Genomic DNA, 57671 nt, shown 5'->3' on the forward strand with positions numbered 1-57671 from the left:
GCGAGGCGATACCCAACGCAACAAGTTTAACACTGAACCCGCCTTGTCGTTTGTTCCCGAAGCACGGCTACCACCGAACGGCTGCTGGCCAACAACTGCCCCCGTAGGTTTGTCGTTGATGTAGAAGTTGCCAGACGAATGGCGCAAAGCCGTCGTGGCCTGCTCCACCGCGTAGCGGTCTTGGGAGAAAATAGAACCCGTCAGGGCGTACGGCGAAGTAGTATCCACGAGCGTAAGTGCTTGCTCAAACTCGTTTTGCGGATACACATGAATCGTTAGCACTGGGCCAAAAATTTCTTCGCACATGGTCGTAGAACGCGGGTCTTTGCTCAAAAGTACAGTCGGTTCTACGAAATAACCTTTCGATTTATCATACTTCCCTCCTGCCACTACCTCAACCTGTGGGTTTTGGCGAGCATTTTCGATATAACTAACGATTTTATCAAATGATTTTTCGTTAATTACAGCATTTACAAAGTTACTAAAATCTTCGACACCTCCCATTTTTATCGTGGCAAGGTCGGCCAACATATATTCTTTTACTTCAGGCCACAAATTATCTGGCACATAAGCTCTGGAAGCCGCCGAGCATTTTTGTCCTTGATACTCAAATGCACCACGCACCAAAGCCGTAGCCAACGCCTTCGCATCAGCGGAATGATGCGCCAACACAAAATCTTTACCGCCAGTTTCGCCCACAATGCGCGGATACGACTTATAGCGGTTGATATTTTGTCCTATTGTTTGCCAAATTTGTTGAAAAACGCCTGTGCTACCCGTGAAGTGAATGCCCGCAAAATCTGGGTGTTCGAAAATAACTTTGCCAGCCACCGAACCTTCAGGATACACCAAGTTAATTACGCCATCGGGCAAGCCCGCTTCGCGGAAAAGCTCCATTAGGAAATGCGCCGAGTAAATTTGTGCTTCTGATGGTTTCCAAACCACTACGTTGCCCATCATAGCCGCCGAAGTCGGCAAGTTGCCCGCAATGGCCGTAAAGTTGAAAGGCGTAAGCGCAAATACAAAACCTTCGAGCGGACGATATTCCACTCTGTTCCAAATACCCGCCGACGAAATCGGTTGTTGCGCGTAGATTTGCGTCATGTAAGCCACATTAAAACGCAAGAAATCAATCAGTTCGCAAGCCGAGTCGATTTCTGCCTGATACGCGCTTTTGGATTGCGCGAGCATGGTCGCGGCGTTGGCTTTCGCACGGTATTTGGTTGCCAAAAGATCGGCAGCTTTCAAGAAAATAGCGGCACGTTGTTCCCAAGCCATATTTTCCCATTGCGGTTTGGCCGCCAAAGCAGCCTCAATCGCCTGCGTTACGTGGCTGGCATCCGACTTGTAATAATACCCCAAAACGTGTTGGTGGTCGTGTGGTGGCGTAAGCGGCAATCTCGTATCGCTTTTCACTTGTTTGCCACCGATATACATCGGCACTTCTATTTGTTTGGAACGCGCTTCGGCCAAAGCCGCCTTCAAAGCCTTACGCTCTGGGCTGTTGGGCGCAAAAGAAAGTACGGGTTCGTTCTGTGGAACGGGTACGTTGAAAAATCCTTTAAGCATACAGAAAATGTAAAAGTTTTTAGTTTTGTCTTGGTTGGTGAACTAATAAGTTTTGATATAAAAAATTGATTTACAATAACTAATTCAATTCTATAAAAATACCGCTTTTGGGCAAAGTTACAGCAAAAAATGAATGAAACTAACACCGTTATACAAACAGCCTAATGTCAATAATACTAATAAAAAAAAACGGGTATTTACTTTTTATAGCAAACACCCGTTTTATGAATTAAAATAATCTCTCAAGAAAGAGAAATTATTGCTTAAATGTAAAGTTGAATGGTAATGTGTATTTTACAGATACCGCGCGGCCGCCTTGTTTACCAGGATTCCAATTTGGCATTGATTTTACTACACGAATTGCCTCTTCATCACAACCAAAACCCAAGCCACGTACTACTTGCACATCGCGGATAGTTCCGTCAGAACCAACTACAAATTGCACATATACTTTGCCTTGTACCTCAGCGCGTTGAGCAGCCGAAGGATATTTGGTGTTTTTAGACATAAAGCGCATCATTTCCTCCATACCACCAGGAAAAGCAGGCTGCTGTTCTACTACCGTAAAAACTTCTTCGGCAGCAGGAGCAGCAATCACACCATCACCATCACCATGTGTAGGCACATCAATTACCTCATTAGGGTCAGCATTAGGGTCGCCAACTTCTGTTGTTGTGCTGGTTTGTACGTTTTTCAACTCGTCTTGTTTTGGAGGGTCTTTTTCTGTTACCTCCTCATCATGCGAAACTTCAGGTGGCACAAAACGAACGGTAGAAACCGAAGGTTTTGGCGCACTTGGCATTTCAATTTTTGGTGGTGGTGGAATTTTTGGATCCAATGGTGGTGGTTGCTCAATTTTTTTAAGCTCAATTGGTACCACTTTTTCTTCTACAATTACTTCTTCAGGTTTGAGCGCATTGTAGATTTTGGGCCCACCTACCGCCAAGCCAAACAACAATACCGAAAGGCCTAAGGCTTTCAGGACGGTATCGTCGTATATCTTACGAAGCACATACGCTCCATAAGCCTTATTACGATATTCAAAAACAATATCGTCTAAGGTTACTTTAGGTGAATTATAATCTTCCATGTGTTGCGAACTGTTTTGTTATTGTCCCGCTTCTTTAGCTTTGATAAGGTCTAACTCTTCTGGAGTTACATCTACGATTGCATAGATTTTGATACCCGTAATCGGCATCTCGTCAAGCAAGTCCACTAAGTTTTTGTACTTAGCATCGTCTTTTGCTTTCATAATCACGATGATGTCCTTGCCCAGCGAAGCCATTACTTCTTTTTTCTTCGTAAGCAATACTTTACGGATACCTTCTGCCGAGAAATCAGTTACTTCAACTGGTGGCTTATCCGCAGGAACACCTTGGAAATAATAAATTTTATCTTTTTCACCGACAATAACCGTTAAGGTCTGCGACTCCTTTACCTTTTCTTTGTTTTTGGTAGGGTCGTCATTCTTGTCTGGCATATTCACTTCCATCGTCTTTGGCTTATTGAAAGAGGAGGTAAGCATGAAGAACGTAATCAACAAGAAAGCCAAATCCACGAAGGGAGTCATGTCAATCTTGGTGGAGACTTTTTTGGGTCCTTTCTTCTTACCATCACCCCCGCCGCTATCTATTTCTGCCATTGTTATATGGGTTTTAAGGGGAGTTGAACCATGCGAGCGGCCAATTTTTGACCAAGCTCTATTTTTTTAATTAGTTTAAAATTATTCCGTAATCTTCGGACGAGCCTCAGCCCCCGTAATGAGGTTGATACGGTTATAATTTTGGTCTTGCAGGGTAGCAATTACCGTTTTTGCCACACTGAAATTGGCATCGCGGTCGCCTTTGATGGCTACACGCAAACCTTTAGGGTGGCTATAACGTGCATAAGCAATCCAGTCACGTAGCTCATTGGCAGCCGAGTCGCAAGGAATACCTGGTTGTGTACCTGGTTTGTTGCGTTCTGAGCCGTCCATTGTCAACAACTGTTTTAGTTGCGCAACAGGTACACCCACCGAAGGCAAAAGCGAGAATTTTTGTTGCTCAGCTTCTGTGAATGCGATGCCATAGCGGTCGCCAATAGCTTGGAGCATTTTCACGCGCGTTGGTTGCGCATCTACCCCAAAGAATACCTCCCCTTTTTTGCCAATACTGATAGTCATGATGTCCGAATCAGGAATCGGAATATCAGAAATGGACGAAGGCGTATCCACTACCACTGGTTCTTCTGGCTTAAACTGCGAGGTAAGAATGAAGAACGTAAGGAGCAAAAAAGCCATATCCGACATGGCTGTCATGTCAAGGGATATACTTTTTCTTGGAATTTTTACTTTGGCCATTTGTTTTTTTTAGTAAAATTTTGAAAAGAGTTAAAAAAAACGGGGACAACTGTCTTTTATTTTTGAGGAGAAAAGCCCCACAAGCAGCGAGGCTTTTTCCTGATAAAATGATAGATAGAAGACAGCAATCTCCTTATAAATGGCTATTACTTGTTTTTAGCAGCAAAGTTTTGCATGATGCTGAAACCTACTTCGTCGATGCTGTAAGTCAAAACGTCAATTTTGCTTGTAAAGATGTTATAGAACACAATCGCAAATGCCGAAGTACCGATACCCAACGCCGTGTTGATAAGGGCTTCAGAGATACCAGTAGAAAGAGCTGCTGTATCAGGAGCACCAGAGTTTGCAAGGGCCGAGAAGGCTTTAATCATACCGAATACCGTACCCAAAAGACCTGTAAGGGTTGCAACCGATGCAAGTGTCGCTACGATAGTCAAGTTTTTCTCCAACATAGGAAGTTCCAAAGCTGTCGAATCTTCCAATTCTTTTTGAATAGCCAATACTTTTTGGTCTTTAGTCATAGAAGTTTCTTTTTCCATGTCTTGGTATTTGTTCAACACAGCATTTACTACGTTACCTACCGAACCTTTTTGGCGGTCACATTCTGCCAATGCTTCGCTTACCGAACCAGCAGCCAAATGTGATTTAATTTTGCGAACAAACGCATCAATCGAACCTGTACCTGCTGCTTTAGAGATAGTGATAGCACGCTCAATAGAGAAAGTGATTACCATCAAGAAAAACGACATCAACACTGGCACGATTGGACCACCTTTGTAAACTGTACCTAACCATTTGCCGAAACCTTCTTTAATTGGGTGATTGTTAGGATCGCCACCTTCAAAGTTGCTTGGGTTGCCCAATACGAAAAGGTAAATACAAATAGCTACCACAAAGATGATTACGATAACGATAGTCGCAAAAAACGATTTTAATGGATTGGGTTGTGCTGTCTTGCTCATTTCTGAAATGAATTTGGGTTTTAAAAATATAAGAAAAGATAGAATTGATTTGTTAAAACTTTTATTTGTTACAATAGTGGTTTAAATAAGCGGCAATAATATTAAATTATTCTGCAAGCCCAAACCGCCAAACATGATTTTACACTAATTTAACATAGCGAAATGGGCTTGTCGGTAGATTAACGCTACAATAATGAGATTATTTTAAGCTAAATCCTTTGGGTTTGCCGCTAAAGCGTGATTTTGTTTGGCTCAAAACGCAAATTAATTGTTTAAAAGTATCAGACTTTCAAAAAATTATTTTTTGCCTTGTGCCTTATAACGCTCATTCAAGCCTTCAACTACTGATTTGGTAATGTCCAACTGCGGTGTGGCATACAATAAACCTCCGCCTTTGCTATAACCAAATACATAATCTGCGCCTGTTTGTTTGCTATATTCTTCCAAATAATTGGTAATATTATCGTTAAGCAATTTGGTAAGGTCTTGCTCCTCTTTGGCCAGTTTTTGCAACTGTTCATCTTTATAAGCATACAAATTCTCTTCTTTTTGGCGCAAACGCATGGCTACTTCTTGCATTTGTTGTTCGGTCATGCCGCCTGCTTGGGCTTTACGTTGAGCACTTTCCATGTCGTACTGCAAAGTTTGTGTACGGCTGGCAATGTCTTTTTCTATGCGGCGACCTTTGGCTTCGAGTTCCGCTTTTTTCTTGGTATAAAAATCATAGTTTTCCAAAAGGCTATCGCTATTGACAAACATGACTTTACTTTTAGGAGCTTGCGCAACAGCTTTCGGGTCTATGACCACAGGCGCAGGCTGTGTTACTGGTTTTCCTTCAGGCACGGCAGCCACAGGAGCTGGCGTAGAAAAATGCAAGTAATACAACACGGCTACTGCTACGGCCAACACGGCATTAAGAATAAGAGATACGTACTTCACGGTCTAATCTATTTTTATTGGAAGGCCAAAATAAGGTAAAAAAAACGAATGTTGTATAATGTCGAAACCGGATTTGCCGAACTTGTTTGTCATTTCAATTATCACAGGATTGCCCTTCTGTCTGTTATTTTCGATACTATTATTTTTAATTAAAAATAAAAACGCTGAATATCAGCTAATTACATTTAAGACAAATTCAAAACCTACTATTTTACTAATTATATAGTGCCGCTCACTATTTTTTGTGTTTCGATACACAATAGAACCGCCACATATTTTTACTTCATAGAGACCAATACAATGTTATTTATTTTTTGCTTTAAAGAATATTATTTCACTATACACAACAACGCGTTGTTTATACTTCTTAACATATTGTGTTAGAAGGATTTTTATTATAAAATTCAGGAATCAAAGAGCCTGCCTTAAAGAATAAATAGCTACCCCAAAACAGGCTCTTTTTGTCATTCACATTATACTTTATTCTGCAATGACCGTTTTGGTTTGTTTCATGTATGCAGAAAAAAGTCCTAAAGCCTTATTGCCCGTAATATTGTTGGGTGGATTGGTTGGCACAGCCCCGCCAATGAGTCCGCCATCTCCAATCTGCGACAACGAATAAAAATAATTGTAAGTACTGACATCTATGCACAGCATACTCACCGTTACAGTGTCACCTTTTTTTATTTTGATGTATTCTGTATCCGTAAAAAACGGTTGTTGATTTACGCTCCCATTACCGATATTATCATTACTGACTTGGTACAACTTATCTTCTTTGCCGTTTACCTCAATCAAAAAACGATAATTATTGCCAAGCCCGACGGGGTCGAGGTATAGCGGCACAACAGACAAAGATTTTTCAGATTCGCCTGGTTCGGTATATTCCTCTAACTGTACAGAATCCAGATTGATTTTGTGCGGCATGGTACAAACTGCCTCGTATTGCTTGCCTTCGGCCAATACTTTCAGCGCATACGTGTTGCCTTGAACTCCCACAATACTATGCGTTTGATACAAGCCTGCGCTGGTTTCGGTGAGTGTGTCCACAATGCCCGTATTGTCAGAAATAATAACGGTTGCGCCTTGCACGGACGGATAAACATTCGGCTGGCCAAATTGTATGGTTCGGGAAAGTTTGACCGTATAAGGCCCTACTTCGTCCGAAATATTGCCTTCAATCACGATTTGAGGGCTTACGCTATTCAAATCTATATCAATTTCTTTGGTACAAGATGCCAACAGAACAAATGCCAAAGCTATTATGCTATATTTTTTCATGGTGATTTTTTTTTTGTGAGAAAATTAAAATTTGAAATTGTAGGTAACAGACGGCACCCAACGGAACAAAGCGGTTTGGGTTGCTACGGTTTTGGTTGGGTCGCTTTTGCTATTAGCGAAAGTGATGGCGTACGCATTTTGTCGCCCGTACACATTATACAATCCAAAATTCCATGAAGATTCAAAAACTTTGCTTTTGTGTGGCCTCGTATAAGTAGCCCCAAAATCTAAACGATGATTGGCGGGCATACGGTAGCCATTGCGCTCTTTATAATAAAAAACAGTGTTGCCGCCCATGTCGTATTTGCCGCTCGGAAAAGTGGCCGCACCGCCCGTACTGTACACAAAAAGCGCGGAAAGTGTCCAGCGGTCTGTCAGTGCATACATGGCTACCACCGACAAATCGTGCGTACGGTCTTGCTGGGCATTGTACCAATTGCCATCATTAATACCAATTATTTTTCGTTCTGTTTTTGAGAGTGTATAGCCAACCCAACCCGTGAATTTGCCTTGCGTTTTCTTAACCAAAAACTCAATACCATAGGCACGACCTTTTCCATAAAGCAACTCACTTTCTACATCTGGGGCAGAGCTAATATCAGCACCGTTTTTATAATCAACCTGATTTTTCAAACTTTTGTAATAAGTCTCTACGCTGATTTGATACAAATTATCTTTCAAATTGCGAAAATAACCCACACTCACTTGGTCTGAAATTTCGGGTTTCGTATTATACGAATTGCCAAGCCATTGGTCGGTAGCATTGCCACTGGCACTGTTACTCAACAAATGTAAATGTTGCGTATTGCGCGCGTAGCCGCCCTTAACACTGCTATTTTCGTTGAGCAAATAACTAAACTGAAAACGCGGTTCAAGATTGGCGTACGTTTTCCCAAATTTGCCCGAAGCCAACACGACACTATCGGTCATTACGCCCTGATTATATATTTTGTAAGTGTCGCCACCCAAAATAGAATAGGTACTGAATCGCAGGCCATAATCCAACGTAAGCGTTGGGGTAACTTCCATCGTATTATTCACAAAAAAGGCATTGTCCCAGCCATAACGCGTGTTTTTGTGGGGTTCGTTGTAGGTATTTCCCTTAAATCGCTTAGGCACAAAGCTGTGATAAATGCTCTGAAACCCGAAACGAATCGCATTTTTGGAGTCGGGGAAATATTGAAACTCTTCTTTGAGTGTATAATCCTTGATTTCGGATTTGATGCTCAAAGTGGTTTCGCCACTCGTAATACTTCCTTTATAACTGTAATTGCTATAAATCAGCGACGTGTTAGAAAAAACTTTGGGACTAATCAAATGATTCCAACGCAAAGTAGCCGTTTGGTTGCCCCAATCAATCCCAAACGCGCCCAAGCCTAATTTATCTCTACCCAAATAGCCCGAAAGAAAAACGCGGTGTTTGTCATTGATTTTATAATTGGCTTTTGCATTAAAATCATAGAAATACAATTGGTTGTCTTTAAACTCCTCCGTGAGTTTGAGAAACGCATCGGCATACGTGCGCCGACCCGACACCATGAACGAACCCTTATCTTTCACAATCGACCCTTCTACACTCAAACGGCTGCTAATCAGCCCCAAACCACCCGTAACAGCATATTTCTGGTTGTTACCTTCTTTCATTTTTACGTCCAGCACCGAGGAAAGGCGGCCACCATATTGCGCAGGACTATTCCCTTTGATGATGCTGACATCTTTAAGCGCATCGCTGTTGAACGTAGAAAAAAAGCCCAACATGTGCGCCGCATTATACACGGGAGCTTCGTCCAACAAAATTAAATTCTGGTCTGCCGAGCCGCCGCGCACAAAAAAACCGCTGCTCCCTTCCCCACCCGACTTGACACCAGGCAAAAGCTGAATCGTTTTGAGCACATCTTTTTCACCAAAAATAACAGGCAGTTTAGCCACTTCTTTTATATCTATTTTGGCCACGCCAATTTCGGCTCTCTTAATGTTATCGTCTTTTTTTTCCGCCGAAACCACGACTTCTTGCAACGTAAACAAATTATCCGTCAAGGCACGATTCGACTTTATGTTGGCCTCCAAATTCACCAAAAGCGTATCGGGTTTGTAGCCAATAAATGAGCAAATAATATGATATTGGCCTTTGGGCAAGGTAAGCGAATAAAAACCATATTCGTTGCAGGAAGTCCCAATACCCGAAAGTTCCAGCGGGTAAACCGTAACGCCAATCATGGTTTCTCCATTTTTTTTGTCTTTGATATTGCCGCTAATCGTGAATTTTTGTTGCGCCAACAATAGCATTGAATTTAATAAAACAAAGACGCTTGTTATTACTATTCTTTTATACATAATAATTGTGATTAAGGATACTAAGTTTGTTTATTTCGATGGGATTCCGAATACATTTTGTATCGCACAATAAAATTACAGTTAGAATATAAAAACAACGAATATTTGAGATAAAGGAATTATTTTTTGCGATAAACGTAAATTTTTATCTCGATTGGTATAAACAAAAAAGCGACAAGAGAAACTCCCATCGCTTTCCGCTAACACTACAAAACACACTTAAAATAATTAAAACGAAGATTTCTTCAAAAATTTTGATGAAAAAGAAACTATTTTAAGAATAACGATTAAAAAAATCATCTATATACGTCTTTCCTATAGGAAATTCTTTTTCGCCAATAAAAATAGTATTTCCTCTTACCGATTCTATTTTATTCAGAGGCAAAATGAAGCTACGATGTACGCGAATAAACTCATCAGAAGGGAGTTTTTCTATGATGTCTTTTAGTGGCATTCTTGCCACAATCGTTTTACGGTCTTTGATATAAATTTTCAGATAATCGGCCAGCCCTTCAATGTATAAAATATCTGCCAAAGGAATTTTAACTAAACTAAAATCTGCCCGAATAAATATATATTTTTCTACACTTTTATTTTTTTGGTTTGTGTATTCTAAATATTCCTGCGCTTTGGTTATGGCTTGCGAAAATCGCTTTTGGTTGATAGGTTTGAGCAAATAATCAATGGCGTTCAGTTCATAACTTGCCGCCGCATATTCACTGAAAGCGGTCGTAAAAATGACCATTATATTAGGTGGCAATGACCGTACCAAATTCATGCCTGTCATAGAAGGCATTTGTATATCACAGAAAATCAAGTCGATAGCTGTTTCTGATAAATATTTTAGTGCCTCGTTGGGCTGTGTAAATGTCTTGTGTAAATGAATGAGTTGGCTCGTATCGCAAAGCGACTGAATTACTTTGAGTGCCAGTGGCTCGTCATCTATGGCAACCGCGTTTATCATTGCAAATTGAGATGAAGTGAAACAGAAAATTCTTTTTCAGTATCGTTAATTACTAATAAATGTTTGGAAGGATAAATTAATTCCAGACGGTGTTTTGTATTTTTAATTCCCAAACCACTTCTTTCCGAAATATCCTTCTGAACAGAAACTTTTGTATTAACAACGCTCAATTTTAATTGTGTTTTATCCATCGTAAATTCTATAATAATATGGCTTTTTTGTTCAGAATTTACACCATGTTTAAAAGCATTTTCAATAAAAGGAATAAACAACATTGGCGCGATTTGTAAAGCTGGAATATGTTCAATATTATAATATTCTAGCTTTACACTTCTATCTAATCTTAATTTTTGTAATTCGATATAGTTGTTAATATAATTTATTTCGTCCTCTAACAAAACATATTCTTGTTGTGTGTCTTTCATCGTGTAACGCATCATTTCCGAAAGTTTGTCTATCATATCAGCCGTTTTTGGGGAAGTGTCTATGGCTATTGCATAAATATTATTTAAGGTATTAAACAAAAAATGTGGGTTTATTTGCGATTTTAAAGAAGCTATTTTAGCATAATATTTTTCTTCTTCTATCTGATTTAGTCGATTATAATAAGCTAATAAAACAGACGATGCTATCGCCAAAAGCCATAAAGAAATCGCGTTAATTATAATTACTGGGATTATTTTTTCAATAATTGGGTTTGTTTTGGCCAATATTTCAGGGCTAAAATCCGACACAAAAAAGATAAGCCCCGACAATACTAATACGATTGCAATTGCCAACACCAAAAATAAAAAGTACAGCCAATATCTATCAGCCAACAGTAATTTGGGGATTAGAATAAAGTAATTAAGATAAAATGTCGTGAGCAAAACGGCACTCAACACCAAACAAAGCAAGAGATATTTCACGTCAGAAGTAGCGTCTAACGAGTGAAAAACTTGGTCGGTTGTAACGTACGGAATCACCAACAACAACACCCAAACTAAAATATGTATGGCCAAAGTGAGGCGTTTAGTCTTCATAGCATTTTCGAGATACAGCACAAACAACGCAAATGCGCTCCTGACTTCAAAAAAATTGCGACAAAGTGCCGCATTTTGTATAAGTACGCCCAATTTTAGCGGCTATTGGCCAAAAAAAAGCCGAAACAACGCATAAAACGTGTTTCGGCTATCTCATTATTTTTTTAGCAGATTACCAGTTTGCGACCGTTTGGTTAAAGATTTTCAGAATAATTTGGTCGCTGATTTCCTCAATGAGCTGCGCTTCGGCGGTGGACTGCTGCACCGAGGCGGCAAAATCGCCGTAAGCACTGAATTGCGTTTTCTCAAAACTCTCGTCTGGCGTTTTGTTGTTGGTAAAAGTAACTTCCACAGTTACCGTCAAACGCGTTTGGGCGGCCTGCTCCGTACCGCCAGAACTCGTCGGCGCAACGGGCGTAAACTGATACCCAACTACACTACAATCTAATTGTAAATCAGGATTTTGCGTTACTACTGAAAGTTTGGTATTGCGTTGGTAATAGTCGCGCGTTTTTTCCGTAAAACGGCGGCTCAAATTGGCTGGCCCCATGCCCGTAAGGTCGGCGTAAAGCGGGACGGCTATCGTCTTGATGTCGGGGTTGATGCTCGCAGGAGAAAACGAATACACGCCGCAGCCCGAAAAACTCACACTAATTGCACTCAAAAAAATGATTATCAGCAGGTTATTTCTAAAAATTTTTAACTTATGAGTCATAAAATCTATTAAATAAATAGTAAAAGGCTTATTCTTCGATGCCGTATTCTTTGAGTTTGCGATAAAGCGTGCGTTCCGAAATTCCCAAATCTAAGGCCGCGTACTTACGTTTGTTACCGTTTTTCTTCAAAGCCTTCAATATCAATTCTTTTTCTTTTTGCTCCAAAGAAAGTGATTCGTCGTCGGCTTCATGCGTTACGTCTTCCACTTTGTCGTAAGTAATGTTTTCTTCTTCGCGCACAGAGGCAGGCTGCAACAAAAGCGGTTGGGCTTCGTCCGTACTCAACGGGCGATTCATTCCCGTAACGCCCAGATTGTCAAACAGATTCGGGTGGCTTTTTATCATTTCCGAACCATAATTTTCGTTCTGCAATACCTCAAAAACCAACTGCTTGAGTTCGGCCATGTCCTTTTTCATGTCGAACAGCACTTTGTATAGCAAATCTCGTTCCAAAAATGGGTCAGTGCCGCCCGTTGAGGCATTATTATTTCCCAAAAAAGCAGGCAATGTTTGTTGCGGCGAATTATTGGGCAAATAGCGGCGCAAAGTGTCGGCGTTTACATCGCGCTCCGTTTCCAACACCGAAATTTGCTCGGCAATGTTTTTGAGTTGGCGAATATTGCCGGGGAAACGATACGCCAGCAAAATGGCTTTGGCCTCCTCCGAAAGCCTGATAGCACGTACATGGTATTTTTCCGCGAAATCGTTCGCGAATTTCCGAAACAAAAGTTCAATGTCTGTGCCGCGTTCGCGCAAAGGCGGCACATAAATCGGTACAGTGTTGAGGCGATAATACAAATCCTCGCGGAATTTGCCACGGCTCACCGCTTCAATCAAATTCACGTTGGTAGCGGCCACCACACGCACATCAGTTTTTTGTACTTTCGATGAACCAACCTTTATAAATTCGCCATTTTCGAGCACACGCAGCAGTCTGGCCTGTGTGCCAAGTGGCATTTCTCCAATTTCATCCAAAAAAATCGTACCGCCATTGGTTACTTCAAAATAACCTTTTCGGGCATCGGTTGCACCCGTAAACGAGCCTTTTTCGTGTCCGAAAAGCTCGGAATCAATCGTACCTTCAGGAATCGCGCCACAGTTGATGGCGATAAATTGGCCGTGCTTGCGATTGCTGAGATTATGAATAATTTTAGAAAACGATTCTTTGCCGCTTCCGCTTTCGCCCGTAATCAAGACGGTCATGTCCGTGGGGGCTACTTGCGCGGCAACTTGTATGGCGTGGTTGAGCAAAGGCGAATTGCCAATAATTTCAAATCGCTGCTTTATATTTTGTACGTCGGTGAAATTCACGGAGTGTAGATTTTATTAAAACCCAAGTAAACTAAAATCCCCTCTTATTATCCTGAAAAATAAACTTTTAGCTTATTTTTTCGGCAATAAAAGACAAATATTAATGTTCCAAAAATACGATTTATTTTGATAAATTAGCTTGTTTTTGCTTTCGATACGCTTTCCAAGCCCGCATCATGGCCGTGTAGAGCAAATCGCCTTGCAACTGGTAGCCTTTGGCCGAAAGATGCAAACGGTCTTTTTGTGCCAAACCGTGCGCGTACCAGCGTTGCACCGACCGAAAGCCGCCCATTACCGCGTAAAAATCCCAAACTACCGCGCCCGTTTCTTCGGCTACGTGTACGGTTTGTTTTACGGCTTTTATCATGTTTCTGTTCGGGCGATAGCGGCGGTAATAACTATCTCCTGGGGTCGTGAGCAACACAACTGCTTCAGGTACAGCCATTTTAATACGTTGAATAAGTCTTCCAAGCGAAAGGCGAAATTGCGGTTCATCAAAGCGCGGCATATACGCATCGTTCGTGCCAAGCGAAATAATAACCATGTCTGGCTTTACTACTTTCAGGTTTTTATCCAAATCTGGGCTTTTCAGAAACGAAACCACTTCCGCCCCATTCACACCCAGCGAGCTATAAACAATCCCGCGACAGTCATTTTCTAAACTAATGCCTTGCATCGTAAAATATCGCTGCGTAGAATCTTTTTGTTTGAGCTGAAAAGAAATTTGTGCCAAAGAATCTTTCAGTATAAATTCCTGATAGCCAGCCTCTTTATAAACAGAATCAGACAAAACATTTTCGGCCATGCAGCGCAACGTAAAAGAGGCGGTCTCTTGCGTCGGGTAAAAAATCTTGACGCGCTTAAACGGGTGTTTCAGACTGGCCGAATACCCTAATTTTAGGGTAAAAATCGCGTCGGCATCGCGCGTAGTGGCCGTAATTCCCGCCAAACCCCACTGGCATTCGCGGTCGCGGGCAGCATTACGGCAACCTTCCCAATTGCCCGTATAAGTAACCTGATAGCCAGACGGATTATTGGTTTTGGCTAATTGATACGGAAAAATAACACCGCGTCCCGCCACAGGAAATAATTTTTCGTCTAAAAGCAACTGCCGAATACGCCCCGAAAACAAATCGGCTTGTATGTGCGAGTCGCCAATATGCATAATGTGAACCTGCTTGTTTGCACCTTCGGCCAGCGAGTCGAGTTTGTCCCAAAACGGCGCGAGCACTGTCGTATCGGCACAAATCAGATGGTTTCGGTCTGCTTTATAAAGTTTCAGATGTTTTGGCGGCAAATCGGGCATATTTTGCGCAAACCCTGCCGCTATCACACTGATACAGAACAAAATAGTGTGTATAAATTTAAAAAAATATTTCATTAAGCTAAAATAAAACTTGCCTTACGGCATAGTTGAAAAAATGGATTGAAGGTTGCAAAAATACACAAGCCGCGCCAATCCGCTACTACTCACGTGCCTATAATTCGTTTTTTGTCAAAAAATCAACTTGTTGTATTTTTTTATTTAAAAATAATCCCAAAATAATCAGATTCAGGTTATCCACATAGCTGTATTTATATAGTGGAAATCTTTATTCTCCCTAAAAAGAACTTTCCTTCTAAAAAACGGTTACATTTAAGCCGAACATGCCCATTAAATGTAACAGAAACATTTCACACTTTAGCTTAACAAAGCTACTTATTCACTTAACATTGATTTATGCAATCCGTATTTGGTAGCCTTATAAAATATTTATCAGAAACGATAATGGCTATTTTCCTACTTGTTCTTGACGCTTAAAGACCACCCCATATATACTTGAGGCCTTCTGTGTAAGGCAGAAATCATGAAGAGAAAATATATTCTGACCGCAATCTGGACCACCTGTGTACGTGTTTCATGGGTTTTTGCGGCATCTTTCGACGTACCAAACGGGGACGTTGAGGCATTTCGTAACGCCATCATCAGAGCAAACAAAAACACTAACGAGCTGAATGTTATCAATTTAGCACCCAAAGGACTGTATTTATTTACCAGCAGCTACATGACGCTGCAAGGTACAACACCGACCGCAGGTACGGTGGCTTTACCGCCATTTGAGGCTGCAAGTCGTGTAGTGATCAACGGGAACGGCGCGATACTTCGTCGGGAAGAGGCCGCTCCTGCATTTCGTTTTTTTGTAGCGGGCAATCGTAGCGAACTGACTATCAATCAACTATCTTTCCAAAACGGTTCTACTCATTTTGGGGGCGGAGCCATTGCGGCGGGTTATGGCAGTGTGCTTTCCGTGAATGCCTGCAAGTTTCAGAAAAATATTTCCAATGCGGCGGCCAATTACGGCGGTGGAGCGATTTACACCCAAAGCCAGAGTACACTGAACGTCAATAATTCCGAATTTAAAAATAACGAAGCCTCCCTTTACGGCGGTGCAATCTGTACATTTCTATCTGGCGTTTGGATTAACAATACTAAATTTGTAGAAAACACAGCCCAACTCAACGGGGGCGCGGTATATCTGAACGGCGCAAACGGCGATGAAGGCACGATCTCGCTACAAAATTCTTTGTGGGTAATGAACCAAACTACCGAAAATGGTGGCGCGGTATGGGCTACGACCTACAACCAAGAAGCATTTAAAGCAACCAAATGTATTTTTTCGGATAATAAAGCCATCGGCAGCAACAGCAAAGGTGGGGCTATTTGGCTCAATACCAGTGCTTTTTCGATGCCATTACAGGCTTTTGAGTACAATTATGACGACACGCAGGCCAGCTTTGAGCGTTGTGTAATGAACAATAACACAGCTTTAGAAAATGGCGGAAGTCTTTGGCTAGGCGGCGGAAAAGTCAATATAAATCATTCCATGATAAGCCACAACCACGTAAGCAACCAACAAAGCGGTTTAGGCGGGGCTATTTATAGCTACAAAGCAAAAGTAAATATCGAAAATACAACAATTACAAACAATTTTGCAGGTAAAGCGGCAGGCGGTGTGTTTGCAGGAACAAAAAGTAAAATATCTGTAAGCAATACGACCTTAGCTTATAATATTTCCCAAAAAATACATCAGTCCAGTAATTGCGGGGCGATTTATACACAAAAAGAAATGCCCAGCAGTAGCAAACTCAGCGAAAAACCAAATTGCATAGACAACTACTATATAAGTAAAGTAACTGATGCTCCCGACTACCCTACTCGCGGCCAAACGCTACGCAATGCCATTTGCGATACAGAGCAAATTATTTTTGAGCAGATCACCAAAAATAAAATTAGCCGCTTGCATCGTTGGGTAGCTGCTGTGCCAGACACAGCACAACAGACAGCGAAGGAATCAAATGCTCCGTTGCAAGATGCGCCATTAGCATTTTCAGCAGATGCGCTCAAGCAATGGAAACAACAAATCAACAAGCTATTTAGATAAGTATTCTAGGTCTGGCGAGAGATTGCCAGACTTTTTTTATGAAAAACAAAGCTAATAATAATGCTATCGTTTGCAGCCTATAAAATCCAGAATTATCATACACTTTGTGTTTTGTAAGCCAAAAACAAGGCCTAACAAGCAGCCAAAACATAAACAATTCACAATCAGTAAATTAAAAATAAAATACAGCAATAAGGTTACATTAAAATAATTTTATCGCAATAAAATATGCTTTAACTAAAATTAAAAACAACATTTCAGAATATTATTTGGCTGTTTTTTCTTACCTTTGCAGAAAATCACAACTACACCACACATTTATCATAAACACACATGTTTTTTGAAAACGACTTTGTTCGGATAGACACCAGTAACCCTCCATTCGTGGAAATTACCGTCAAGCCAGACTTAGGATTATGTACTATTGAAGCTTTCGACGAATATTCAAAACATATAACCCAAGTTTCGAATGCGCCTCATTTACGTCTGGTAGATTTGGATATGATGTTTGCCGCCAACCCCACACTGTTAAAACCCTTAGCAGATTGGGTAAGTAAGCAAGCCCCCGTTTTACGCGAAAACTGCATTGCTTGCGCTTTTGTAGTTTCTTCAATACACAGCAAACAGGCAATTGACAAGCTATTTACGTACCAAAAAGCACCATACCCCTATGCTATTTTTGGTAGCAAAACCGAAGCCCAACGCTGGGCCTTAGCGCAGTGGCAGGCCTCGGATAAAGTATTGAATTATTGATGTGAAGGTTCGTAATATGGGCGCATTGGTTCGGCCATATAATCAGGAATACCGCAGGGTCGGCCTGTTTTCATGTCCACAAACACAAGTGTTGTTTCACCTATATTGATAAGAGTTCCTTCTTCATTGAATAACTCATAATCAAATACAATACGAGAAGTTGGAAATTTTTTGATGCTCGTGCGGATCGTTAGCAAATCGTCGTAGCGAGCGGGACGAATATATTTGGAACGATTCTCTAACACAGGCATCATTACCCCCTGCTCCTCCATGCTTTTGTAAGTTAAACCCATGTTGCGCATTGCTTCCACACGCGCCACTTCGTAATACATGGCATAATTGCCGTAATAAACATAGCCCATTTGGTCGGTTTCGGCGTACCGTACTCGGACTTGCGTTTCATGCACAAACATAAAATAAATGTACGTGAGTTTTGGGATGACAAATAATAAAAAGGCAATATAACAAAACATTGCCAAACCAATAAGGTTTTAAAAACAATTTCAAGGCAACGTTATTTTAGTATAAACCACATCAAACAAATGAATAATCTGGTTATCAGAGCTATAAATTACAAAAACTATAAATAATTAAAGATTAACCTCAATCAAAAATTCATTATTGTTATGTTAGATTTCAAAGAGATAATATCGGTTTCTCTTATTCTTTTTTCGGTGATTGATATTTTAGGTGCGATTCCTGTAATCATTAGTTTGCGCCAAAAAGCGGGCGTAATCGAATCCGAAAAAGCCACTTTAGCCGCAGGCGTAATCATGATTTTGTTTTTGTACTTGGGCGATTCTATCCTCAAACTTTTTGGGGTGGACGTGCAGTCTTTCGCCATTGCGGGTGCGATTATCATTTTCCTGATTGGTATGGAAATGGTCTTAGACCGTAACATTTTCCGCGCCGATGTAGAGGGCTCTTCTGCCTCCAGTTCTATTGTGCCGCTGGCTTTCCCTATCATTGCGGGAGCGGGTACAATGACTACTATTATTTCTCTTCGCGCTGAATATCAAATATATAATATTTTGATAGGAATCGTTCTTAACCTTGTTTTGGTCTATATCGTACTCAAATCATCAAGTTGGTTGGAACGTAAATTGGGTACTGCTGGTGCGAATTTATTACGTAAAGTATTCGGTATAGTACTTTTGGCTATTTCTATCAAAATCTTCAAAACGCACTTGCATTTTTAAGAAGTTATATTCCATTTCAAATTAAAAAATAAACAAGTAAGAAGGGTTCGAAATATTGACAATCTTGAGCCCTTCTTGCTTATATCAAGCTATATTTTTAGATAATAGCGTCTGCAATTGCTGGGCTGAAAGCGGTTTTACGCAATAGTCAAGCACCATGTTATAACATTTAGCTTTTTCTACGTCGCGTTCGTCCACCGAAGACGTAACCAAATAGATAGGAATTTTCTTGTCTTTCAATTTTTCGTCTGTTTGGTAAACAGTCAAAAATCCCCAACCATCAAGCACGGGCATATTAATATCCAACAATATCACGTCAGGCATTGGGCTGTCCGCTGCGGCTAATTCTTTTAATTTCTCAATGGCCAATAATCCGTTATTAAACGTAACAAAGTTGCTGGCCAGCGCATACTCCTGCACATAACGTCGTATCATGTATTGATAGAGCGGGTCGTCATCTACCAAAAAGACCGTTGAAGTTTGCATAAAATGTACTGTTTAGTGTTGTTTAGGCAATGCTTTTGTTGCAAAGATTGTTGTTTGAGTATTCGTGTAGCAAAAATAAGCCCAAACAACGAGAATTGCTTGGGCTTATCAATGTTATTTTAATCTTTCTTTGATATCTAATCTAAATTTGCGGGCAGTGTCTTGGGCAATGTCATAACCAGCGTCGGCATGGCGAATTACACCCATGGCGGGGTCGTTGTGTAGCACGCGGCGCAAACGACGGTCGGCATCTGCTGTCCCGTCTGCCACAATCACCATTCCCGCATGAATCGAGTAGCCGATTCCTACGCCTCCCCCATGATGCAACGAAACCCAACTGGCACCGCCAGCCGTGTTGATCAATGCATTCAGAATCGGCCAGTCGGCTATCGCGTCTGAGCCGTCTTTCATGGCTTCTGTCTCACGATTCGGCGAAGCCACCGAACCCGTGTCCAGATGATCGCGACCAATCACGATTGGAGCTTTTACTTTGCCGCTACGCACTAACTCATTGAATGCCAAGCCTGCTTTTTCGCGGTCGCCTTGCCCCAACCAACAAATACGCGCTGGCAAACCCTGAAACGCAATGCGTTCTTGCGCCATCGTAATCCAACGCGCTAAGGCTTTATCTTCGGGGAAAAGTTCCAAAATCAGTTTGTCAGTTTCGTAAATATCTTGCGGGTCGCCCGACAGAGCCGCCCAACGGAAAGGCCCTTTGCCTTCGCAGAAAAGCGGACGAATATAAGCAGGCACAAACCCAGGGAAATCAAACGCATTTTTTACACCGCGTTGGTCGTGGGCTTGGCCGCGCAAGTTGTTGCCGTAGTCGAATACCACCGAACCACGATTTTGAAGCTCCAACATCAACTTTACGTGGTGCGCCATCGTGTCCAACGAACGATTTACATATTCGTCGGGATTTTCGTCGCGCAATGTTTTGGCTTGTGCCACGCTCATTCCTTCAGGAAAATAACCAATCAGGGCATCATGTGCGGAAGTTTGGTCTGTGAGCGTTTCGGGCGTAATATTTCTCTCGATAAGTCTTTCGAGCAAATCCACTGCATTACACAACACACCAATCGAAATGGCGCGGCCTTCGGCTTTGGCCTGCAAAGCCCAGTCGATGCCCTCGTCGATGGAATGTGTTTTTTTATCTAAATATCTGGTTTCAAGACGTTTGTCCATACGCCATTCTTCCACTTCGGCGGCCAAACAAACGCCCTCGTTCATGGTAATGGCCAGTGGTTGTGCGCCACCCATGCCGCCAAGTCCTGCGGTTACATTGAGCGTGCCTTTGAGCGTACCGCCAAAATGTTGGCGTGCCACTTCCGCGAAAGTTTCGTAAGTGCCTTGCACGATGCCTTGCGAGCCGATATAAATCCACGACCCCGCCGTCATTTGTCCGTACATGGTCAGGCCTTTGGCTTCGAGTTCGCGGAAATTTTTCCAGTTTGCCCAATGCGGGACGAGCATTGAGTTAGAAATAATTACGCGCGGCGCGTCGGGGTGCGTGGGCAAAATACCCACAGGTTTACCCGACTGTACGAGTAGCGTTTCGTCTTCGTTCAAATCCTTTAACGCCTTCACTATCAACTCAAATGCTTCGTGATTACGTGCTGCTTTTCCTGTGCCGCCATATACTACAAGGTCTTCGGGACGTTCGGCCACGTTGGGGTCAAGGTTGTTGTGAAGCATACGCAAAGCTGCTTCTTGTATCCAGCCTTTGCAGTTGAGTTGCGTGCCTGTGGGAGTGGGCGCAATGGAGTGAAGTGTATTTTTCATAAATCAACAAAGCAATTTTAAGTTCTATTTTTTTGCTATAAAACAATTTGGTGTATGGAATGTTTGGCACGAAGGCCGTAGCGCAAACGTACTGATTTTTGGCCAAAAAAACATCCAAAAATCTTATTGGCGAGGTTGGCCAGCATCAAATCATTATCAACGAACTATTTACAGAAAATTTTAGGGCTTTGGGCTTGCTTATTAGGATTTAAAAAATTAGCTTTGCGGCCTTAATTTCAAAAACTAATACAAAAATTATGTACGCAATCGTAGAAATAGCAGGTCAGCAATTTAAAGTACAAAAAGACCAATATTTGTATGTCAATAAATTGACTGCTGAAGTTGGCGCTGCCCTGAGTTTTGACAAAGTATTGTTTGCTGCTGATGGTTCAGACATCAAAGTTGGCGTTCCAACTGTAGCAGGAGCTAAAGTTTCAGCTACTGTGCTTGCACACGTAAAAGGTGAGACTTTGGTAGTATTCAAGAAAAAAAGAAGAAAAGGTTACCGTCGTAGAAACGGCCACCGTCAGCCTTATACCAAAATCCAAATTGATGGTATCAGCCTATAAGTAAACGGCTTAAGCCTTACTTAGTTTCATTTTCTTTTCTCAAAAACATTAAATTTTAAATACAATGGCTCACAAAAAAGGTGCGGGTAGTTCGAAAAACGGACGCGAATCAGAAAGCAAACGCTTAGGCGTAAAAATTTTCGGTGGTCAAATCGCTGTAGCTGGTAATATTATCGTAAGACAAAGAGGTACTCAACACCACGCTGGCAGCAACGTAGGTATTGGTAAAGACCACACTTTGTTTGCGTTGGTTGATGGCCGCGTAGCTTTCAAAAAAGGTGCTAAAGACCGTTCTTACGTTTCAGTAGTTCCATTTGAAGCTTAATCGCTACGGCTGGATTTACAACAAAGGTTAGTGATTAGGTTTCTTTTTCTTTCCTGAAAATCAAACATTTATTAACTTTTAACCTAACGTTTCGGAACAATGGAAGTTTTTGCAGATTTTGTTAAAATTATTTTCCCTGCGGCTGCGGTGCTTTTTGCCATGTATTTGACAATCAAAGCATTTTTGGCCAAAGATTTCGAGAAAAAAATTGTAGAGTTACGCACTCAAAATACAACTGTGGTACTTCCTGTACGCTTACAAGCTTATGAGCGTATTTGCTTACTCTTGGAGCGTGTTTCGCCTAAAAACTTGATTTTGCGTGTAAACAACCCCGCTTACAACGTCGTAGAATTGCAACAAATATTGTTGGCCAATGTCCGTGAGGAATTTAACCACAATTTGGCGCAACAAATCTACATCAGCAATGAGGCGTGGGCAATGGCGCAAAATGCCGTCGAAGACATCGTCGGAATCATTAATACGGCTGCCGACCAAGTTCAGAAAGATGCTCCAAGCATCGAACTGGCCAAAGCCATTTTTGAAATCGTGATTAAGCGCGACGAAGAACCTTCGGTCAAAGCGATTCGCTTTTTGAAAGAAGAAATTAGGCAAGTGTTCTAAAAACACAGTGGCGTGCGTCTTGCGGCGCAGCCTATCGGAATCAAATTTGTAAACATTTTTAAACGATATTCACAATGGCTATCACAAGACTAAAGCGCAAAGAAAGAAAAAACCGCGCTCGCGCTAACAACAGAGTAGCTCGCATTAAGCAGCTTACTAAAGTGCCAGTTATCAAAAATGTTGATGTAGAAGCTATCAAAGCAAGTTTTGCGGCTAACGCTCAAAACTAATTCCTACACACAGTATGGCATTAAGCAAAAGTCCGACTTGCACGCAGCAGGTCGGACTTTTGGCGTTTGGGAAGCACCGCCGAAACACTACTTATCCATTGGTATAATTCCGTATTTCTTGGTCTTTGATAATGTGCTGCCCTTGTCCGAGTGATTGGACGGCTTTAAGCATGGCTTTGGCGAGCAAATCGGTAGCCAATGGTCTCATACCTCCCAAAAGTCCCAAGCCATTGAAAAAAGCAAAAACTTTAAGGGCTAAAACCTCCATTTTGCGGTCGCTATTTTTTCGTTCGAGCAATGGCGGATTGAAAATCAGCAATTTAGAAAATTGCAAGGCTTTGACAGCATCTTCTAACTCTCCTTTCATTTTGCTATAAAAAATGCGGGATTGCGACGACGCGCCACTCGACGACACCAACACGTAACAGTTTACGGCATTGGCTTTGGCCGCTTTAGCAAAAGCCAATTGATAATCATAATCCACGATTCTTTGCTGGGCTTGGCTGCCTGCGACTTTGAGAGTAGTACCCAAACACGAAAACAATACATCTCCCGTAACCAAATGCGCCCACTCTTCGGGCTTGCCAAAGTCAATAATATGTGTGCGCAACTTGTCGTGTTTGATGCCCAAATCGCGTCTTACAAATACATCAACTTGCTGGTAATCGTCATTTTGCAAGAGCAACTCCAGCAAATCGTGTCCTGTCGCACCTGTCGCCCCAATAAGTAATGCTTTCATGGTCTGTTTTCTTTAGAAATAATAACTTTGGAATTGGATTAATATTGCAACCCTGTTCGGGTCGGATTTTTCAAATCTACCCAAAAAATATGAAGCGGTTCGGAGTCTTCTATCTGTCCGTTGGCATTTTTGTCTAATCGCGCAAATACAAACAAAAAGTCATTGTCTAAATCGTACTCGGAATTGACCACAGAATAATTGTCGGGAACAAGCAATGCCTGACGGTTTCCCTTGCTATCAAACCAATAAAAACGCCGCAAATCATTGAGATTAATAAATCCGTCGTGGTTGGTATCCTCGTTATAAACCGAAACCATAAAGTAATTTCTTTTAACGGTTTTGTGCTTGAGTGTATCTTCCAAAAACGAGGGGTAATACAAATTTTTAATAAGAACAGGTTTGTCAAAAAAGTTTTTGCGTTGATTGGTTTCTAAGTCATTATGCGAAATATTAACCAAATTATAGCCGCAAACCACTTGCAAGCCTGGCAAAAAATGATTGTTCCAATTATTTCCGTTTTTCAGTTCGCCCTCGTAATGTAACTCCGTATTTGAGCCAATAAAACGACTGCCGTCTCTTTGATCTATATTTACTTTATACAACGGCGTAAGCCTTACATGCTGAATACCAGTCAATAACACACCGTTGGGACGCGTTTCAAGTACCAAAGAATCTTTGGAGAAACCGTTCACCCTTTTCTCTTCCTCTTGGCGGCTGACACTGCTTGCATTGTCGGCCTGATGCACCGCAAATCCTTTTGACTCTAATTGAGAATCCGAAGAGCAGCTAACCAAACCCGCAAGAAAACCAAGAACTAAACAACTGTATTTCATATACTTATTTCAAAAAAACAATAAATCTATTTTCTTAGAAAAACATTATTCATTTCTATCAGAATCAGCAGCTTTCTACATTCCTCCTCTCCAGTGATTGACAGAATTAAATGCTTCCCCATTGTTTAAAAGTACGCGTTGAAACACGGAATTACAAGTGTGGGAGGTAAAAATAGAGTGGTTTTCGTCAATTATTCTGCTACTTTCAAAACTGTTCGGCCTTTGAGTTTTCCTTCCAAAATCAAATCTATTTTCTCGGAAAGCTGCTCGAAAGTAATTTCGTTGGCCGTGTCGGCTAAGTGGCGGGGCTTCCAAGCGTCGGCCAGATTTCCCCAGATTTTGAGGCGATGCGCCATCGGACAATTCTGTGAATCAATGCCTGCAAGCGTCACGCCGCGCAAAATGAACGGGAATATCGTCAGTTCTAATTTTACAGAAGCCACATTGCCGCAGCAAGCCACCACACCCAACGGGCTAGTAGTTTTGATGATATTTTCGAGAATAACACCGCCCACCGTATCGACAGCACCCGCAAACAGCGGTTTGAGCAACGGTTTTTTGTCAAAATTTTCGATTTCACTGCGCAACAAAATTTCTTTAGCTCCCAAACCCGTCAGATACGCTTTTTCGGATTCTTTGCCCGTAACGGCCACCACCCAATAACCCAAGTGGCTGAGAATGGCCACGCTCAAAGCACCTACACCACCCGTCGCACCCGACACTACAATTTTCCCGTCCGAAGGCTGCACCAATTCCACAAGCCGAGCCACCGACATTCCCGCCGTAAAACCCGCTGTGCCGTAAATCATGGCTTCTTTCATGGTCATTTTTTCGGGCAAAGGCACTGCCCAAGCAGCAGGAACTTTGATGTATTCGGCAAAACCGCCATCCGTATTCATCCCCAAATCATAACTGGTTACGATTACTTGCTGACCAACGGCAACCGTCGGGCTATTGGACTGCTCCACCACACCGACCGCATCAATGCCTGGGGTGTGTGGATAATGGCGCGTAACGCCTTTGTTGCCGCTGGCCGATAGCGCGTCTTTGTAGTTGAGGGAACTGTAATGCACCCGAACCAAAATTTCGTCGTTTTCTAAGGCCGCGAAGGGCATGGATTGTACCGAACGCATGTATTGGCCGTCTCGCTCTTCGATGCGGAAGGCGCGAAATGTAGAATCTGTTGTTGCCATTTCTATTTCGTTTAATTATGCTTAATTTTGGTCTAAAATCTGTATAATCAAATTGCAAATCAAGACCTTACAAAAAGTAGGCAAACGAACATTTAGTACAGTTTTGGTTATTGTCAGGGGCTTAGAAAATATAAAAAGATGGAAAAAAGTTATTGCCCAATAGATACGTTTATCAACGTGATAAAAGGAAAGCGCAAAGGGACTATCATCTTGCACCTGCGGCAAGGCGACAAACGATACAGCGAGCTGGTGCGTCTGTTGCCAGACATTAGCGAACGAATGCTTACCAAGCAGCTCAAAGAACTTGAAGAAGACGGATTGATTTTGCGCACGGTATTTCCCGAAGTGCCGCCGCGCGTGGAATATCGACTCTCGCCACTCGGACAAGAAATTTATCCCTACCTCAAAGGAATGTATAAAGGCGGTATGCTTTTGGAAAATTTGATTGATAATACCTAAAAAAAGGCCGTTATTTGTTTGTAAATCAAGCAAATAACGGCCTTTTGTATTTTATAATAATATTACTGTTGCGCAATCGTTACGGTTTTGGTCAGATAGTTTGTGCCATTTTGCTGAAATTTCAGGTAATAAGTACCTGCTTGTATTGCTTTAAATTTGTACGTTGCGCGTCGGCTTGGGACATCTTGCGTACACATGCAGCCCTGATATTTGGCTACGACACTAATGGTTCGGGTGTTGTTTGCGCCGACAGCTTCTTCAAATTTTCCGAAATCGCCGCAACCGTTATAGCAACTAAACGAAACAGTATAGTTAAGTTCTTGGTTTACCAGCCCTGTACTTGGCCCATCTACCTCGTTTACAGCTTCATTTCTGTACGAAGTGCAATCGCTATCTTTATCCTTGCATTCGAGGTCTTTGCAACAGTCCCCCCAAAAAAGAGGCAGCCAACAAAAGGCTTGCAAAAATGATATATTTTTTTGTCATAACTATGTTTTTTTGATGAAAATTTTATTTTAATAAATTGTACTGTTTTTGCCAATATAGGCACAAAACATACCACAGATTTGTTTTATTATATTATCGAATAAAAAAATCATTTATTCTCCTAATTGATAAACATATTCTTCGATGGCCGCTTGCCGCGCATTGGCAAAGTCGGTTTCCGTCCCAATTTTCACAAAGCCACACTTCTCCAAAACCCTTTGCGAACCGTAATTGTCAAAAGCTACGCGGCCATACATCGGCCTGCTGGTTTCTATTTCCAAAAATGCCTGCAAAGCAGCCGTCGCGATTCCTTTTCCCCAACATTTTCGGTCGAGCCAATAAGTAATTTGTGCCTCGCCCATGCTCTCATATTTGCCCACGCTGCCCGCGATGGCTCTACCAACTTTAATCGTGCGTACCTGAATGCTGGGGTCGAGCAACAATTTTTCCCATTTTTCGAGATAAGCAGCTTTGTTGTTGGGGTCTTGGGACGTGAACGCCGCCAAATAGCAGGCTTCGGGGTCGCGCTGAAATTCAAAGAAATAACGTAAGTCCTTTTTTTGGGTCGGTGTTAGCGTAATTTTTGGCATTGATGTATTTAATTTTTGGGATTAAAATCTACGTAAAATTAAAATTTTAGGCTTACGCACCGCACTATTTTGCACAAAAAAACAAACCCTTATAGCTTTTCGGGGTCTATAAGGGTTCGGATATAAATGAATCAATACAATGGTTATTCTACCACTTTGCGCATTTCGGCGATAATGCCCGCCCAGCTTTCGGCAGAATGTGCGGCGCGAGCCTCGTCGTAGTTGGTTTGGGTAATGGTAAGCAATGTTCCGTCAGGATGTGGGGCTACCGCGTAGCTAACGAGTAAATAATTTTCGGGCAAGTCGGGCATATTACTCCAATTGCTCAAATAACTGTATTTCAGGCTTTTTTCGTGCGTGTATTCCAACACCGTGCCTTTGTCTTGGTAGGCTTGTCCTTCCCATTCGCCCGAAAAAACAACAGGACTTCCCACTTGCCAAGTGCTTTGTAGATTTGTGCCAAAAAAATATTGTTTCACCAATTCGGGTTGGGTCAGAGCCGCCCAAACTTTGCTTACGTCGGCTTTGAGTACCGCCTCATAACTTACAGGAAAATGCGTTTGCATACGTTTTCAAATCTTTATGTTGAACTAATGGGCAGCAAGTTAGCGGTGCGGCGGCGGTTACGGATTGCGTTTTCTGGATTTTTTTAGGTTCATGGGCGTAAGTCCAAACTTTTTCTTAAACGCATTATTGAAATGCTGCGGCGTGGCATAACCCAAACGTTCGGCAATATCAGCGGCAAAATATTGACTGTCAATTATTTGATGATAGGCCCATTGCAAACGCTGCTGTGTCAGGTAGCCGAAAAGCGTATTGCCGAAAGTCTCCTTAAAACCTCGTTTGAGTTTGTATTCGTTCAGGCCGACTTGCTTAGACACTTCCGACAAATTGGGTGGCTCGTGAAGGCGTTGGTTAATGAAATCGCGGGCAGCTATTATTTTTTCTTTGTCGGTTTTACTACGCAAAAAAGCCTCATCTTGGGTGGCGCGGTACTCCGCTTGGGCGCAAGCCTCCACAGACATCACCAACAAATCTAAGGCTTTGGACAATAAAAAATGCTCCTCAATTTGTCCCGTAAAACCCTCGTGCAGAATCTCTTGCAATGTCTGCTGAATGGGTGTATCTATCGCGCCCCAATGTTCCGTAAGAATTACGCTTTGGCCTGCGGCTACTTTTTCGCAAAATATTTTGAGTGCGTCCGTGCCGTGTTGGGCGTAGCGCAAAAAGGCTTCTTTCGTGAAATTCACGCCAAACGTTTCGATTTCGAGGGTTTTGTTATAAACTTCCAACTCAAATTCGGGCGAGTACATGAGGTTGTGATGGCCGCCAATCAAATCGTAAGTTTTGCCCAACTGCTTGTGCGTGAATCGGTAATCGCCGCGCGTACCAAAATGCAACTGTACCCAGTCTTGCATGGAACTACGCGCCGATACGCTTTCGTGGCGGTCGGTGCGCGAAAGGCCGTAGCCAATCAGTAGCCCGTCTGGGTGTTGCCAAATGGTGCTTTCCGACTGTCCATTCCCAAAAGGGCGCGTAATGGTTTGTTTCATTTTTTCGGCAAAATATTCTGATACAATATTTCTCTAAAATATACAAAAAACACCATTCAGGAAATGCCCCAAATGGTGTTTTTATTTTATACAATTTTATTCACTTTAAGATTAAATATCAAATTTAATTCCTTGAGCCAAAGGCAATTGAGTGCTATAATTGATGGTATTGGTTTGGCGACGCATATACGCTTTCCAAGCATCAGAGCCAGACTCGCGGCCTCCGCCAGTTTCTTTTTCGCCACCAAATGCGCCACCGATTTCCGCCCCCGACGTGCCAATATTGACGTTAGCAATACCGCAATCCGAACCCCAATGCGTCAAAAACGCTTCCGTTTCGCGCATATTGGTCGAGAAAATCGAAGAAGACAAGCCTTGTTTCACGCCGTTTTGCAACGCGATGGCTTCTTCTACGCCACCCGTGTAGCGGATAAGATAAAGAATCGGCGCGAAGGTTTCTTCTTGCACCATTTCGTAATGATTTTGGGCTTCCACTATGGCAGGGCGCACGTAAGTACCTGATTCAAAACCTTCTCCACTTACCAAAGAGCCGCCAGTTAGCAACTTGCCGCCTTCTTTTTGTACGTGTTCGAGGGCGTTGGTAAAGGCTTTTACAGCGTCTTTGTCAATCAATGGCCCAACAAGCGTCCCTTCTTTGAGCGGGTTGCCGATTGGCAATTGTTCGTAGATTTTAACCAAACGATTTTTGATTTCCTCGTATTGGCTTTCGTGTACGATGATGCGGCGCGTGGTCGTGCAACGTTGGCCAGCCGTACCCACCGCGCCAAACACGATAGCTCTTACGGCCATCTCAAGGTCTGCGTTTGGTGTTACGATAATGGCATTGTTACCGCCCAATTCCAACAAGGCTTTGCCTAAGCGCGCGCCAACGGCTGCGCCTACTTTTTTGCCCATACGTGTAGAACCTGTGGCCGAAACCAACGGAACGCGCACGTCGTTAGACATCAACTCGCCGATTTGTGCATCGCCAATGATGAGGCTGAACACACCTTCTGGCAAGTTATTTTCTTTCAAAACACTGGAAATAATATGTTGGCAAGCCACAGCCGTAAGCGGTGTTTTTTCGGATGGTTTCCAAATGCACACATCGCCACACACGGCGGCAAGCATTGAGTTCCAAGACCATACGGCCACTGGGAAGTTAAACGCCGAGATGATGCCCACGATGCCCAACGGATGATATTGTTCGTACATGCGGTGTTCTGGACGCTCCGAGTGCATAGTCAGGCCGTACATTTGGCGCGACAGCCCTACGGCAAAATCGCAGATGTCCACCATTTCTTGTACTTCGCCCAAGCCTTCTTGGTAAATTTTGCCCATTTCGTAGCTCACCAATTTGCCCAAAGGCTCTTTGTATTGGCGCAAACGGTCTCCGATTTGGCGCACGATTTCCCCACGCTTCGGCGCAGGAACTCGTTGCCATACGGCAAATGCTTTTTGAGCAGTTTGTACTACGGTTTCGTAATCGGCAGCAGTGGCCATCTGTACGGCAGCAATCAGTTTGCCATCAGCAGGCGAGTAAATTTCTTTGGTGTTCGGATTGCCCAAGCCGCCCCATTCGAGGCCAGTGCTATACGCAGGGTTTAATTCCTTGATACCCAACTGTTGGAGTACCTCACTAATTTGGGTGTTGGTTGCGGTAGATTGCATATTGGTAAAAACAAATTTTTAATTGTTATGGCTATTGCCACCCAAAATGAATGGCCGAATAGCTTTGCAAAAGTACAAAAATTACGGAGCAAAGACAGTTGTCCGAAAAATAAGATTTGCCAAGGCCATTCCCTAAAGTCATTTTAAACAAAAAGAGGATAAAATCTACATTTTACCCTCTCCTATTATATTATTCAAATATTGTTCTGATGCTTAACCTGCTTGCATTTTCAGGAATTTATAGAGCAAACGCACGCCTACGCCGCTTCCGTTGCGGCCTCTGTAATTCCATTCGCCAGTTTCCAAGAAAGCCGAACCCGCAATATCAAAATGAAGCCAAGGGTATTCTGTAAAATGTTTCAGGAACATACCCGCAGTAATAGCACCTGCGCTGTCGCCACCAATATTTTTGAGGTCGGCCACCGTGGATTGAATAATTTCGTCGTATTCCTCCCACATCGGAAATTCTACCAAGCGTTCGTACACGTCAAAACCTGCCTCCGAAATTTGGGTTTTCACCTCAGCACCAGCCGTTCCCATATACACAATGCCTTCTTTGCCAATGGCACGGGCAGCTGCGCCCGTCAGCGTGGCCATATCCAACACCAATTCGGGTTCGTAACGTTTGGCATAGCTCAGGGCATCAGCCAAAATGAGGCGACCTTCCGCGTCGGTATTTAACACTTCTACGGTCGTGCCGTCGTGCATCGTAATCACGTCGCCAGGTGTAATGGCGTTGCCGTCTGGACGGTTTTCGGTGGCTGGAATCAAGACAATTACATGCAAAGGCAACTTGTTTTTGGCCACCGCATACAGCGCACCCAACACAGCCGCCGCGCCAGCCATATCCGACTTCATGCAGTCCATCGAATTGGTCGTAGGCTTTAGGCTAAGTCCGCCCGTATCATACACAACACCTTTGCCCACAAGCACATACGGTTTAGTATTTACGGGTTTTTCGTGTTTGTATTCCAAAATATTGAACGTCGGAGGGTTTGGGCTACCTGCATTTACCCCCAACAAACCGCCCATTTTTAGGCTCTTGATTTTGGTTTTATTCAAAACTTCCACATCAAAACCCGCCTCTTTGCCCAACTCTTCCATTTCTTTACTGAACTGCTCGGCTGTCAGGTAAATAACTGGTTCATTGACAAGGTCGCGCGTGATAAAAACAGCCTCAATCAGATTTTCCAACTCTTCCACCACACCTTTTACAAGGCCTGTTCCATGCAACCAAATATTATGCAGCACCTTACTGGATTTGTCGGATTTGTATTTCAAAAACTCATAGCTACTCAACGCCAAACCTTCCGCCAAAGCCAACACATCTTCTGGTTTCCCTAATTCTGTGGTAAGTTCAATGTTACGAACAGGTTCACTTTTCAAAATCTTAGAAAGTTCGTAGCCTTTTTTGCGGAAATACTCCTTGCGTTGCGGCAAATCTGTTTGTGGACTATCCAACAAAAAATACAAGGTACGGTCGTAAAGATTCACGGTTGTAAGCGGCATTTCGCGCTTAATTCGCTGCTGTAAATATTCGCGTGCGGCACCTTCTGGCAAAAATTTCGACAAATCCGTTTGGCTATTGACAATAATGGCGGTATCTCTTTCGCCCGAAAGTTGCTTTAAATGTTTGATTTTTAAGTTCATATCTATTCTAAAAAATAATACTATCAAAATGAATATTTTCAAATTTAGCAGAAATAGACTACAAAGCAATATTAACATTCCGTAACAATTCAGCGCAAATAAGCCCACAAACCCCAAGCGAATCTAATATTTTAGCCTATATTTGCCATAGTCTTATTAACATTTGCCCTACTATTTTGCTCAAAACACACCATGAAAACAAAATCTTCAACAAACAACAACACACAGACCTACGAAATCCCAACACAACCCCTTCCTTTAGCGTATCCCTCTATGGATATTTTTAGCGAAAGGATAAATTATATTTTGTGTTACCGATTTTATTTTGCACTATACGGCAATATTCCGTGTACCATTCACATTTATGATTTGGATACCAACAAGGCCGAAAAAGCGTGGATAGAGCAACATTTTGCGGACGTGAAAGCCAAATATTTCCGAAAAGATTATGTCCGAAAAGACAATAAATTTGAATACGACGATGTTTTTTTTGTGTTAAAAAATGACATTATCATAGACTTTGATTACAGTAACAGAGGCATAATCCTGATGTTTCCGTCTGCGCAAGAAGCCGCCGCGCAAGCAATGGCCGACGAATTTAAAACGTTCATGCGCAAAGAAAAAAAGGCGGCAAGGCAAATTTATCTGATTGTACAAGGTGATTATGGGCTAAATCTTCGGGCATTGGACAATAAAATCCCGAAAATGCTTGTTACGGAAAATTACAACGACGACCTGACGGCATTGCACCCATTAGTTTTGGAAAAGTTACGAAAAAAGAGTGAAAATGGCCTTTTCTTGTTCTACGGCGCACCTGGCACAGGCAAATCAACGTACATTCGTTATTTGGTAGGAAAAGTCAATAACAAAAAAGTGATATTTCTTTCGCCACGCATTGCTGGCAATTTGGATTCGCCATCGTTCACGGAGCTGCTCTTGGACAACCCCGAAAGTGTGATTGTGATAGAAGATGCAGAAAGTCTGTTGGTGTCCAGAGACGAAAATCGTACTTCTGATTTGTCGGTGTTGCTCAACCTCACCGACGGCATTTTAGGTACGAATTTGGGCATACAATTTATTTGCACTTTCAATACCCAAATCACGAACATAGATGCCGCGCTTTTGCGCAAAGGCCGACTAACGGCAGCCTACGAGTTTAAGCCGTTGGCTACCGAAAAAGCAAATGTATTGCTGGAAAAAATTGGCGTAAAAGACAGAAAAGTAAGCGAACCAACCACGTTGGCCGACATCTATAACATTGAGGAACAGGAATTTGGCTTTGCCAGCAAGGCGCGTTCCGTGATTGGTTTCAGATAATTTTTGCCTATGACATCATACAAAAAAGGCTTTGTAGGGTTTTGGCTAATGTTTTTGTTTGGGCAAATAAGTTTTGCGCAAAACATGGCGTTGGATTCGCTGGTGCGCCTACGTGCCGACTCACTCTTTAGGGTTTGGCGCGACTCCGTACAACAAGCCAATACACCAAAAATACAAAACACTGCCCCAAAAACGTTCAAGTATAGCCTTGCCTTAGACGGCAACTTTTCCGAAGGAAATGTACAACGCATTTTGTTCATTACACGTGCCGAACTTTCTTGGAAAAACAAAATAATGGACATTACAACACATCCGCGTTTTGTGTATGGCAAACAAAATGGCGATTTGGCGGAACGAGACGGCTTCACAGACCTGTATGTCAATGTGTTGCACCAAAAAAAAGTATATGGTTTTGGGTTGGGGACTGCCGAAAACAGCCGCCTACGCGATATTAATTCGAGGATAATGGGCGGTGCGGGTATTGGCTTTCATTTGCTGCGCACCGACCGAAATACGTTTTCTGTTACCAACGGAATTGTGTATGAGACTACGCATTTCAAGGAAAGAGCCGATGTAGAAACTTTTCGTAATTCTCTCAGAATAAAAGGATTACATAAAATAGGAAGTGGGAAATTCAGGTTTAAACACCTTAGTTTCTTTCAACCTTCGTTGCAATACGCCCAAAATTTGCGTTGGAGTACGCAGATGAGTTTGGAAATCTTGCTACACAAGCAACTGGCGTTCCGCACTTCCTTTGAAAATTACTATGAAAGCGTAATAGAAACAGGCCGCCAACGAAACGATTTGCGTTGGAGTGTGGGCTTGAGTTTCTTTTCTTTATAATATCTTAGTAACAAATTACTTTCACCAAAAAATACAAAATACTAATTCTCTTTCAGCTATGATAACCGACAAACAATTAGCACATTTTTTGGTCTATGTCTATGTGTGCATCGCCAAATCTGACTTCCATTTGGTGGACGAAGAAGTAAGCATGATCGTAAGCAAGCTCAAAAAACACGAAAAGTACAAACATCTGGATACGGAAAGCATACTACAAGAAGCACTCGCCGAACACGCCAGCCACACGGAAGACGAGATGTTTCGGCACATTAGTCATTACACCCAAAAAATATGCCATACGGAAGCCGACAAGCAGCTATTAATCACTGATTTAGAAGATATTGTAGAGGCCGACGGCGTGGTAAAAGATTTGGAAATGACCATGTACCGCCGCATCAAACAGATTTTAGCTTAGAGCCTGATGCGTCATTATTTTTATACGTTGAGTTGGGCGGTATTGTGCTTTGTGAGCAGTTGCCAATCCAAGAAAAATACAAAAGAAACGTTGCCGCCCCAAAAAGCATTTTATCACTGGAAATCAAATTTGCAGTGGCAAAAATCCGATAGCCTTTTCTTAGAAAAATTAAAAGTACAGAAACTTTATATCCGTTACTTTGATGTGGTTTGGGATGCGGCACGCGCAAAAGCCATCCCAACCGCAAAAGTACAAATGGCACATCAACCAAGCGACAGTATTAACTGTATTCCAGTGGTTTATATTACAGTAGAAGCCATTCGCAACACGCCCGACGAGGCTCAAGCCGCCGCGTTAGGTCAGAAAATCGCGGATAAAATACTGGCCATGCACCAACGCCCGCATCTTACGGAAATACAAATAGACTGCGACTGGACGGCCTCCACCCAAAAACGTTATTTTGCTTTGCTCCGAGCCGTGCGCAAGCAACTTTCGCCCAAAATACAACTTTCGGCAACAGTGCGTTTGCACCAAGTCAAATTTTATGAAAAACAAGGCGTACCGCCCACCGACCGCGCCCTTATCATGTGTTACAACATGGCTTCGCCTGCGGCTATTGCCACCAAAAATTCAATTTTTGACAAAGAATTATGCGAGAATTATTTGCAGAATTTGGAAGAATATCCCTTGCCAACGGATTTTGCATTGCCGCTTTTTAGTTGGGGCGTGGTATTCCGACAAAAGCATTTTGCAGGGCTTATCAATCAGCTTTCAGATGAAGAACTTTCTGAAAATAAAGCATTTACAAAAAAAGAAGATAATTGGTTTGAAGCCAAAGAAGCGGTTTTTGTGCGAGGCATCGCCGTACAAGCCCAAGACCGCATTCGCGCCGATGCCGTAAACTTAGCGGATTTGTATGCTTTCGAGGATTTTCTTAAAACTAAAATAAATACCAATCTGTACACACTCAGTTTGTATCACTACGCGCCCGAAGTGCTAAGCGGGTTTCCGCCTGATTCTTTACAAAAAATATGGCGATAGCAGGCACACGCGCATAAATTTTCGGGGCTTTCGTATATCTTTGTTTGAAGTAACAACGTTAAAGGAGCAAAACAATCTTTTTGCGGCCTTCATACAACCCGAAATATATGCCATCTAATTTACATAAATTACTGATAACAAAGGCTTTACTACTATCCATTTTGAGTGCCAATGCCCAAATTGGCGGCAGTTCGGCATTTAATTTTTTGGAAATGTCGCCGTCGGCGCGTGTGGCGGCACAGGGTGGCCAAAACGTTTCGTTAGTGGATGCCGATGCCAATTTGTTTCTGTCGAACCCAGCCACACTCAACGCCGAAATGCACCAGCATTTGGGGCTGAATTATGCCAATTATTATGCAGGCATCAACAGTACTACGCTGTCGTATGCGCATAAGTTGGACAAACTAAACGGCATGATTGGGGCTGGTTTTCAGTATGTTAATTATGGCAAAATGGACGGCTACGACGCAGGCGGCAACACCACCGAAAGCGTTTCGGCGGCTGACTACGCTTTTACAGTGGGCTACGCCAACACGCAAGGGCCGTTTACGTTTGGTAACGCACTCAAACTGGCGGGTTCGCGGCTGGACACTTACAAATCAAGTGCTTTGTTACTGGATTTGGGGGCGGTTTTTAATCACCCGACGCGCGATTTTAATGTAGGGCTTTCCGTGCGCAATGCGGGTTTTGTGATGAGTCGCTACGATGCCAACTCCCCAACGCCGCGCCTGCCGCTCAACGTGCAATTGGGCGCAAGTTACAAGCTCGAACACATGCCACTGCGTTTTTCGCTCACGGCGCACAACCTCCAAAAACTGGACGTGGTCTATCTTGACCCCGCCAACACCAAGCAACTTGACGAAAACGGCAACCCAATTGCCAAGAAAAAAACCGTTGGCGACAAAATAGCGCGACATTTTGTGGTAGGTGGCGAATTTATTCTAACACAAGGTTTTAACCTTCGTTTTGGATATAACCACTTGGCACGCAGAGAGATGAAGCTGGAAAACAAACGCGGTTCGACTGGTTTTTCGTGGGGTTTTATGCTCAAAGTTAAATCTCTGACTTTCTCGTACAGCCGCGCTTCGTACTCGGCCAATGGCGGAACAGGTTATATTTCGGTGGTGGCAGACATGAACCGTTGGTTCAAGAAAAAAGCTACTGCACCCGAAAATCCAGCGGCTTTGTAAACCCAAACGCTATTTATCAATTTCATTTCCAACCACCCCAACCTCTATTTTTACCATGACCGAAGCTGTACTTCATTTTGTGTGGCAACACCAATATTTTAGCAAAAATAATTTACAAACCACTGATGGGCAAGCTATTACGATTTTGCGTACTGGCCAATACAACACGCACGCTGGCGCGGATTTTACGGCGGCTTTCGTGCGAATCGGGGAAGTGGATTGGGTTGGAAGCGTAGAAATTCATAAAAAAAGTTCGGACTGGGATGCACACGCCCACACGCAAGACGCACGCTATAACAATGTAATTCTGCACGTAGTCTGGCAACACGACCGCGAAGTTTTGCGCCCCGACGGAAGCCCAATTCCGACGCTGGTACTTTCGGAAATAGTTGATAATAAATGGCTAAAGCGTTGCGAAAATTTTATTCAACAAGAAAACGACCCGATTCCCTGCGCCGCACAAATCGGGCAAGTGTCGAGCCTCCACCAAATGGCCATGTTTGACCGCGCCTTGGCCGAACGCCTCGAACAAAAAGCCGCCCGCGTGCTGGAATGGTTTGAGCAAAATGGCCGCGACTGGGAAGAAACAACCTACTGGCTTTTGATGCAAAACATGGGTTTCAAAACCAACGCCGAGCCGATGCTTTCGCTGGCGCAGCAGTTGCCGTTGCGCTGTTTGCAGAAGCACCGCGACCAACTTTTGAGCCTCGAAGCCATGCTTTTTGGCATTGGTGGCTGGATAAAAGAGCCAAGCAACGATTTGTATATCTGTCAGTTACAAAAAGAATACAGCTTTTTGGCACACAAATACACGCTCAACGGCAAAGAACTTAGCCCAAGTCAATGGAAACTTTTGCGTATGCGTCCCGCCAATTTCCCGACCGTAAGACTGGCGCAAATGGCTGCGATTTTGCACTGCAATCCGCATTTGTTTTCGCTGTTGTTGGAGTGCACGACGGTGGCCGAACTCAAAGCCTTTTTGCGTGTGCCGATGTCGGAATATTGGACAAAACATTATTTACCCGAAAAAGAAAGCAGCCAAAAAGTAGCGCAATTGGGCGATGAAAGTTTGAATAATATTATCATTAACACTGCTGTTCCGTTGCTGGTGGCTTATGGCCAACACTTGCAGCAACAACGCTGGAAAGAAAAGGCTATCAGTTGGTTAGAGACACTTTATGCCGAAAAAAATAAAATAACGGATATTTGGAAAAATTTGGGGCTGACCATGCGCACAGCCGCCGACGCGCAAGCGGGCATAGCACTTTATCAATATTTTTGCGAGAAAAAACAATGCCTACACTGTCAAATCGGAACGGCATTGTTACGACCCCAAAATAATGCTTAACGTACTTTTGCAACTATTTCGTATAATATTTGTTAAGGGTGATAATCTGTTAAAATTAGCACAAAAACGCACTACGCGAAACACGTATGAAAATCGGAATAGTTTGTTACCCTACTTTTGGGGGCAGTGGCGTGGTGGCTACTGAATTGGGCAAAGCACTGGCCAAAGAGGGACACGAAATACATTTTATCACTTACACGCAACCTTATCGCCTCGATTTTTTTAGCGAAAATATTTACTACCACGAAGTGGACATGGTAAGTTATCCGCTGTTTCAATATCCGCCTTACGAGTTGGCACTGGCCAGCAAAATGGTGAACGTGGTCAAATACGAAAAACTGGATTTGTTACATGTGCATTATGCCATCCCGCACGCTTCGGCGGCTTACATGGCGCGTCAGATTTTGCGTTCGCAAGGCATTGATATTCCGTTCATTACCACGCTACACGGTACTGATATTACGCTTGTTGGACAAAATTCGTCTTACGAGCCTGTGGTTACGTTTAGCATCAACGAATCGGACGGCGTGACGGCGGTTTCGGCGGATTTGCGACAAGACACGTACAAACATTTTGATATTCGCCGCGAAATTGAAGTAATCCCCAACTTTATTGATTTACAGCGATTTAAGAAACAGAAAAAAGAACATTTCAAGAAAGCGATTTGTCCGCGAGATGAAAAGCTGATTGTACATACGTCTAATTTTAGGAAAGTAAAACGTATAGAAGATGTTGTGCAAGTGTTCAAAGGCATACGCGAGGTGATGCCCGCCAAGCTGCTTTTGGTCGGCGATGGCCCTGAGCGTGAGCGTATTGAGATGTTGAGCCGCGAACTGCTGGTGTGTGATGATGTGCGCTTTTTGGGCAAATTGGATGCCGTAGAAGAAGTGTTATCAGTAGCGGATTTGTTTATTATGCCTTCGCAGCAAGAAAGTTTCGGATTGGCGGCCTTGGAAGCGATGGCTTGCGAAGTGCCTGTAATTTCCAGTAACGCGGGCGGTTTGCCAGAACTGAACGTACAAGGCAAAACGGGTTTTATGAGCGATGTGGGCGATGTGGACGACATGACGCGCAATGCCTTATTTATTTTGCAAGAAGAAAATTTGCCTATCTTTAAGGCCAATGCCTTAGCACGCGCCAAAGAATTTGAACTTTCGAATATTTTGCCGCTGTATGAGCGTTATTATGAAAAAATAATAGAAAAACACAAAAATCAACAAGTTTTAATCTAAAACAATATGCACCCAAACGCCCAATTAATTCAGAAATTTTATACTTGTTTTCAACAAAAAGACTTTGCGGGAATGCAAGCCTGCTACCACCCAAACGCAACGTTTGAAGACCCCGCTTTTGGCAAACTCAATGCCGCGCAAGCCAAAGCCATGTGGCAAATGCTCATTAGCTCGGCCAAACGCCTTGACGTGACGTTCTCGGGCATTGAAGCCGACGATACGCAAGGCCGTTGCCACTGGGAAGCCGACTACGATTTTTCGAGAACTGGCCGCAAAGTACACAATGTTATTGAAGCAAAATTCAAGTTTAAAGACGGATTAATCCTTGAACATCAGGATAGTTTTGATGTTTGGCGTTGGTCGGGACAAGCCTTGGGGCTTTCGGGAAAATTGTTAGGTTGGTCGCCATTGATTAAAAATAAAATCAGGCAGACGGCCACACTAAATCTGGCCAAGTTTATGCAGAAATAATAAAAATTCAGGTAGATACACACCGCTGTGCGTATCTACTTTTTATTTATGTTACTGCGCCGAAAGTTTGCCGAGCAATAGTACAAAAGCCATACCCGCCACCCAACTCGAAGCAATCAGATTCCAAGTGCGGGCATTGACGCGCAGCAGTTGCACCACCAAGCCACTGAGCAGCATCATGGCCAAAACAATCAGCAATTGGCCAAGCTCCAGCCCGATATTAAACGCCAATAATTTGAGTACAATCTCCTCGTTTGGCAACAACAAACTACGCAAATAATTAGAAAAACCTAAGCCATGAATAAGGCCAAAACCCAAGCCCATTAGGTAGCGAAATACGACGGCAAATACATCTTTTTTAGGTTTTCCAAAAGTGTTTTGCGGAGGTTTTACAGCCCAATTAGAAACCGCCGTAACGATAATCGTAACGGGAATGAGTTGCTCGATGAGCTGCGCGGAAAATGGCACAAGTCCGAACACAGCCAACGCCAACGTAAGCGAATGCCCCACCGTAAAAGCCGTAATCAAACCCAATACTTTGCGCCAGTCTGGCCATAAGTAAATGGCACACAGTGCCATGACAAACAAAATGTGGTCGTAGCCGTTCCAGTCGGTAATGTGCTCAAAACCTAAGGTAAGATAGATTTGAAATTCGGACATAACAGATAAACAAGGAAAGTAAATGAAAACGTTTGCGTGTAGTATCGTCCAGTTGATTTTGAAAAATAAGGAATTTTCGCGGACAAAAACAATACGCAAACGAATTATTTACCAACGGCTTTTTTTAAGGCAAATATCAACCTTTAAAATCATATTTATCCGTTCCAATAATTGAAATTTGAACCTAACTATTTTAAAATATTAATAGTAAAATAGTTATCAGTAACCAAATGCCTATTCGCGTAATATTCTGACGAAAATACGGCGTTGGTGTTTGAAAAAATTTAACAAAAACAATTGCTCCCACAACAAGGTCAAGCATTAAAGCTCCTGACAATAAAAGATTTGCCCTCGGCCATGACTGCAAGGTAAAAAGCGCACCAACGACAGAGACGGCCAAAGCCTTTCCGATAAAAATCGCTCCTAAAATTTGCATTCCTGAAATATCACGGTACGATTCTTTGCTAAAAATGCCACTGAACTTGATGTTATTCAGATACAAAAATCCCATTGGGCTATAAAACAACGCAAGTGTACCAAGCAAGATAGTAGTAAGAAAAGCTCCACCTGGGACAGATATAGATTTAAGATACGCGCTCAAAATCGCCAAAGAGAGTAATATAATTTCTGATTTTCTCATAAAATGAAGTAGCAATACAGTTTGTTTAATATGAATGAATAACACTTTTAGAATATAAAACACAAGGCCGTCTTATTAGCATTTTTTGTATTTAACATTCTTTTTGCAAAAGTAAAAATTAAAATGAAATATGGAGATTTCTTATCGCCCGAACTTAAAAACAATAAGGTTTAATCACATTTTTATCTTTTTTATAAAAAAATTTCACTTGATTGTTTCGGGAAAAGACCACGTTTGCAAATGCGTTTTTATGGTATTTTACAAATATTTCACCCCACAAAAACAATTCAGCAAAAGCCCACAAAGGACAAATTTTATATGCCGCGTTTGCAAGTATGTAAGATTAAAACCTAAATTAGCGGCTGCAAACCCAATATTTAATTCATTCATACAATTAACCCCCAATAACAATGAGCTTAATCGAAAGCATTGTTGCACGTCAGATTTTCGACTCTCGCGGCAACCCTACAGTAGAAGTAGATGTTCGTACTGAAAACGGTTTTGTTGGCCGTGCGGCTGTTCCGTCAGGAGCTTCTACGGGTACGCACGAGGCTGTTGAGCTTCGCGACGATGACAAAGCCAATTACATGGGCAAAAGCGTGTTGAAGGCTGTATCGAACGTAAATGACATCATCGCCAAAGAATTGGTGGGTGCGTCTGTATTCGAACAAAACGCCATCGACCGCCACATGATTAGCCTTGACGGTACACCAAACAAAGGCAAATTGGGCGCAAACGCAATTTTGGGTGTTTCATTAGCTTTGGCAAAAGCGGCTGCACAAGAAGCAGGCGTTCCTTTGTTCCGCTACGTGGGCGGCGTAAACGCTAACACTTTGCCTGTGCCAATGATGAACATCTTAAACGGCGGCAGCCACGCAGACAATTCAATTGACTTCCAAGAATTTATGATTATGCCTACTGGCGCAGCATCGTTCACGGAAGCCATGAAAGTAGGTTCTGAAATTTTCCATAACCTAAAGTCTGTATTGAAAAAACAAGGCTATTCGACCAACGTAGGAGACGAAGGCGGCTTTGCTCCGAACATCAAATCAAACGAAGAGGCTATCGAAATCGTGTTGAAATCTATTGAAGTGGCAGGCTATCGCCCAGGCGAAGACGTATTCATTGCGATGGACGCGGCTACTTCGGAGTTCTACGACGCTTCTACAGGTTTGTACCATTTCAAAAAATCTTCTGGTCAAAAACTTAGCTCAGAAGAAATGGCGCACTACTGGGCAGAATGGACTAAAAAATATCCAATCCTTTCTATCGAAGACGGCATGGCCGAAGACGATTGGGCTGGTTGGAAAAAACTTACTGAATTAGTAGGCGACAAAGTTCAATTGGTGGGTGATGACTTGTTCGTAACAAACGTAACGCGTTTGCAAGAAGGTATCGAAAAAGACATCGCTAACGCTATTTTGGTGAAAGTAAACCAAATCGGTTCTTTGACTGAGACGATTGATGCCGTAAACTTGGCGCACCGCAATTCGTACAAGTCTATCATGTCGCACCGTAGCGGCGAGACAGAAGACAACACCATCGCTGACTTGGCCGTAGCCCTTAACTGCGGACAAATCAAAACTGGTTCGGCTTCTCGCTCAGACCGTATGGCCAAATACAACCAATTGTTGCGCATTGAGCAAGAATTAGGCAAAACAGCTTATTACCCTGGCCGCAAATTCTAATATCCTTATTTTCAGACAAATAAGAGCAAAAAGGTGCTGTTTTTGAAAAAAACAGCACCTTTTTGCTCTTTGCTATTTTATAAAAACAAAGAAAATACACGCGACAAATAACGGTTTTTTCTAACTTTGATGCCTATATTAACAAAAAAATACATTATAGCAGTATAAAGTATTGCTTTTATACAAAGCAAAAATTATATTTAACCATGAAAAAAATAGCAATTGGTGGAGACCACGCAGGGTTTGATTACAAGAAACTTATTATCAGCAAATTAACAACGGCAGGTTATGAAGTTAAAGATTTTGGGGCATACAGCACCGACTCTGTGGACTACCCAGACTATGCGCACCCGCTGGCTTTGGGAGTAGAATCAGGCGAATTTGAAGTAGGAATTTTGGTATGTGGCAGCGGTAACGGCGTTGCTATTACGGCCAACAAACATCAGGGCGTGCGTGCGGCTCTTTGCTGGACTCCCGAAATTTCGGCTTTGGCTCGCCAACACAACAACGCCAATGTATTGTGCCTTCCCGCGCGTTTTATTTCGCAGGCCGAAGCGTGGCAAATCGTTAATACGTTTTTGAATACAGATTTTGAGGGCGGTCGCCACGAAAATCGCGTCAACAAGATTGCCTGCAAATAAACCATTGATTTTATACACACAAAGCGTTTGGCTGTGCGGCAGTCAAACGCTTTGTTTTTTTAAGAAAAGCCATGCAAATAAAAGTGTGCGGAATGCGCGAGGCCGACAATATTAAAAATGTCGCTAATATTCAATATATCAGCTACTTAGGGTTTATTTTTTATCCTAAATCTTCGCGATACGTGGGAGCGGATTGGCCTAAAGAAACCCTCGTTTCTGTGCCAAATGCTGTTCAGAAAGTTGGTGTTTTTGTAAATGAAAGCACAGAAAATGTCATAAGCATTTTACAGAAATACTGCCTAAACATTGCACAACTACACGGTGAGGAAACGCCTGCACAATGCGACCAAATACGTGCCGCAGGTTTTGGCGTTTGGAAGGCTTTTTCGCTGGACAACAACTTTGATTTTGAGCAATTAGCAGCCTACGCGCCACACGTGGACTGTTTCGTATTCGATGCCAAAGGTGCTCATTACGGCGGAAATGGCCATACTTTCGACTGGCAGGTATTGAAAAAATATAAGCTCAATACGCCTTTTTTGCTTAGTGGCGGCCTAAATCCCGACAATTTCGGGCAAGCGGTAACACAAGCCGCAACCTTGCCGCAAATGGTTGGTCTCGACCTCAACAGCGGTTTTGAACACTCCCCTGCCCTCAAAAACACTGAAGCATTGGCGGCTGCTTTCACTACATTTTCAGGCCAATAAGCATCATATCGTCGGTTTGTGCGACTGCACCTTTCCAAAGGTGCAATTCTTGTTGTATGGCCGTAAACTGCTGCAACATGGAAGAATAAGCATTCGTAACAATCACTCTTTTCAGGTTCTCACTCCCTAATTTTCGGCGTTCGATTTGGCCTATTTGCTCCACAAGGCCATCTGTAAACATATAAAATTGATCGTCTTTTCGATAATTTATTTTAATAGATTCAAATTCTTTTTCTTTATAAAAAGAAAATTCACCCAAAGGATATTTTGAGCCTTTTATTTCTTCCAAAATACCATCACTTATCCAAAATAAATTACTACCAGCCCCTGCAAAATGTAGGCAATTTCCATCTATAACTAATAAAGATAGCTTAATTCCTTCTGCAATAACTCCTTGCGTGTTGGGATTTAAAATTTGGCGCAATTTTGCATCTACTTTTTGTAAAATATCTTCGGGAAGATATGCCGTACATTCATTTATTACTTCATTAAACAATGAGACACCAACCATCGTTAGCAATGCGCCAGACATCCCGTTGCCAGTACAATTACCTACCGCCATTATTTTTGTATCTCCTTGTTTATGAAACCAATAAAAGTCGCCTGTTACAATTTCTTTAGGGCGATTTATCACAAAAGCATCTGCAAACTCTTTAGCTAAAACATCTTTTGATAGCAAAAAAGTATCTTGAACGCGCTTGGCGGCCTTGATGTTGTCCATGATATTTTGGTTACGCATATCAATTAATTTTTTCTGCTGATCAACTACTGATTTTTGCTCCGATAATGTATCATTTATCGCCGAAATTTCTTCCATTTGTTGCCTTATTTCCTCTTCAGCAGCTTGCAATTCTTCTATATTTGTTTTGAGTTCTTCTTGCGTTTCAATCAAAGCACTATTAGTGTAAACTAATTCAATATTTTTGGCTTTAATTTGCTCAAAATATTCTTTTATTTTGTTAGTTGCTGGCCGAAAAATAAAATAAGCTTCGAGCATCAAAACGATAAGTGTAACCAACATCAACTCAGTTTCTAATATTTCCAGTGTATGGATTCGCTCTTTGGCCTCTTGGTCGTATCGGAAAGTAATAGTGTCCATTTTTTGCAAAAATTCAGACTCATGCGCCAAAATAATGCGGGTTTGCTGTTTGATTTGTGGCGTGTCTGCCAATATCAGAATATTTTGAGCCGCGTCGGACATGGCCACAAAATGCGGCTGTATTTGCGCAAACATCTGCCGAATCGTGTCAGAGTTATGCCCTGCGGGAATGCGCAAACTGATATCCCCGTGCAGCAAACCCAAATGCGACTTGCGCCACAGAGTCAAGGTTTGTTCTAACTCCTCGTGCCTTTGCTGGTAATCTTTAAAATTCTCGGATTGTTGCAAAAGCAGCACTGTTTTTGTCAACTTTTGACTGAGCATTCGTTGGCGGCCAGAAATATTGATGATGCGAGAGTCTGCTGCGTCTTTTTTGAGCATATAGCGTACAATTACTTGACTGCAAACCGTCATGATACCAACCAACGACAATGCTATAATGTAAGCGATGCGCAATCTTTGGGCAGGGTGTTCTTCGTTGTGTGGCATATTACAAAGAATTAGTGGTTAGAAATATAGCCGAAAAATTATTTTTAAATATAATACAAAATGAGGTGAAATACAGCTTCCAAAACCATATTTCACCTCATTTTGTTAATAAAATTTTCAAAAAATGAAAATTACTTTTTTTATATGGATTACATTTTCAAGCAAACAAGCATAATATCATCTGTTTAAGTATGCCGCCTCCTATGCTTATAACTCCTGAAGTCTGAAAAGTGAGAGTATTCATTTGCTTCAAAAAAATTCTATTAGCTTAAATCTCTCCTTCGGTGAAATATGCGTGTATTTAGCTTAACAATCGCTTTTTATTACCTTTGCGCTCAATACCTTTTCAAATAACTCGTATGCACAAAATAAACTTTTTGAGAAATGTAGGGCTTACCGTGCTCTGCGCCTTTCCTTTTTTACTGAAAGCCCAATCATTAACCGAAACAGAAGCAAATAACTTAGACAACCTCATTACAGCCGAACGCAAGACCGCCACAGCCAAACAAAACTTTGCGGCTTCCCCGTTTACGGCCAATTACGATTTGAAATATCATCGCCTCGAATGGAATGTTAATCCGAGCGTGTATTACATCAGTGGCGCGATTACTTCGCATTTTGTCCCCAAATCAAATGGCTTTTCCGAAATTAATTTTGATATGGAAGCGTCGCTGGAAGTTGATTCTATTCTGTACCATGGCCAACCAATCACGGACTATACAGAAATGGAAGGCGACAGACTAAACATTGCCTTCGCAGACACGCTGCCCGCCAATACCCTAGATTCTATCACAGTCTATTATCATGGAGAGCCCACAAGCACGGGCTTTGGTTCGTTTATCAAAGATTCGCACAATGGCACACCTGTGATCTGGACGCTTTCTGAGCCCTATGGCGCAAAGGAATGGTGGCCTTGCAAACAAAGTCTCAACGACAAAATAGACTCCATTGACATTTGGGTAACTACACCGTCCATTTATCGGGTGGCGGCCAATGGCTTGCTGGTAGATAGCATCGCAGCCAACGCCCATACTACTTATCACTGGAAACATAAATATCCAATTGCGGCCTATTTGGTGGCTTTCGCTGTAACCAATTACAGCAGCTATACAGACCCTGTGCCGTTGGGTACGGACACCATGCCTATGCTCAACTATGTTTATCCAGAGAATATGAATACAGCCAAAACAGGAACAGCCGCATTGGTACCTGTTATTCAGCTTTATTCGCAGCTTTTTGGCACATATCCATTTCATAAAGAAAAATACGGGCACGCTCAATTTGGTTGGGGTGGCGGCATGGAACACCAGACCATGAGTTTTGTGGTAAATTATGCCTTTGACTTGCTGGCGCATGAGTTGGCGCACCAGTGGTTTGGCGACAAAGTAACGTGCGGCTCTTGGGCAGAAATTTGGCTTAACGAAGGTTTTGCCACTTACTGTACGGGGATTGCGATGGAAAAACTAAGAGGTGCATCGGCTTGGAATAGCTGGAAAAACGCCACACGTAATAGTGCCCTTTCTCAAACTGGCTCTGTATTTGTGGACGATACAACCAGCGTGGACAGGGTTTTCAGCAGCACGCTTTCTTACAACAAAGGTGCGATGGTACTACATATGTTACGTTGGAAAATGGGCGATACTGCCTTTTTTAATGGATTGAATAATTATGCCAACGATACGGCTCTGGCTTATAAATATGCCCATACCTCTCAACTTCAGGCACATTTGGAAGCAACCAGCGGTCAAGACCTCACCGAATTTATCAATGATTGGGTGTATGGCAGAGGTTTTCCGCGTTATAACCTGCATTATCACCAAAGCCCTGATAGTGTGTTGCATATTACTTTAGGCCAAACGACCACTGCTCCAACTTCCGTAGATTTCTTTGAAATGCCCGTACCTGTGCGCGTAAGAGGTGCTGGCAATAAAGATACGATTGTGGTACTGAATCATACCCAAAACAATCAGCAATTCGACGTAACCATTCCGTTTGCGGTAACGGGTATTACTTTCGACCCCGACAGATGGTTGTTGTACGGCAACGCAAGTATCACGGCAGCCAAACCGCAACTTTCGGATAAGCTCGTACACTTGTACCCAAATCCTGCGCAAAATCAGGTGATTGTAGCCACTACCGATCAAGCTCCAATCCAGCGTATCCAAATCAAAGACATGACAGGCCGCACGCATTTGGTAGCAGAAGGTTTTGCCCAAACACAGCAAACACTTTCGCTCAACCGTTTGGCTACGGGTCTTTATCTCATTGAAATACAAACCAATAAAGGTTTTATTAGTAAGAAGTTGATAAAAGAGTAAGGTTATTTTAACATCCTAAATTGAAAAAAATGGCTACCCTTTCTATATCAGGGTAGCCATTTTTTTTGCACCTATTTGTATTTTTAGTAGATGTAAATTTGCATAGCATAATATTTGTGGAGTATTTTTGCCATATTTAGCAATAAATATATCAAGTAGCATATCCAAAAGCATCTAACGCGTGAATACACCAAATCCACTCATCAAAGCACTCATTTCCGAAGACAATTTGCTCAACAGCTACTTGTTGGCGCAAATGCTTAGGCGTTGGAATATTGCCGCAGATATGGCCACTACTGGCCACGAAACCATTAGCAAAGCGACCCAAACTACTTACGATATTATTTTCTTAGATTTACAATTACCTGATATGCAAGGCTTTGAAATTGCAAAATATATCAGACAACAATACAGCTTCTCGGCCAATACACCCATTGCTCTCACCACAGCAACACTCAATTTGGAGGAGCAAATACAGGCACAAGGCATTGATGCTTACCTGACCAAACCATTTTCGTTGGAAGATGTGGCCAACGTACTCACCCAATTGTTAGGCAAAACGTTTAGCACAGAGTCGGAGGCGCAAGCCTTATTGACCAAGTCCTACGAAACCATAGACTTGACTTATTTGCGCAAACTCTCCAACGAAAATATAGCCTTTATCCGTAGCATGGCCACAGCCTTTTGTAACCAATCGCCTTTGTTTTTGGAGCAGCTCGCAGAAGCTGCCGATACTGCCGACTGGGAAACATTGCGCAGCGTTGCCCACAAAATGAAATCTACCGTCAGCATGATGGGAATGTCGGAAGCCGATAAGCTGCTGAACATAATGGAAGATTCAGAAAATGAATATGTTACTCCAAATGAAGCTAAACAACAAGTCGAACAATTGGAGCGTATTTGTCAAGAAGCATTTGTGGAACTGGCCGACTGGCGTAACGATTAAATAAAATCCCCGCCTTCTGCATGCATTTGCAAAAGACGAGGACTATTTATTATATACTAATAATCAATTATTTAGCACTGTAATTTGGAGCTTCACGCACGATTTGAATATCGTGTGGGTGGCTTTCACGGACACCAGCCGCCGTAATTTTCACAAATTTAGCTTTTTGTAATTGGGCAATATCTGGCGCACCGCAATAACCCATACCCGCTTTCAGGCCACCTGTAAGCTGGTACAAAACCTCTGCCACACGGCCTTTGAATGGTACACGGCCTACAATGCCTTCGGGTACGAGTTTCTTTATATCATCTTCAGCATCTTGGAAATAACGGTCTTTTGAGCCATCTTCCATTGCTTCCAACGAACCCATTCCCCTGTAAGTCTTGAACTTACGGCCTTCGTAAATCATCATTTCGCCAGGGGCTTCTTCCGTACCTGCAAGCATCGAGCCAATCATAATACTGTCTGCACCTGCGGCAATGGCCTTAACAATGTCGCCCGAAAAACGAATACCACCGTCGGCTATAATGGGAACACCCATGCCCGCTACGGCTTTAGCTGCTTCGTACACCGCCGAGAGTTGTGGCATACCCACCCCTGCAATTACGCGTGTAGTACAAATACTGCCTGGCCCGACCCCAACTTTGATCGCGTCTGCACCCGCTTCGGCAAGGGCTTTTGCGGCCTCACCTGTGGCAATATTGCCGACAATCATTTCAAGGTCTGGGAACGTAGCTTTGGCTTTTTTGAGTGCATCAATTACGCCTTTGGAATGGCCGTGCGCCGTGTCGATACTTACCACATCCACACCTGCTTTGCGCAAAGCGGCAATGCGATCAAGAAAATCAGGCGTAACGCCAACGGCAGCCCCTACGCGCAAACGTCCAAACGAATCTTTGCAGGCGTTGGGGTGATTTTTGCGTTTCAAGATGTCTTTGTAAGTAACCAACCCGATAAGATTGAAATTAGCATCTACGATAGGGAGCTTTTCAATTTTGTATTCTTGCAAAATATCTTCGGCTTCTTGGAGGCTAATCCCTTGATGTCCAGTAACCAAATTTTCTTTGGTCATTACTTCTACCACAGGGCGAGCCGAATTTTTTTCAAAACGCAAGTCGCGATTGGTAAGAATACCTAACAGTTTGTGTGTGGCACTGACCACAGGAATGCCGCCAATGCGAAATTCGCGCATCATGCGCTGCGCCTCGCCAATTGTAGCGGATTCGGAAAGCGTTACGGGGTCAATAATCATTCCACTTTCCGAGCGTTTCACTTTGCGCACCTGCTCGGCTTGCTGCTCAATGCTCATGTTTTTGTGAATGAAACCAATGCCACCTTCTTGTGCCATTGCGATAGCTAACTCGTATTCCGTAACCGTATCCATTGCCGCCGAAACAAGCGGAATGTTGATGCTAATGTTGCGCGTTAGCTTTGTTACGGTCTTTGTGTCGCGGGGTAAAACTTCGGAATAAGCGGGGAGCAAAAGCACATCATCATAAGTGAGTGCTTCGAACAAAAATTTAGCTGAATCTAAGCTCATGGCAAATAAAAGTTAGGGTTCTTTATTTGCCACGCAAACCTACAGCGATTTTTCTAATAACTCAAACCTTTTTTTGAAAAAATTGAAAAACAATTGTTTATCGCAAAGCGAAACGGTGTAAGAAATCTCTTTATTTTAACCAAAATCAAAGCCAAAACATTGCCACACGCAAGCCATTGCTATCCAGATCCCCAATCTTTGTATTTTAATTTTGATACAAATCCTGCCGCTCATTCCAAAATCTGCGCTTATTCGTGTATATTATTCTGGGTGCTTTCGGCGTTTTTATGTTAATTTATGGCTCAAAACCAACTGCAAATAAATCTGGAGTATATTATGAGACTGTTTATCAGGACTTTATGTATTTATATAACTGTACTGTGTCTATTTGGGCAAAAGGCACAGGCGCAAGCCGCACAAGAAGAATACGGCAAAAATAGGATTCAGTACCAAGTATTCAAGTGGCAATATATTACCACTAATAATTTTATTATTTTCTATTACGACAACAACGAAGCCTTAGCGCGTACAGCTGCCCAATACGCCGAAACCGAATTTTCGCGCCTTTCCGACTTGTTTGGGTTTTCGTCGTATTCGCGCATACGCTTGTATGTGTACGCCTCCAAAGCTGATTTGCAACAAAGTAATGTAGGCCTCGAACAAGAAAACTCCATTGTGGGTGGTCGTACCAATTTCATCAAATCCATTGTAGAAGTACCTTTTGCTGGCAATCAAATCGCTTTTCGCAAAGAAATAAGTCGTGGCGTAGCCCAAACGCTGCTCAACGACATGATGTACGGCGGAAGTTTTAAAGACGTAGTCCAAAATAATTATTTGCTCTTGCTGCCAGACTGGTTTATTGGTGGCGGCGTGCGCTATGCTTCCGACGGCTGGAGTATAGAACTCGACGACCAAGTACGCGATGCCATGAGTACGCGCCGTTGGCGCAAACCTTCCAATTTGTTAGGGGAAGAAGCCGAAATCGCAGGGCAATCTATTTGGAATTATATCGCCGAAAAATACGGACGTGCCAATATTTCTAATATCCTGAATCTGACGCGCATCATGCGCAACGAAGAAAACAGCATCGGCAGCACCTTGGCCATTCCTTACGAAAAACTTATTCGCGACTGGCGTAATTATTACAGTGCCATGGCCGACGCGGCGGCAGCTTCTTACAAAACTCCTGAAAAAACGAATAGAATCAGCCACAAAACCAATCGCAAGTGGGTGTATAATGACTTGGCTGTCAGCGAAAACGGGCAGTTGGTAGCTTATACACAAAACTACGAAGGTCGCTACCGAGTGTTGCTACTTGACCGCCAAACAGGTCGCCAAAGCATTGTTTGGAAAGGTGGCAATCGCCTACTTTCTCAGCGCGTGGACTACCAAACGCCGATTTTGGCTTGGCAAGGCAATGCCGCATTGCATGTCATTAGCCTACACAATGCCCAACCCGAATGGCTCGCCTACGATGTGGCCACTGGCAAAAAAACAAAAACATCGTTGGCGCAATTCAAGCAAGTATATAGTTTTGACGTAACGACCGACGGGAAAAATATGGTATTGGCGGCGCAGCAAGAAGGCCAATCCGACATCTTTTTGTTTAATATCGTGCGTGGAAATGTTACGAATCTGACCAAAGATTTTTACGACGACCAACAGCCGCAATTCATTGGTAACGAGTCTATTGTATTTAGTTCCAATCGTTTGTCCGATACGCTGGGCAAGTCTGCTACCTACAAAGATATTTTCAATAATTACAATCTGTTTGAGCTAAAAGCGCATTCCAAAACCCTCAAACGCCTAACCAACACGGTATTTAACGAAACACGTCCGCGTGTGTTAGATAAAAATAACATTGTGTTTCTTAGCGATGAGTTTGGAATAAATAACCTCAAAAAATTAGATCTGGCCACAGGACAATGCTCTTCTATTTCGGAATGGGAATACAGTGTTAAGAATTTTGATGTAAACGAAAACAGCCAAGCCATTACGTTTATTCTTAAAAGTAACAACCAAGAAAATCTGTATCAGACGGCTGCGCCTGCCAACTGGAACAGTAATTTGGTGAATCTGCCAACGCGCCGTCAAGACATGATAGCAGACCGTATTTATCGCCAAAATGTGAAGTCGCTGGGAGCAGTTGCAGCAGACACAGCCGCCAAACTTACGCCACCAACACTGACCGTTGCGCCAGTGGTAGCAGACACAGCCGCCAAGCCTGTTGTCGCGCCCAAAGACACGATTATCATGCTCAATACCAATGAAATAGACATTCGGAATTATGTTTTTGAGTCAGAAAAAATCCGTAAAAGCAGCTTCAAACCAAGCCTGAAACCGCAGCTACTCAAACCGTCTTTGCCGACGGTGGCGCATACGGAAGCGGGTACAGGGCAATCCAATGTTTCTGCAACAGGCCCATTTGAATATCTGAATCGCTTAGGCTTAAATACCATTAGCACCACTGCAACCTTAGACCCCTTACGCGGCTTAGGTTTTTTGATGGAAGCCACCATGACCGATATGTTTGAAAACCATAAGATTAAGGCGGGATTTTTGCCGTTTTCGGATTTGCGCAGCAGCAATATTTTTATGGAATACCAGTATCTCAAACGCCGCGTTGACTTCAAAGCACGCATGGACAAGCAAAGCTATTATTATAGCAATGAATCGTTGGCCAGACGTTACAACCTTAACAAAGCTCAATTGACGGCGGCTTATCCGCTGAGTTTAGCGCACAGAATTGAAGTTTCGCCATTTGTGGCACAAACACGTTACGTCAACCTCGACGACGGCGCGGCAAGTATGTCCACGCCCGACGTAAAACAGCTTTATTCGGGTATTGGCGCGGAATACGTCTATGACCACACCGTTTCGCATGGTATCAATATGCTGGAAGGTACGCGTGGAAAAGTACGTTTTGAACAATATTTTGGCATGGGCAACAGCCAAAAAAGCTTCGGGAATTTGCACATAGATTTGCGCCATTATCAGCCCATACACAAGGAATTGGTGTTGGCTTTGCGCGGTTCGTTTGGGCATTTCTTCGGCAATGCTGCCAAAAAATATTCGCTTGGTGGCATGGATAACTGGATTGGTGGCGATGGACGTTTTAATCGCTCAGACAACGAACACGACCCACTTTTGGAACAACAACAAGGCGATCAAAATGTAGATTGGCTATTCATGCAGTTTGCTACCAACTTGCGTGGTTTCAAATACAATACGATGTATGGCCGCAATTATATGTTGTTCAATGCCGAATTACGGATTCCAATTGTGCGTTATTTGTACAGAGGCACGATTAGTTCTAACTTCTTGCGCAACTTCCAGTTGGTAGCTTTCGCGGATGCGGGTACTGCTTGGCAAAGCGGTTCGCCACTTGATAGGGACAGTAATTTCGGGTCAAAAACTACTTATTCAAATCCTTTTACCATTACCGTAAACGAATTTTATAACCCAATATTGAGTAGCTATGGCGCGGGTTTGCGCACCATGATTTTAGGCTATTATGTAAAAGCTGATATGGCGTGGGGCGTTCAGAATTACGAAGTGCTTTCGCCGCGTTTTTATTTTACGCTGGGGTATGATTTTTAATTAACTGATTACTTTATTGATATAATAAAGCCGCCTATATCATTTCTTATAGGCGGCTTTATTTTTGCATATTATTTTACTTCAAACCAATAAAACCCCATACCTTCAGGATAATGTACTGATGCTCTTACATTTGGTTCAAACCATCCTAAATATTGTTGGTAACGTTTAGGCTGATTCAATTGTATAGCGATATTAACAGCCCACTCTTGGCCATTAGTGGCACGTACATCAACTAAGCCATTACTGGCTTCTATTACATATTTTCCTTTACGGTCTGGCATAAACCAACATTCTAACGTTCTACTATTAACATCAAAGTTGGCATTAGCACTATTGCGGTATTTAAACCCTTTTTTGATAATTTCTGGAGGGAAAAAAGAGTTTAAAAATGCACCTTCAGGTATAATACTATCTGCCCCCCCACAAGATAAACCTATCGTTTTATTGTGCGCCGTAAATCCTTTTACTGCAATTGCTCCATAATTCGTATAAAGGGTATCTGGGATTTTAATACTTACCTTAACGGTATCACCCACATGAATTATACTATCAGTTGCCCCTGATATAGTGCCTGCTATTGTAGCCCCAACATCAGAATACATACAACCAGGTTTTTGACATAATCGCTCAGGATCGCAGGCATATAAGAACACTGAAATAAACAAAAATAAAATAGCTGATTTTTTCATAAAACAATGATTCTCTAATAACAGGATTAGGCCAATTGGTTTTTTAATTTAAAAAATTTAGATTTCAACAAAAGAAGGTATATTATATCAAAACACAAAATATTACTTTTATGCTAAAAAAACAGCATATACCACAAAACAAGACACTTATTAATTTTTTTTAAATAAATTGGGTGTAAAAGTTGGAAATTAAATTTCAGTCTTCTACTTTTGCACCCACAATAAGGGAGCATAGCTCAGTTGGTTCAGAGCATCTGCCTTACAAGCAGAGGGTCACAGGTTCGAATCCTGTTGCTCCCACACAAAGAAAACCTTTCCAATTCGGAGAGGTTTTCTTTTTTTTAGGGCAATTCAAATTTTTTGTGGTGTTTTTTCGGCTTCCTTCTGGAAGTGTCATTGATTTGACGTATCTTTTGCGTTCCAACTAAACATTCTCCCCACATCTGCTGCCATGAACTCTATCCAATTAGAAATCGACCTTTATAAAACATTTGCTGAAAACATTCCTAACAGTGCAGTGTTAATGTTTGATAAGGATATGCGTTTTTTCTTTGCAGCAGGTGAAGAACTTCGCCGCAATCATTATAACCCTGAATTTATGGTGGGCAAAACGCTTCAGGAAGTAGTCCCCGAAAAATCATATCAAGCACTCAAGCTTTGTTACGAACGCGTACTTAATGGCGAACGGATTCAATCAGAAACTAATACGGGGACATTGGTGTATATCAACACTTTTATCCCGATACAAAGCAGAGCTACGGGGCAATATTACGGCGTTGCCATTTCCCAAAACGTAACGGATTTGCAGACAACCAAGCAGCAGTTAGCCGAAAGTGAAAGTCAATACAAATTGGCCATACAAGGTTTTGGCGCGGGCATTTGGGATTTGTTTGATGTGAATCAAAAGCAGCAATGGTGGTCGCCTAAATTTTATGAATTGTTGGGTTACGAATATGAAGAAATAGAACCTACGACCGATACTTTTTACGAGTTGTTACGCCCTGACTATGTCGATAAAGTACAAGAAGGAGTGCAACGACACATGGAAACCGACGTGCCATTTTCGATGGAATACCCGTTGCGTACCAAATCGGGCGTTTACAAATGGTTTGAGGCGCACGGGCAAGTAAGTCGGGGCGAAAACGGAATCCCAAAACGCTTTGTAGGCTCTGTTATTGACATAGATGCTCGCAAACGCGCCGAACAATTGCTTATTGAAAAAGAACAACTATTTTCGGCAGTGTTCCAACAGACATTTCAGTTTGTGAGTTTGCTGGAGCCTTCAGGAAAAATTATTGAATCCAACGAAACGGCTCTACGCTTGCGAGGCCTTACGTTAGAACAAGTAAAAGGCCTTTATTTTTGGGATACGCCTTGGTGGAATGCCTCTGCACAAAGTCAGCAGCAACTCCAAGAGGCCATACAAAAAGCAGCGGCGGGCGAGTTCGTGCGCTACGAAACCGAAATATTAGCTTCTAATAATCAGGTATTTATCATAGATTTTTCGGTAAAACCGCTCCGCGATTCAGAAGGCAAAACGCTGATGCTCATCACGGAAGGCCGCGACATTACCGCTCTGAAAAAGTCGCAACGCGAGGCGGTGGAAACGTCCCAAATTTTGTTGTTGCAAAACAAACAGCTTGAAGATTTTGCGCACATTACCTCTCATAATTTACGTGCGCCCATCGGCAACATGATTATGATTGCGGACTGGCTCACCAAAACGCACGACGACAACGAAAAAGACTTTTTGATTCAAAATCTTTGTAACACTGCTTCCAAAGCCTTAGATACCATTGATATTTTGGCGCAAATATTGCGCGTGCGCAAAGACCTCAAAAAAGAACAAGATGTATTATCGTTTGCACAAATTTTACAGTCTGTTAAAAATACGCTTTCGGCTTGGATTCGGGAGGCTGACGTTACGATTACAGAAAACTTTGAGCAAGCTCCAACCATCTTGTATCCAGCACTTTATTTGGATAGCGTTTTCCAAAATCTGCTTTCCAATTCCATCAAATACAAATCTCCTGACAGGCCTTGTCAAGTACAAGTGCGTACTTTTCAGGAAAATGGCCACATCGTTTTGATTTTTGAAGACAACGGTTTGGGCATAGACCTCACGCATAACAGAGAACGCGTTTTTGGTTTGTACAAAACCTTCCACAACAACACCGACGCACGAGGCGTAGGGCTTTTTTTGGTAAAAAATCAAATCGAAGCCTTAGGCGGACATATCGAAATAGAAAGCCAACCCAACGTAGGCACTACTTTCAAAATTACATTTTAAAAATTCTGTTCTTCGGCTTGGTGCATGAGTTGTTCGGCTGTTTTTTCGCCCAAATAACGGTCTATCCAATGATGTGCCACATAAATAACGGGCGTAAGAACTACGGCTACCGTCATTTTATAAATGTACTGAATAATGCCAGTGCTAATCACTTGGGCTAAAGTCCAGTTGCCTAATACATAAAACGCGAGCGTCAGAATCAGGAAACTATCCACCAACTGCGATACAAGCGTAGAACCTGTGGCACGCAACCAAATCAGGCGGCTACCCGTGCGGTGGCGCAAGGCCTGAAAAATATACGCGTCCAGTAATTGCCCCACCAAAAACGCCGTAATAGAAGCCACAATAATGCTCAAACTTTGGCTGAAGAGCTTCGTATAAGCCAAATTGACATCAAACGGCCGGCCTTGTGCGTCTGTGGCGTTGGTGTCCAACCAAAATTGCGCAGGCGAAAGTCCCGTAGTCATAAACACCACTACAAACGTGTAGGCGATGAGGCCAACGGCC

The 57671-nt window shown here is 42.6% G+C and carries 54 protein-coding genes and 1 tRNA gene (2 of these 55 cut by a window edge); 24 read left to right on the forward strand and 31 right to left on the reverse strand.

What is annotated here, in order from left to right; genetic code table 11:
- The 13 genes from pruA to BM090_RS04240 all read right to left on the reverse strand — a co-directional run.
- Positions 1 to 1569, reverse strand: the 5' portion of a protein-coding gene (pruA, locus tag BM090_RS04180; RefSeq protein ID WP_091508001.1) for an L-glutamate gamma-semialdehyde dehydrogenase. Its footprint begins 63 nt before the window's first position; only the first 1569 of its 1632 coding nucleotides appear in the window; its start codon is at positions 1567 to 1569; its stop codon lies beyond the left edge, outside the window.
- A 256-nt stretch (positions 1570 to 1825) separates the two neighbouring features.
- Positions 1826 to 2659 carry an energy transducer TonB gene (locus tag BM090_RS04185; protein WP_091508004.1) on the reverse strand — a complete coding sequence of 278 codons (834 nt, stop codon included), beginning with the start codon at positions 2657 to 2659 and terminating at the stop codon, positions 1826 to 1828.
- Between the two features lie 18 nt (positions 2660 to 2677).
- Positions 2678 to 3211, reverse strand: a complete 534-nt coding sequence (locus BM090_RS04190) for an ExbD/TolR family protein (protein ID WP_091508008.1) — start codon at positions 3209 to 3211, stop codon at positions 2678 to 2680.
- Positions 3212 to 3292: 81 nt separating this feature from the next.
- Complete coding sequence (locus BM090_RS04195; protein WP_091508011.1) at positions 3293 to 3907, reverse strand: ExbD/TolR family protein; 615 nt, start codon at positions 3905 to 3907, stop codon at positions 3293 to 3295.
- A 146-nt stretch (positions 3908 to 4053) separates the two neighbouring features.
- Positions 4054 to 4869, reverse strand: coding sequence for a MotA/TolQ/ExbB proton channel family protein (locus tag BM090_RS04200; protein ID WP_091508014.1), 816 nt, complete (start codon positions 4867 to 4869; stop codon positions 4054 to 4056).
- A 297-nt stretch (positions 4870 to 5166) separates the two neighbouring features.
- Positions 5167 to 5808, reverse strand: coding sequence for an OmpH/Skp family outer membrane protein (locus BM090_RS04205; RefSeq protein WP_091508018.1), 642 nt, complete (start codon positions 5806 to 5808; stop codon positions 5167 to 5169).
- Between the two features lie 480 nt (positions 5809 to 6288).
- Positions 6289 to 7089 carry a DUF4249 domain-containing protein gene (locus tag BM090_RS04210; protein WP_091508023.1) on the reverse strand — a complete coding sequence of 267 codons (801 nt, stop codon included), beginning with the start codon at positions 7087 to 7089 and terminating at the stop codon, positions 6289 to 6291.
- 24 nt (positions 7090 to 7113) lie between these two features.
- Positions 7114 to 9375, reverse strand: a complete 2262-nt coding sequence (locus tag BM090_RS04215) for a TonB-dependent receptor (RefSeq protein WP_245756677.1) — start codon at positions 9373 to 9375, stop codon at positions 7114 to 7116.
- A gap of 322 nt (positions 9376 to 9697) precedes the next feature.
- On the reverse strand, positions 9698 to 10387 hold the full coding sequence (locus BM090_RS04220) for a LytR/AlgR family response regulator transcription factor (RefSeq protein WP_091508030.1): 690 nt from the start codon (positions 10385 to 10387) through the stop codon (positions 9698 to 9700).
- Positions 10384 to 11205 (reverse strand): sensor histidine kinase, encoded by an 822-nt coding sequence (locus BM090_RS04225; protein WP_177199836.1) that lies wholly within the window; start codon positions 11203 to 11205, stop codon positions 10384 to 10386. The genes BM090_RS04220 and BM090_RS04225 overlap by 4 nt, the downstream gene beginning before the upstream one ends.
- Positions 11206 to 11581: 376 nt before the next feature.
- The gene (gene lptE, locus BM090_RS04230; RefSeq protein ID WP_245756678.1) at positions 11582 to 12073 is read right to left on the reverse strand and encodes an LPS assembly lipoprotein LptE; all 492 of its coding nucleotides are present in this window, start codon (positions 12071 to 12073) and stop codon (positions 11582 to 11584) included.
- Positions 12074 to 12152: 79 nt separating this feature from the next.
- Positions 12153 to 13436, reverse strand: a complete 1284-nt coding sequence (locus tag BM090_RS04235) for a sigma-54 interaction domain-containing protein (protein ID WP_091508040.1) — start codon at positions 13434 to 13436, stop codon at positions 12153 to 12155.
- A gap of 121 nt (positions 13437 to 13557) precedes the next feature.
- Positions 13558 to 14784 (reverse strand): GDSL-type esterase/lipase family protein, encoded by a 1227-nt coding sequence (locus tag BM090_RS04240; RefSeq protein WP_177199837.1) that lies wholly within the window; start codon positions 14782 to 14784, stop codon positions 13558 to 13560.
- Between the two features lie 499 nt (positions 14785 to 15283).
- Between BM090_RS04240 and BM090_RS04250 the strand changes: the two genes are divergently transcribed.
- Both BM090_RS04250 and BM090_RS04255 read left to right on the forward strand, forming a co-directional pair.
- Positions 15284 to 16858 carry a hypothetical protein gene (locus tag BM090_RS04250; protein WP_143083862.1) on the forward strand — a complete coding sequence of 525 codons (1575 nt, stop codon included), beginning with the start codon at positions 15284 to 15286 and terminating at the stop codon, positions 16856 to 16858.
- A 333-nt stretch (positions 16859 to 17191) separates the two neighbouring features.
- Positions 17192 to 17611: a hypothetical protein gene (locus tag BM090_RS04255; protein ID WP_091508050.1), complete on the forward strand. Its 420-nt coding sequence runs from the start codon at positions 17192 to 17194 to the stop codon at positions 17609 to 17611.
- Here BM090_RS04255 and BM090_RS04260 read toward each other — a convergent pair.
- Positions 17605 to 18024, reverse strand: a complete 420-nt coding sequence (locus tag BM090_RS04260; RefSeq protein ID WP_091509463.1) for an acyl-CoA thioesterase — start codon at positions 18022 to 18024, stop codon at positions 17605 to 17607. The two genes, BM090_RS04255 and BM090_RS04260, sit on opposite strands and share 7 nt — an antisense overlap.
- Before the next feature lie 213 nt (positions 18025 to 18237).
- On the opposite strand from BM090_RS04260, the gene BM090_RS04265 reads away from it, so the two are divergent.
- Positions 18238 to 18810, forward strand: coding sequence for a MarC family protein (locus tag BM090_RS04265; protein WP_091508055.1), 573 nt, complete (start codon positions 18238 to 18240; stop codon positions 18808 to 18810).
- 84 nt (positions 18811 to 18894) lie between these two features.
- Here the strand turns inward: BM090_RS04265 and BM090_RS04270 are convergent, their stop codons facing one another.
- Both BM090_RS04270 and hutU read right to left on the reverse strand, forming a co-directional pair.
- Positions 18895 to 19296 carry a response regulator gene (locus BM090_RS04270; RefSeq protein ID WP_091508057.1) on the reverse strand — a complete coding sequence of 134 codons (402 nt, stop codon included), beginning with the start codon at positions 19294 to 19296 and terminating at the stop codon, positions 18895 to 18897.
- Between the two features lie 114 nt (positions 19297 to 19410).
- Entirely contained in the window at positions 19411 to 21078 is a 1668-nt protein-coding gene (gene hutU / locus BM090_RS04275; RefSeq protein WP_091508060.1) for a urocanate hydratase, read from the reverse strand.
- Between the two features lie 257 nt (positions 21079 to 21335).
- Here hutU and rplU point away from each other — a divergent pair, with 257 nt between their 5' ends.
- The 4 genes from rplU (at position 21336) to BM090_RS18300 (ending at position 22823) form a co-directional block, all read left to right on the forward strand.
- Positions 21336 to 21647 (forward strand): 50S ribosomal protein L21, encoded by a 312-nt coding sequence (rplU, locus tag BM090_RS04280; RefSeq protein WP_091508063.1) that lies wholly within the window; start codon positions 21336 to 21338, stop codon positions 21645 to 21647.
- Between the two features lie 64 nt (positions 21648 to 21711).
- Positions 21712 to 21972 carry a 50S ribosomal protein L27 gene (rpmA, locus tag BM090_RS04285; RefSeq protein ID WP_091508067.1) on the forward strand — a complete coding sequence of 87 codons (261 nt, stop codon included), beginning with the start codon at positions 21712 to 21714 and terminating at the stop codon, positions 21970 to 21972.
- 99 nt (positions 21973 to 22071) lie between these two features.
- Entirely contained in the window at positions 22072 to 22593 is a 522-nt protein-coding gene (locus tag BM090_RS04290; RefSeq protein WP_091508070.1) for a DUF7935 family protein, read from the forward strand.
- 74 nt (positions 22594 to 22667) lie between these two features.
- Positions 22668 to 22823 carry a hypothetical protein gene (locus tag BM090_RS18300; protein WP_177199838.1) on the forward strand — a complete coding sequence of 52 codons (156 nt, stop codon included), beginning with the start codon at positions 22668 to 22670 and terminating at the stop codon, positions 22821 to 22823.
- A 91-nt stretch (positions 22824 to 22914) separates the two neighbouring features.
- Here BM090_RS18300 and BM090_RS04295 read toward each other — a convergent pair whose 3' ends face one another.
- The 3 genes from BM090_RS04295 to BM090_RS04305 form a co-directional block, all read right to left on the reverse strand.
- Entirely contained in the window at positions 22915 to 23562 is a 648-nt protein-coding gene (locus BM090_RS04295; RefSeq protein ID WP_091508073.1) for an NAD(P)H-binding protein, read from the reverse strand.
- A 38-nt stretch (positions 23563 to 23600) separates the two neighbouring features.
- Entirely contained in the window at positions 23601 to 24395 is a 795-nt protein-coding gene (locus BM090_RS04300; protein WP_091508076.1) for a hypothetical protein, read from the reverse strand.
- 191 nt (positions 24396 to 24586) lie between these two features.
- Positions 24587 to 25588, reverse strand: a complete 1002-nt coding sequence (locus BM090_RS04305) for a YhdH/YhfP family quinone oxidoreductase (RefSeq protein ID WP_091508085.1) — start codon at positions 25586 to 25588, stop codon at positions 24587 to 24589.
- Between the two features lie 138 nt (positions 25589 to 25726).
- Between BM090_RS04305 and BM090_RS04310 the strand changes: the two genes are divergently transcribed.
- Positions 25727 to 26047 carry a winged helix-turn-helix transcriptional regulator gene (locus tag BM090_RS04310; protein WP_091508087.1) on the forward strand — a complete coding sequence of 107 codons (321 nt, stop codon included), beginning with the start codon at positions 25727 to 25729 and terminating at the stop codon, positions 26045 to 26047.
- A 62-nt stretch (positions 26048 to 26109) separates the two neighbouring features.
- On the opposite strand, the gene BM090_RS04315 is transcribed toward BM090_RS04310, so the two are convergent.
- From BM090_RS04315 to BM090_RS04340, 6 genes are all read right to left on the reverse strand, one after another.
- Positions 26110 to 26511, reverse strand: a complete 402-nt coding sequence (locus BM090_RS04315) for a hypothetical protein (protein ID WP_091508090.1) — start codon at positions 26509 to 26511, stop codon at positions 26110 to 26112.
- A gap of 135 nt (positions 26512 to 26646) precedes the next feature.
- Positions 26647 to 27123 (reverse strand): GNAT family N-acetyltransferase, encoded by a 477-nt coding sequence (locus BM090_RS04320; RefSeq protein WP_091508093.1) that lies wholly within the window; start codon positions 27121 to 27123, stop codon positions 26647 to 26649.
- A gap of 143 nt (positions 27124 to 27266) precedes the next feature.
- Positions 27267 to 27689 carry an SRPBCC family protein gene (locus BM090_RS04325; RefSeq protein ID WP_091508095.1) on the reverse strand — a complete coding sequence of 141 codons (423 nt, stop codon included), beginning with the start codon at positions 27687 to 27689 and terminating at the stop codon, positions 27267 to 27269.
- Positions 27690 to 27746: 57 nt separating this feature from the next.
- Positions 27747 to 28676: a helix-turn-helix domain-containing protein gene (locus BM090_RS04330; protein WP_091508098.1), complete on the reverse strand. Its 930-nt coding sequence runs from the start codon at positions 28674 to 28676 to the stop codon at positions 27747 to 27749.
- 111 nt (positions 28677 to 28787) lie between these two features.
- Positions 28788 to 30347 carry an L-piperidine-6-carboxylate dehydrogenase gene (gene amaB, locus BM090_RS04335; protein WP_091508102.1) on the reverse strand — a complete coding sequence of 520 codons (1560 nt, stop codon included), beginning with the start codon at positions 30345 to 30347 and terminating at the stop codon, positions 28788 to 28790.
- A 213-nt stretch (positions 30348 to 30560) separates the two neighbouring features.
- Positions 30561 to 31997: a leucyl aminopeptidase family protein gene (locus BM090_RS04340; protein ID WP_091508105.1), complete on the reverse strand. Its 1437-nt coding sequence runs from the start codon at positions 31995 to 31997 to the stop codon at positions 30561 to 30563.
- A 192-nt stretch (positions 31998 to 32189) separates the two neighbouring features.
- Between BM090_RS04340 and BM090_RS04345 the strand changes: the two genes are divergently transcribed.
- The 8 genes from BM090_RS04345 to BM090_RS04380 all read left to right on the forward strand — a co-directional run bounded on the left by BM090_RS04345 (position 32190) and on the right by BM090_RS04380 (position 39854).
- Positions 32190 to 33314, forward strand: coding sequence for an AAA family ATPase (locus BM090_RS04345; RefSeq protein ID WP_091508107.1), 1125 nt, complete (start codon positions 32190 to 32192; stop codon positions 33312 to 33314).
- Positions 33315 to 33323: 9 nt separating this feature from the next.
- The gene (locus BM090_RS04350; protein ID WP_091508110.1) at positions 33324 to 34157 is read left to right on the forward strand and encodes a DUF481 domain-containing protein; all 834 of its coding nucleotides are present in this window, start codon (positions 33324 to 33326) and stop codon (positions 34155 to 34157) included.
- 58 nt (positions 34158 to 34215) lie between these two features.
- Positions 34216 to 34572, forward strand: a complete 357-nt coding sequence (locus tag BM090_RS04355; protein ID WP_091508113.1) for a TerB family tellurite resistance protein — start codon at positions 34216 to 34218, stop codon at positions 34570 to 34572.
- Positions 34573 to 34578: 6 nt separating this feature from the next.
- The gene (locus BM090_RS04360; RefSeq protein ID WP_091508117.1) at positions 34579 to 35613 is read left to right on the forward strand and encodes a hypothetical protein; all 1035 of its coding nucleotides are present in this window, start codon (positions 34579 to 34581) and stop codon (positions 35611 to 35613) included.
- Positions 35614 to 35720: 107 nt separating this feature from the next.
- Positions 35721 to 36803 carry a type IX secretion system protein PorQ gene (porQ, locus tag BM090_RS04365; protein ID WP_143083863.1) on the forward strand — a complete coding sequence of 361 codons (1083 nt, stop codon included), beginning with the start codon at positions 35721 to 35723 and terminating at the stop codon, positions 36801 to 36803.
- 55 nt (positions 36804 to 36858) lie between these two features.
- The gene (locus BM090_RS04370) at positions 36859 to 38151 is read left to right on the forward strand and encodes a DUF2851 family protein (RefSeq protein WP_091508126.1); all 1293 of its coding nucleotides are present in this window, start codon (positions 36859 to 36861) and stop codon (positions 38149 to 38151) included.
- A gap of 86 nt (positions 38152 to 38237) precedes the next feature.
- Positions 38238 to 39383, forward strand: coding sequence for an N-acetyl-alpha-D-glucosaminyl L-malate synthase BshA (gene bshA, locus BM090_RS04375; protein ID WP_091508130.1), 1146 nt, complete (start codon positions 38238 to 38240; stop codon positions 39381 to 39383).
- Between the two features lie 6 nt (positions 39384 to 39389).
- Complete coding sequence (locus BM090_RS04380; protein WP_091508133.1) at positions 39390 to 39854, forward strand: nuclear transport factor 2 family protein; 465 nt, start codon at positions 39390 to 39392, stop codon at positions 39852 to 39854.
- A 51-nt stretch (positions 39855 to 39905) separates the two neighbouring features.
- Here BM090_RS04380 and BM090_RS04385 read toward each other — a convergent pair whose 3' ends face one another.
- Complete coding sequence (locus BM090_RS04385) at positions 39906 to 40514, reverse strand: HupE/UreJ family protein (protein ID WP_091508139.1); 609 nt, start codon at positions 40512 to 40514, stop codon at positions 39906 to 39908.
- Positions 40515 to 40707: 193 nt separating this feature from the next.
- Complete coding sequence (locus BM090_RS04390) at positions 40708 to 41154, reverse strand: hypothetical protein (protein ID WP_091508142.1); 447 nt, start codon at positions 41152 to 41154, stop codon at positions 40708 to 40710.
- 410 nt (positions 41155 to 41564) lie between these two features.
- On the opposite strand from BM090_RS04390, the gene eno reads away from it, so the two are divergent.
- The 3 genes from eno to BM090_RS04405 all read left to right on the forward strand — a co-directional run bounded on the left by eno (position 41565) and on the right by BM090_RS04405 (position 44190).
- On the forward strand, positions 41565 to 42842 hold the full coding sequence (gene eno / locus BM090_RS04395; protein WP_091508144.1) for a phosphopyruvate hydratase: 1278 nt from the start codon (positions 41565 to 41567) through the stop codon (positions 42840 to 42842).
- A 206-nt stretch (positions 42843 to 43048) separates the two neighbouring features.
- Positions 43049 to 43483: a ribose 5-phosphate isomerase B gene (gene rpiB / locus BM090_RS04400; protein WP_091508148.1), complete on the forward strand. Its 435-nt coding sequence runs from the start codon at positions 43049 to 43051 to the stop codon at positions 43481 to 43483.
- A gap of 71 nt (positions 43484 to 43554) precedes the next feature.
- Positions 43555 to 44190, forward strand: a complete 636-nt coding sequence (locus tag BM090_RS04405; protein WP_091508151.1) for a phosphoribosylanthranilate isomerase — start codon at positions 43555 to 43557, stop codon at positions 44188 to 44190.
- On the opposite strand, the gene BM090_RS04410 is transcribed toward BM090_RS04405, so the two are convergent.
- Positions 44171 to 45778, reverse strand: coding sequence for a SpoIIE family protein phosphatase (locus BM090_RS04410; RefSeq protein WP_091508154.1), 1608 nt, complete (start codon positions 45776 to 45778; stop codon positions 44171 to 44173). The genes BM090_RS04405 and BM090_RS04410 overlap by 20 nt on opposite strands.
- A 359-nt stretch (positions 45779 to 46137) precedes the next feature.
- Here BM090_RS04410 and BM090_RS04415 point away from each other — a divergent pair, with 359 nt between their 5' ends.
- The gene (locus BM090_RS04415; RefSeq protein ID WP_091508157.1) at positions 46138 to 48096 is read left to right on the forward strand and encodes a M1 family metallopeptidase; all 1959 of its coding nucleotides are present in this window, start codon (positions 46138 to 46140) and stop codon (positions 48094 to 48096) included.
- A gap of 181 nt (positions 48097 to 48277) precedes the next feature.
- Positions 48278 to 49042, forward strand: a complete 765-nt coding sequence (locus BM090_RS04420; RefSeq protein WP_091508160.1) for a response regulator — start codon at positions 48278 to 48280, stop codon at positions 49040 to 49042.
- A gap of 67 nt (positions 49043 to 49109) precedes the next feature.
- Here BM090_RS04420 and guaB read toward each other — a convergent pair whose 3' ends face one another.
- Entirely contained in the window at positions 49110 to 50582 is a 1473-nt protein-coding gene (guaB, locus tag BM090_RS04425; protein ID WP_091508163.1) for an IMP dehydrogenase, read from the reverse strand.
- 336 nt (positions 50583 to 50918) lie between these two features.
- On the opposite strand from guaB, the gene BM090_RS04430 reads away from it, so the two are divergent.
- Positions 50919 to 54182, forward strand: a complete 3264-nt coding sequence (locus tag BM090_RS04430) for a hypothetical protein (RefSeq protein ID WP_143083864.1) — start codon at positions 50919 to 50921, stop codon at positions 54180 to 54182.
- 71 nt (positions 54183 to 54253) lie between these two features.
- Here the strand turns inward: BM090_RS04430 and BM090_RS04435 are convergent, their stop codons facing one another.
- Positions 54254 to 54874 carry a hypothetical protein gene (locus BM090_RS04435; RefSeq protein WP_091508169.1) on the reverse strand — a complete coding sequence of 207 codons (621 nt, stop codon included), beginning with the start codon at positions 54872 to 54874 and terminating at the stop codon, positions 54254 to 54256.
- Between the two features lie 225 nt (positions 54875 to 55099).
- On the opposite strand from BM090_RS04435, the gene BM090_RS04440 reads away from it, so the two are divergent.
- A tRNA-Val gene (locus BM090_RS04440) sits at positions 55100 to 55174 on the forward strand.
- A 151-nt stretch (positions 55175 to 55325) separates the two neighbouring features.
- A complete protein-coding gene (locus BM090_RS04445; RefSeq protein ID WP_091508172.1) occupies positions 55326 to 57164 on the forward strand; it encodes a PAS domain-containing sensor histidine kinase in 1839 nt (612 codons plus the stop codon).
- Here the strand turns inward: BM090_RS04445 and BM090_RS04450 are convergent.
- Positions 57161 to 57671, reverse strand: the 3' portion of a protein-coding gene (locus BM090_RS04450; RefSeq protein ID WP_091508175.1) for a queuosine precursor transporter. 278 nt of this gene lie beyond the right edge of the window; the window shows 511 of its 789 coding nt (coding positions 279-789); its start codon lies beyond the right edge, outside the window; it ends in the stop codon at positions 57161 to 57163. The two genes, BM090_RS04445 and BM090_RS04450, sit on opposite strands and share 4 nt — an antisense overlap.

Origin of the sequence: Flexibacter flexilis DSM 6793, assembly GCF_900112255.1 — a bacterium.
Taxonomy (GTDB): domain Bacteria; phylum Bacteroidota; class Bacteroidia; order Cytophagales; family Flexibacteraceae; genus Flexibacter; species Flexibacter flexilis.

Excerpts from the sequence above, each read along its gene's own strand:
- BM090_RS04445 (WP_091508172.1), top strand. The coding sequence starts at position 55,326 with ATGAACTCTATCCAATTAGAAATCGACCTTTATAAAACATTTGCTGAA.
- BM090_RS04200 (WP_091508014.1), bottom strand. The coding sequence starts at position 4,869 with ATGAGCAAGACAGCACAACCCAATCCATTAAAATCGTTTTTTGCGACT.
- BM090_RS04190 (WP_091508008.1), bottom strand. The coding sequence starts at position 3,211 with ATGGCAGAAATAGATAGCGGCGGGGGTGATGGTAAGAAGAAAGGACCC.
- BM090_RS04290 (WP_091508070.1), top strand. The coding sequence starts at position 22,072 with ATGGAAGTTTTTGCAGATTTTGTTAAAATTATTTTCCCTGCGGCTGCG.
- BM090_RS18300 (WP_177199838.1), top strand. The coding sequence starts at position 22,668 with ATGGCTATCACAAGACTAAAGCGCAAAGAAAGAAAAAACCGCGCTCGC.
- BM090_RS04255 (WP_091508050.1), top strand. The coding sequence starts at position 17,192 with ATGTTTTTTGAAAACGACTTTGTTCGGATAGACACCAGTAACCCTCCA.
- BM090_RS04415 (WP_091508157.1), top strand. The coding sequence starts at position 46,138 with ATGCACAAAATAAACTTTTTGAGAAATGTAGGGCTTACCGTGCTCTGC.
- BM090_RS04265 (WP_091508055.1), top strand. The coding sequence starts at position 18,238 with ATGTTAGATTTCAAAGAGATAATATCGGTTTCTCTTATTCTTTTTTCG.
- BM090_RS04185 (WP_091508004.1), bottom strand. The coding sequence starts at position 2,659 with ATGGAAGATTATAATTCACCTAAAGTAACCTTAGACGATATTGTTTTT.
- BM090_RS04215 (WP_245756677.1), bottom strand. The coding sequence starts at position 9,375 with ATGCTATTGTTGGCGCAACAAAAATTCACGATTAGCGGCAATATCAAA.
- rpiB (WP_091508148.1), top strand. The coding sequence starts at position 43,049 with ATGAAAAAAATAGCAATTGGTGGAGACCACGCAGGGTTTGATTACAAG.
- BM090_RS04340 (WP_091508105.1), bottom strand. The coding sequence starts at position 31,997 with ATGAACTTAAAAATCAAACATTTAAAGCAACTTTCGGGCGAAAGAGAT.
- BM090_RS04220 (WP_091508030.1), bottom strand. The coding sequence starts at position 10,387 with ATGATAAACGCGGTTGCCATAGATGACGAGCCACTGGCACTCAAAGTA.
- BM090_RS04435 (WP_091508169.1), bottom strand. The coding sequence starts at position 54,874 with ATGAAAAAATCAGCTATTTTATTTTTGTTTATTTCAGTGTTCTTATAT.
- BM090_RS04195 (WP_091508011.1), bottom strand. The coding sequence starts at position 3,907 with ATGGCCAAAGTAAAAATTCCAAGAAAAAGTATATCCCTTGACATGACA.
- BM090_RS04250 (WP_143083862.1), top strand. The coding sequence starts at position 15,284 with ATGAAGAGAAAATATATTCTGACCGCAATCTGGACCACCTGTGTACGT.
- BM090_RS04260 (WP_091509463.1), bottom strand. The coding sequence starts at position 18,024 with ATGTTTGTGCATGAAACGCAAGTCCGAGTACGGTACGCCGAAACCGAC.
- BM090_RS04370 (WP_091508126.1), top strand. The coding sequence starts at position 36,859 with ATGACCGAAGCTGTACTTCATTTTGTGTGGCAACACCAATATTTTAGC.
- BM090_RS04270 (WP_091508057.1), bottom strand. The coding sequence starts at position 19,296 with ATGCAAACTTCAACGGTCTTTTTGGTAGATGACGACCCGCTCTATCAA.
- BM090_RS04325 (WP_091508095.1), bottom strand. The coding sequence starts at position 27,689 with ATGCAAACGCATTTTCCTGTAAGTTATGAGGCGGTACTCAAAGCCGAC.
- amaB (WP_091508102.1), bottom strand. The coding sequence starts at position 30,347 with ATGCAATCTACCGCAACCAACACCCAAATTAGTGAGGTACTCCAACAG.
- BM090_RS04405 (WP_091508151.1), top strand. The coding sequence starts at position 43,555 with ATGCAAATAAAAGTGTGCGGAATGCGCGAGGCCGACAATATTAAAAAT.
- eno (WP_091508144.1), top strand. The coding sequence starts at position 41,565 with ATGAGCTTAATCGAAAGCATTGTTGCACGTCAGATTTTCGACTCTCGC.
- BM090_RS04305 (WP_091508085.1), bottom strand. The coding sequence starts at position 25,588 with ATGGCAACAACAGATTCTACATTTCGCGCCTTCCGCATCGAAGAGCGA.
- BM090_RS04350 (WP_091508110.1), top strand. The coding sequence starts at position 33,324 with ATGACATCATACAAAAAAGGCTTTGTAGGGTTTTGGCTAATGTTTTTG.
- BM090_RS04330 (WP_091508098.1), bottom strand. The coding sequence starts at position 28,676 with ATGAAACAAACCATTACGCGCCCTTTTGGGAATGGACAGTCGGAAAGC.
- BM090_RS04430 (WP_143083864.1), top strand. The coding sequence starts at position 50,919 with ATGAGACTGTTTATCAGGACTTTATGTATTTATATAACTGTACTGTGT.
- BM090_RS04295 (WP_091508073.1), bottom strand. The coding sequence starts at position 23,562 with ATGAAAGCATTACTTATTGGGGCGACAGGTGCGACAGGACACGATTTG.
- bshA (WP_091508130.1), top strand. The coding sequence starts at position 38,238 with ATGAAAATCGGAATAGTTTGTTACCCTACTTTTGGGGGCAGTGGCGTG.
- rpmA (WP_091508067.1), top strand. The coding sequence starts at position 21,712 with ATGGCTCACAAAAAAGGTGCGGGTAGTTCGAAAAACGGACGCGAATCA.
- BM090_RS04385 (WP_091508139.1), bottom strand. The coding sequence starts at position 40,514 with ATGTCCGAATTTCAAATCTATCTTACCTTAGGTTTTGAGCACATTACC.
- BM090_RS04210 (WP_091508023.1), bottom strand. The coding sequence starts at position 7,089 with ATGAAAAAATATAGCATAATAGCTTTGGCATTTGTTCTGTTGGCATCT.
- porQ (WP_143083863.1), top strand. The coding sequence starts at position 35,721 with ATGCCATCTAATTTACATAAATTACTGATAACAAAGGCTTTACTACTA.
- hutU (WP_091508060.1), bottom strand. The coding sequence starts at position 21,078 with ATGAAAAATACACTTCACTCCATTGCGCCCACTCCCACAGGCACGCAA.
- guaB (WP_091508163.1), bottom strand. The coding sequence starts at position 50,582 with ATGAGCTTAGATTCAGCTAAATTTTTGTTCGAAGCACTCACTTATGAT.
- rplU (WP_091508063.1), top strand. The coding sequence starts at position 21,336 with ATGTACGCAATCGTAGAAATAGCAGGTCAGCAATTTAAAGTACAAAAA.
- BM090_RS04410 (WP_091508154.1), bottom strand. The coding sequence starts at position 45,778 with ATGCCACACAACGAAGAACACCCTGCCCAAAGATTGCGCATCGCTTAC.
- BM090_RS04355 (WP_091508113.1), top strand. The coding sequence starts at position 34,216 with ATGATAACCGACAAACAATTAGCACATTTTTTGGTCTATGTCTATGTG.
- BM090_RS04310 (WP_091508087.1), top strand. The coding sequence starts at position 25,727 with ATGGAAAAAAGTTATTGCCCAATAGATACGTTTATCAACGTGATAAAA.
- BM090_RS04300 (WP_091508076.1), bottom strand. The coding sequence starts at position 24,395 with ATGAAATACAGTTGTTTAGTTCTTGGTTTTCTTGCGGGTTTGGTTAGC.
- BM090_RS04380 (WP_091508133.1), top strand. The coding sequence starts at position 39,390 with ATGCACCCAAACGCCCAATTAATTCAGAAATTTTATACTTGTTTTCAA.
- BM090_RS04390 (WP_091508142.1), bottom strand. The coding sequence starts at position 41,154 with ATGAGAAAATCAGAAATTATATTACTCTCTTTGGCGATTTTGAGCGCG.
- BM090_RS04345 (WP_091508107.1), top strand. The coding sequence starts at position 32,190 with ATGAAAACAAAATCTTCAACAAACAACAACACACAGACCTACGAAATC.
- BM090_RS04320 (WP_091508093.1), bottom strand. The coding sequence starts at position 27,123 with ATGCCAAAAATTACGCTAACACCGACCCAAAAAAAGGACTTACGTTAT.
- BM090_RS04360 (WP_091508117.1), top strand. The coding sequence starts at position 34,579 with ATGCGTCATTATTTTTATACGTTGAGTTGGGCGGTATTGTGCTTTGTG.